54 protein-coding genes (2 of these 54 cut by a window edge) are annotated in these 57671 nt (G+C 61.5%); 17 read left to right on the forward strand and 37 right to left on the reverse strand.

Translation table 11 applies throughout. The annotated features are described in order from the left end of the window. Window positions 1-332: the 3' end of an enoyl-CoA hydratase-related protein gene (locus FGL95_RS21140; RefSeq protein WP_169590435.1), read on the forward strand. 445 nt of this gene lie to the left of the window's left edge; the window shows 332 of its 777 coding nt (coding positions 446-777); the start codon falls outside the window, past its left edge; its stop codon occupies window positions 330-332. Here the strand turns inward: FGL95_RS21140 and FGL95_RS21145 are convergent. The 7 genes from FGL95_RS21145 to FGL95_RS21175 all read right to left on the reverse strand — a co-directional run bounded on the left by FGL95_RS21145 (window position 329) and on the right by FGL95_RS21175 (window position 7160). Continuing rightward, window positions 329-1003 carry a TetR/AcrR family transcriptional regulator gene (locus tag FGL95_RS21145; protein WP_338079951.1) on the reverse strand — a complete coding sequence of 225 codons (675 nt, stop codon included), beginning with the start codon at window positions 1001-1003 and terminating at the stop codon, window positions 329-331. The genes FGL95_RS21140 and FGL95_RS21145 overlap by 4 nt on opposite strands. A 58-nt stretch (window positions 1004-1061) precedes the next feature. After that, complete coding sequence (locus FGL95_RS21150; protein ID WP_169590437.1) at window positions 1062-1715, reverse strand: carboxymuconolactone decarboxylase family protein; 654 nt, start codon at window positions 1713-1715, stop codon at window positions 1062-1064. Beyond that, entirely contained in the window at window positions 1712-3373 is a 1662-nt protein-coding gene (locus FGL95_RS21155; protein WP_169590439.1) for a class I adenylate-forming enzyme family protein, read from the reverse strand. The genes FGL95_RS21150 and FGL95_RS21155 overlap by 4 nt, the downstream gene beginning before the upstream one ends. Next, the gene (locus FGL95_RS21160) at window positions 3373-4776 is read right to left on the reverse strand and encodes a 3,4-dihydroxy-2-butanone-4-phosphate synthase (RefSeq protein WP_169590440.1); all 1404 of its coding nucleotides are present in this window, start codon (window positions 4774-4776) and stop codon (window positions 3373-3375) included. Before FGL95_RS21160 ends, FGL95_RS21155 begins: the two co-directional genes overlap by 1 nt. Window positions 4777-4860: 84 nt before the next feature. Continuing rightward, window positions 4861-5610 carry a glucose 1-dehydrogenase gene (locus FGL95_RS21165; protein ID WP_169590442.1) on the reverse strand — a complete coding sequence of 250 codons (750 nt, stop codon included), beginning with the start codon at window positions 5608-5610 and terminating at the stop codon, window positions 4861-4863. Between the two features lie 6 nt (window positions 5611-5616). Continuing rightward, a complete protein-coding gene (locus FGL95_RS21170) occupies window positions 5617-6732 on the reverse strand; it encodes an LLM class flavin-dependent oxidoreductase (protein WP_169590444.1) in 1116 nt (371 codons plus the stop codon). 26 nt (window positions 6733-6758) lie between these two features. Then, window positions 6759-7160 carry a nuclear transport factor 2 family protein gene (locus FGL95_RS21175; protein WP_169590445.1) on the reverse strand — a complete coding sequence of 134 codons (402 nt, stop codon included), beginning with the start codon at window positions 7158-7160 and terminating at the stop codon, window positions 6759-6761. Between the two features lie 273 nt (window positions 7161-7433). Between FGL95_RS21175 and FGL95_RS21180 the strand changes: the two genes are divergently transcribed. Both FGL95_RS21180 and FGL95_RS21185 read left to right on the forward strand, forming a co-directional pair. Continuing rightward, entirely contained in the window at window positions 7434-10040 is a 2607-nt protein-coding gene (locus tag FGL95_RS21180; RefSeq protein ID WP_338079952.1) for an ATP-binding protein, read from the forward strand. Between the two features lies 1 nt (window position 10041). After that, a complete protein-coding gene (locus tag FGL95_RS21185; protein WP_169590447.1) occupies window positions 10042-10497 on the forward strand; it encodes a MaoC/PaaZ C-terminal domain-containing protein in 456 nt (151 codons plus the stop codon). A 99-nt stretch (window positions 10498-10596) separates the two neighbouring features. On the opposite strand, the gene FGL95_RS21190 is transcribed toward FGL95_RS21185, so the two are convergent. Continuing rightward, window positions 10597-10761: a hypothetical protein gene (locus tag FGL95_RS21190; protein WP_169590449.1), complete on the reverse strand. Its 165-nt coding sequence runs from the start codon at window positions 10759-10761 to the stop codon at window positions 10597-10599. Window positions 10762-10962: 201 nt separating this feature from the next. Between FGL95_RS21190 and FGL95_RS21195 the strand changes: the two genes are divergently transcribed. From FGL95_RS21195 to FGL95_RS21205, 3 genes are all read left to right on the forward strand, one after another. Then, window positions 10963-11382: an Hsp20/alpha crystallin family protein gene (locus tag FGL95_RS21195; RefSeq protein WP_169590451.1), complete on the forward strand. Its 420-nt coding sequence runs from the start codon at window positions 10963-10965 to the stop codon at window positions 11380-11382. A 44-nt stretch (window positions 11383-11426) separates the two neighbouring features. Continuing rightward, a complete protein-coding gene (locus FGL95_RS21200; RefSeq protein ID WP_169590453.1) occupies window positions 11427-11813 on the forward strand; it encodes a hypothetical protein in 387 nt (128 codons plus the stop codon). A gap of 216 nt (window positions 11814-12029) precedes the next feature. Beyond that, window positions 12030-12293, forward strand: a complete 264-nt coding sequence (locus FGL95_RS21205; RefSeq protein WP_169590454.1) for a hypothetical protein — start codon at window positions 12030-12032, stop codon at window positions 12291-12293. Between the two features lie 27 nt (window positions 12294-12320). Here the strand turns inward: FGL95_RS21205 and FGL95_RS21210 are convergent, their stop codons facing one another. The 10 genes from FGL95_RS21210 to FGL95_RS21255 form a co-directional block, all read right to left on the reverse strand. Then, complete coding sequence (locus FGL95_RS21210; RefSeq protein WP_169590456.1) at window positions 12321-14849, reverse strand: bifunctional FO biosynthesis protein CofGH; 2529 nt, start codon at window positions 14847-14849, stop codon at window positions 12321-12323. Continuing rightward, window positions 14843-15481, reverse strand: a complete 639-nt coding sequence (gene cofC / locus FGL95_RS21215; RefSeq protein WP_169590458.1) for a 2-phospho-L-lactate guanylyltransferase — start codon at window positions 15479-15481, stop codon at window positions 14843-14845. Before cofC ends, FGL95_RS21210 begins: the two co-directional genes overlap by 7 nt. Before the next feature lie 29 nt (window positions 15482-15510). Continuing rightward, a complete protein-coding gene (gene fgd / locus FGL95_RS21220) occupies window positions 15511-16566 on the reverse strand; it encodes a glucose-6-phosphate dehydrogenase (coenzyme-F420) (RefSeq protein WP_169590583.1) in 1056 nt (351 codons plus the stop codon). Window positions 16567-16770: 204 nt separating this feature from the next. Next, window positions 16771-17967 (reverse strand): TetR/AcrR family transcriptional regulator, encoded by a 1197-nt coding sequence (locus FGL95_RS21225; protein ID WP_169590459.1) that lies wholly within the window; start codon window positions 17965-17967, stop codon window positions 16771-16773. A gap of 100 nt (window positions 17968-18067) precedes the next feature. Continuing rightward, window positions 18068-18940 (reverse strand): SMP-30/gluconolactonase/LRE family protein, encoded by an 873-nt coding sequence (locus tag FGL95_RS21230; RefSeq protein WP_169590461.1) that lies wholly within the window; start codon window positions 18938-18940, stop codon window positions 18068-18070. Then, window positions 18937-20559: an AMP-binding protein gene (locus tag FGL95_RS21235; RefSeq protein ID WP_338079953.1), complete on the reverse strand. Its 1623-nt coding sequence runs from the start codon at window positions 20557-20559 to the stop codon at window positions 18937-18939. Before FGL95_RS21235 ends, FGL95_RS21230 begins: the two co-directional genes overlap by 4 nt. Then, the gene (locus tag FGL95_RS32995) at window positions 20556-21716 is read right to left on the reverse strand and encodes an acyl-CoA dehydrogenase family protein (RefSeq protein WP_169590462.1); all 1161 of its coding nucleotides are present in this window, start codon (window positions 21714-21716) and stop codon (window positions 20556-20558) included. Before FGL95_RS32995 ends, FGL95_RS21235 begins: the two co-directional genes overlap by 4 nt. Then, window positions 21709-22878, reverse strand: coding sequence for an acyl-CoA dehydrogenase family protein (locus FGL95_RS21245; RefSeq protein WP_169590464.1), 1170 nt, complete (start codon window positions 22876-22878; stop codon window positions 21709-21711). Before FGL95_RS21245 ends, FGL95_RS32995 begins: the two co-directional genes overlap by 8 nt. A gap of 8 nt (window positions 22879-22886) precedes the next feature. Then, window positions 22887-23660 carry an enoyl-CoA hydratase-related protein gene (locus FGL95_RS21250; protein ID WP_169590465.1) on the reverse strand — a complete coding sequence of 258 codons (774 nt, stop codon included), beginning with the start codon at window positions 23658-23660 and terminating at the stop codon, window positions 22887-22889. Between the two features lie 25 nt (window positions 23661-23685). Continuing rightward, entirely contained in the window at window positions 23686-24660 is a 975-nt protein-coding gene (locus FGL95_RS21255) for an LLM class flavin-dependent oxidoreductase (protein WP_169590467.1), read from the reverse strand. A 663-nt stretch (window positions 24661-25323) separates the two neighbouring features. Between FGL95_RS21255 and FGL95_RS21260 the strand changes: the two genes are divergently transcribed. The 3 genes from FGL95_RS21260 (at window position 25324) to FGL95_RS21270 (ending at window position 27393) form a co-directional block, all read left to right on the forward strand. Beyond that, window positions 25324-25611: a Dabb family protein gene (locus FGL95_RS21260; RefSeq protein ID WP_169590468.1), complete on the forward strand. Its 288-nt coding sequence runs from the start codon at window positions 25324-25326 to the stop codon at window positions 25609-25611. Window positions 25612-26200: 589 nt separating this feature from the next. Next, window positions 26201-26545: a sporulation protein gene (locus tag FGL95_RS21265; RefSeq protein ID WP_169590470.1), complete on the forward strand. Its 345-nt coding sequence runs from the start codon at window positions 26201-26203 to the stop codon at window positions 26543-26545. Between the two features lie 134 nt (window positions 26546-26679). Beyond that, a complete protein-coding gene (locus FGL95_RS21270; RefSeq protein WP_206072137.1) occupies window positions 26680-27393 on the forward strand; it encodes a VIT1/CCC1 transporter family protein in 714 nt (237 codons plus the stop codon). A 50-nt stretch (window positions 27394-27443) separates the two neighbouring features. Here the strand turns inward: FGL95_RS21270 and FGL95_RS21275 are convergent, their stop codons facing one another. From FGL95_RS21275 to FGL95_RS21285, 3 genes are all read right to left on the reverse strand, one after another. Next, the gene (locus tag FGL95_RS21275; protein WP_338079954.1) at window positions 27444-28469 is read right to left on the reverse strand and encodes a YncE family protein; all 1026 of its coding nucleotides are present in this window, start codon (window positions 28467-28469) and stop codon (window positions 27444-27446) included. An 81-nt stretch (window positions 28470-28550) separates the two neighbouring features. Next, window positions 28551-29024, reverse strand: coding sequence for a nitroreductase family deazaflavin-dependent oxidoreductase (locus tag FGL95_RS21280; RefSeq protein WP_169590471.1), 474 nt, complete (start codon window positions 29022-29024; stop codon window positions 28551-28553). Window positions 29025-29506: 482 nt separating this feature from the next. Continuing rightward, window positions 29507-30052 carry a TetR/AcrR family transcriptional regulator gene (locus FGL95_RS21285; RefSeq protein ID WP_169590473.1) on the reverse strand — a complete coding sequence of 182 codons (546 nt, stop codon included), beginning with the start codon at window positions 30050-30052 and terminating at the stop codon, window positions 29507-29509. Between the two features lie 104 nt (window positions 30053-30156). Here FGL95_RS21285 and FGL95_RS21290 point away from each other — a divergent pair, with 104 nt between their 5' ends. Then, window positions 30157-31068 carry an alpha/beta hydrolase gene (locus FGL95_RS21290; RefSeq protein ID WP_169590475.1) on the forward strand — a complete coding sequence of 304 codons (912 nt, stop codon included), beginning with the start codon at window positions 30157-30159 and terminating at the stop codon, window positions 31066-31068. A gap of 694 nt (window positions 31069-31762) precedes the next feature. Here the strand turns inward: FGL95_RS21290 and FGL95_RS21295 are convergent. Further along, window positions 31763-32386, reverse strand: a complete 624-nt coding sequence (locus FGL95_RS21295) for a TetR/AcrR family transcriptional regulator (RefSeq protein ID WP_169590476.1) — start codon at window positions 32384-32386, stop codon at window positions 31763-31765. Between the two features lie 127 nt (window positions 32387-32513). Between FGL95_RS21295 and FGL95_RS21300 the strand changes: the two genes are divergently transcribed. Beyond that, complete coding sequence (locus tag FGL95_RS21300) at window positions 32514-33521, forward strand: aromatic ring-hydroxylating dioxygenase subunit alpha (protein ID WP_169590478.1); 1008 nt, start codon at window positions 32514-32516, stop codon at window positions 33519-33521. Beyond that, a complete protein-coding gene (locus tag FGL95_RS21305; RefSeq protein ID WP_169590480.1) occupies window positions 33518-34609 on the forward strand; it encodes an NAD(P)H-dependent amine dehydrogenase family protein in 1092 nt (363 codons plus the stop codon). Before FGL95_RS21300 ends, FGL95_RS21305 begins: the two co-directional genes overlap by 4 nt. 123 nt (window positions 34610-34732) lie before the next feature. On the opposite strand, the gene FGL95_RS21310 is transcribed toward FGL95_RS21305, so the two are convergent. After that, a complete protein-coding gene (locus FGL95_RS21310; protein ID WP_169590481.1) occupies window positions 34733-35101 on the reverse strand; it encodes a hypothetical protein in 369 nt (122 codons plus the stop codon). 250 nt (window positions 35102-35351) lie between these two features. Between FGL95_RS21310 and FGL95_RS21315 the strand changes: the two genes are divergently transcribed. Then, window positions 35352-36473 (forward strand): site-specific integrase, encoded by a 1122-nt coding sequence (locus FGL95_RS21315; protein WP_169590483.1) that lies wholly within the window; start codon window positions 35352-35354, stop codon window positions 36471-36473. A gap of 967 nt (window positions 36474-37440) precedes the next feature. Here the strand turns inward: FGL95_RS21315 and FGL95_RS21320 are convergent. From FGL95_RS21320 to FGL95_RS33175, 3 genes are all read right to left on the reverse strand, one after another. Next, window positions 37441-37731 carry a hypothetical protein gene (locus FGL95_RS21320; protein ID WP_169590484.1) on the reverse strand — a complete coding sequence of 97 codons (291 nt, stop codon included), beginning with the start codon at window positions 37729-37731 and terminating at the stop codon, window positions 37441-37443. Window positions 37732-37894: 163 nt separating this feature from the next. Beyond that, window positions 37895-38521 (reverse strand): TetR/AcrR family transcriptional regulator, encoded by a 627-nt coding sequence (locus FGL95_RS21325; RefSeq protein ID WP_338079955.1) that lies wholly within the window; start codon window positions 38519-38521, stop codon window positions 37895-37897. 300 nt (window positions 38522-38821) lie between these two features. Next, window positions 38822-39004: a hypothetical protein gene (locus tag FGL95_RS33175; RefSeq protein WP_420838067.1), complete on the reverse strand. Its 183-nt coding sequence runs from the start codon at window positions 39002-39004 to the stop codon at window positions 38822-38824. A gap of 9 nt (window positions 39005-39013) precedes the next feature. Between FGL95_RS33175 and FGL95_RS33180 the strand changes: the two genes are divergently transcribed. From FGL95_RS33180 to FGL95_RS21345, 4 genes are all read left to right on the forward strand, one after another. Then, window positions 39014-39295 (forward strand): PaaI family thioesterase, encoded by a 282-nt coding sequence (locus FGL95_RS33180; RefSeq protein ID WP_420838068.1) that lies wholly within the window; start codon window positions 39014-39016, stop codon window positions 39293-39295. Beyond that, window positions 39292-40503 carry a cytochrome P450 gene (locus FGL95_RS21335; RefSeq protein ID WP_338079956.1) on the forward strand — a complete coding sequence of 404 codons (1212 nt, stop codon included), beginning with the start codon at window positions 39292-39294 and terminating at the stop codon, window positions 40501-40503. The genes FGL95_RS33180 and FGL95_RS21335 overlap by 4 nt, the downstream gene beginning before the upstream one ends. Continuing rightward, a complete protein-coding gene (locus FGL95_RS21340; RefSeq protein WP_169590488.1) occupies window positions 40500-41564 on the forward strand; it encodes a BtrH N-terminal domain-containing protein in 1065 nt (354 codons plus the stop codon). The genes FGL95_RS21335 and FGL95_RS21340 overlap by 4 nt, the downstream gene beginning before the upstream one ends. Window positions 41565-42286: 722 nt before the next feature. Next, window positions 42287-43153: a metal-dependent hydrolase gene (locus FGL95_RS21345; protein WP_169590490.1), complete on the forward strand. Its 867-nt coding sequence runs from the start codon at window positions 42287-42289 to the stop codon at window positions 43151-43153. Between the two features lie 583 nt (window positions 43154-43736). Here the strand turns inward: FGL95_RS21345 and FGL95_RS21350 are convergent. The 11 genes from FGL95_RS21350 to FGL95_RS21400 form a co-directional block, all read right to left on the reverse strand. Then, window positions 43737-46709 carry an MMPL/RND family transporter gene (locus FGL95_RS21350; RefSeq protein ID WP_169590492.1) on the reverse strand — a complete coding sequence of 991 codons (2973 nt, stop codon included), beginning with the start codon at window positions 46707-46709 and terminating at the stop codon, window positions 43737-43739. Between the two features lie 604 nt (window positions 46710-47313). Then, window positions 47314-49524, reverse strand: a complete 2211-nt coding sequence (locus FGL95_RS21355) for an acyl-CoA dehydrogenase family protein (protein WP_169590493.1) — start codon at window positions 49522-49524, stop codon at window positions 47314-47316. Window positions 49525-49631: 107 nt separating this feature from the next. Continuing rightward, a complete protein-coding gene (locus FGL95_RS21360) occupies window positions 49632-50261 on the reverse strand; it encodes a hypothetical protein (protein WP_240963179.1) in 630 nt (209 codons plus the stop codon). Between the two features lie 28 nt (window positions 50262-50289). Next, a complete protein-coding gene (locus tag FGL95_RS21365; RefSeq protein ID WP_338079957.1) occupies window positions 50290-51231 on the reverse strand; it encodes an MlaD family protein in 942 nt (313 codons plus the stop codon). Between the two features lie 14 nt (window positions 51232-51245). Then, a complete protein-coding gene (locus tag FGL95_RS21370; protein WP_338079958.1) occupies window positions 51246-52286 on the reverse strand; it encodes an MlaD family protein in 1041 nt (346 codons plus the stop codon). A gap of 41 nt (window positions 52287-52327) precedes the next feature. Beyond that, a complete protein-coding gene (locus FGL95_RS21375; RefSeq protein WP_240963180.1) occupies window positions 52328-53401 on the reverse strand; it encodes an MlaD family protein in 1074 nt (357 codons plus the stop codon). A gap of 34 nt (window positions 53402-53435) precedes the next feature. Beyond that, window positions 53436-54479 carry an MlaD family protein gene (locus FGL95_RS21380; RefSeq protein ID WP_169590500.1) on the reverse strand — a complete coding sequence of 348 codons (1044 nt, stop codon included), beginning with the start codon at window positions 54477-54479 and terminating at the stop codon, window positions 53436-53438. Further along, window positions 54467-55474, reverse strand: coding sequence for an MlaD family protein (locus FGL95_RS21385; protein WP_169590501.1), 1008 nt, complete (start codon window positions 55472-55474; stop codon window positions 54467-54469). Before FGL95_RS21385 ends, FGL95_RS21380 begins: the two co-directional genes overlap by 13 nt. Further along, window positions 55471-56463 (reverse strand): MlaD family protein, encoded by a 993-nt coding sequence (locus FGL95_RS21390; RefSeq protein WP_169590503.1) that lies wholly within the window; start codon window positions 56461-56463, stop codon window positions 55471-55473. Before FGL95_RS21390 ends, FGL95_RS21385 begins: the two co-directional genes overlap by 4 nt. Window positions 56464-56527: 64 nt before the next feature. After that, window positions 56528-57394, reverse strand: coding sequence for an ABC transporter permease (locus FGL95_RS21395; protein ID WP_169590504.1), 867 nt, complete (start codon window positions 57392-57394; stop codon window positions 56528-56530). Continuing rightward, a protein-coding gene (locus tag FGL95_RS21400; protein WP_420838069.1) for an ABC transporter permease crosses the window boundary here: on the reverse strand, window positions 57394-57671 show its 3' end. The gene runs 463 nt beyond the window's last position; 278 of the gene's 741 nt are visible here — the last part of the coding sequence; its start codon lies beyond the right edge, outside the window — the gene reads right to left on this strand; the stop codon is at window positions 57394-57396. The genes FGL95_RS21395 and FGL95_RS21400 overlap by 1 nt, the downstream gene beginning before the upstream one ends.

A 57671-nucleotide genomic window follows, 5' to 3' on the forward strand; every position in this document is an offset into this window, starting at 1 on the left:
GTCAACTCCCCCACCACATCGCGTTGGCCATGATCCTGACCGGCGATCGCATCGACGTGCATCAAGCGGAGCGCTACGGACTGGTGAACGAGGTCGTTCCATACGAAAAGCTCGATGAGACTGCGACCCTGTGGGCCGAGCGAATTGCGTCCGCATCACCGCTGGCAGTACAGGCAGCAAAGGACGCCGTGCTCTCCCGTGCGGGCTGGCCGCTCGAGACTGCTCTGGCGACGCGGTACGAGCCAATCGAGGCGTACGAGTACAGCGCTGACCGACTCGAAGGGCGTAAAGCATTCGCGGAGAAGCGAAATGCTGTGTGGACCGGCCGCTAGCGCTTGACCGCTCCGTCGAAGAAGATCGCGCAGAACGCGTCGATGGTTTGGCGAGCGTCGGTCTTGCGCATACCTGGCTTGAGCCACCGGTGCGTCCAGTTGATCATCCCGAACAGCGCTTTCGCCATCAACGTCACCGACACGTCGGCGCGAAGCACACCGTCGTCCACGCCTTGCTGTAGGACGTCGGTGACAATGGTTTCGAAGCGCTTCGTCTTGCGCGCCATGTCTCTGGCCCACGCCGTGTTCTCCAAGCTCAGCTTCGCCATGTCTTCCTGGATGTAGAGAAAGACATAGGGATAGTGCTTCTCGTACGACATCAACTGTTGCTCGACCAGGGCACGCAGCTTGTCCGGTGCCGATCTGTCCGACGCAGCGATCTCGGACGCCACCGCGACGTTCTCGTTCAGCACTCCGATGAGGATGTCGTGGAAAAGCGCTTGAAAAAGTTCCTTCTTGCTGGCGAAGTAGTAGTAGATCGACGCGCGATCGGTCCCGAAACGCTCGGCGATGTCGTTGAGGGTCGCCGCCTCGAATCCCTTCTCCTTGAACACTTCTGCGGCAAGCCCCATGAGTTCTGCCCGCTTCGCCTGGTAGCCGGGACTGTTCTCGGTTTGAGCGCTGCTTCTGCGCTTGCTCATGCCACTGGAGGTCGTCGAGGAGGTAGCCACGACACAGGATTCTACAGGCCGACTACATCAACGTTGACGTAATCCACCTGCGCGTTGATCAGCGAACGCCCTGGGACGATGGCGCCTTCTCGGCGATGGCCAAGGCCTCACGCACGGCAAGGGCGCCGGCGCCGAGGCGCAACGCATTCGCTAAGTGAAACCGGAACGCGGGCAGGTAACGGTGGCCGGGCGTTGCGTCGCACGCCATCGACACAAGCTCCTTTGTCAGCGCCGGGACAGTCTTGCTCTGCCACGGGACCGAACAGAACTCGAAAAATGCCGCGAAGGCTTCGGGCGACATCCGCAGTAACGCGTCGAGAAAGCCCGGGACTGCCACTTCGGCTCTGGCCCAATACGAATCGTCTCCGACGTAGTGTGCCCACAGCTCGCGATCTGCCGCCACCGGAGCGGCAGGGTCCTGCTCTGCGGCAATACGCGCCAGCTGCCTCGACGACTCGAAGAACGTGTGCATCCCGATTGCGGCCACCACGGTGAGCACCTCGTGGACCTGCGCCGGCGTGGCGCCCGCGGCCAGTGCCAATCTGATGTACCGCTCACTGCCTTCGGTATCCATCGTGGTGACCACAGCCCTGACGGAAAGCCCGATCAGCGCGGCGGTGAGGTCGTCCAGTCCGTCACCGTCGGCCACTTCTCGCAGCACGTCCTCCGCGACCCCGCGGATCTCGGCCGACGTGACGACGGCCTCGGTCATGAAGCGGGACTCATACTTTCGCTTCTGTCGCGAAGGATCGCGCGCAACCCTCGCTTGTTGATCTTGGTTGCAGATATCGGCCACTCCCCTGCCGCGACGAAGTAGACATCACGCGGGATCTTGTAGCGACCGATCTTTCCCTGGCAGAACGACATCAACTCGTCTGCGGTGAGGTCGTGCCCCTCGCGGATCTCGACGAACGCGATCGGCACTTCGTCGAGACGTTCGTCGGGACGACCGATGACTGCGGAGTTGAGCACAGCAGGATGTTCGCACAGGAAGGACTCGATTTCGATGGCGGCGACGTTTTCGCCACCGACCTTCAGCATGTCCTTGAGTCGGCCGTGGAATACCAGGCATCCCGATTCGGTCCGGCTGTATAGATCGCCGGTGTGCAGCCACCCTTCGCTGTCGAGCGCTTCCGCCGTCTTCGCTGGATCCTTGTAATAGCCGTCTGTGACGCAGAACCCACGCACGAGAATCTCACCGGGGACGTCGATCGGTTGTTCCCGACGAGTGACGGGGTCGACGATGCGCACCTCGATCCCCGGTGCGGGCTTGCCCTGAGCGTTGGACCGGTCCTCGAACGTCTCGGTCTCATCGCTGAGAGCGTAGATTCCGCCGGTCTCGGTCATGCCGCACGCAGCGACGAGTTCGGCTCGCGGAAAAAGCGTCTGGGTCTCGGCGATCAACACACGCGGACCGATCAGAAAGACATAGCGCACCGAATCCAGCACTGCTGCATCGAAACTCGGATGACTGGTCAACATCTGCATGGGACCGGGGAACCAGGGCCAGATCGTCGTCGGTCGCTCCCGCACCATGAGTTCGATCGCTCGACCTGGCTCGAAATAGGTGTCGGTGAGGTAGGTACCGCCCGCTCCCATGGCTCCGATGAGCGGCGCGAGGGCTGCGATGTGAAACATCGGTCCGCCACCCCAGCTGACGTGTCGTGTCTCGGTCACCAGTCGGTGTCGTGCACGGAACACCGGTCCACGAGTGATCGCCTCGTGAGTGAGCATGCAGCCCTTGGGATTCGCCGTCGTACCCGACGTGTAGAGGATTGCGGCCACGTCGCGGACACGTACCTGCATGCGCCGACGGTCGACCTCGTCGACGGCGACACGGGCGGCGGCGAGATCGAATGTCGAGCGGGAGACGAACCCTGCGCGTTCGTCCCCCTTCAGCAAGATCGCCGCGCGCAATCGAGGCGCCTCGGGCACAGCCAAGGACCGGCCGTGGTCCGCTGCGCGCAGCGACGGTAGCGCCTCGTGCATCACGTCGACGAAGTCGATGTAGTCGTTGTCTCCCGAAACGGTCAGGAGGGCAGTCAAATCCGCGTTCTCGACGATATAGCCGAGTTCGGCGGACTTGTGCCTCGCGTTGAGAGGGACCACGACGCATCCTGCCAAAGCCGCGCCGAAGAATCCCTCGAGGAACTCGATTCCGTTGTGCGCCAACAGACCGACGTTGTCCCCGGCTTCGACGCCGAGGCCGATGAGACCTCGTGCCACCCGTATCGATCGGTCGTAGACCTGCGCGTAGGTATACCGACTCTCGGGGAAGACGATCAGATCGCGATCAGGATGGTCAGTGGCTCCTCGACCGAGTAGGTCCGCGAGGGGCGAGATCTCGCTCCAGTAAGCGTTGTTCGACATCAGTGCACCAACATCTTCCGGGCCTGCTGCACGTCGTTGTTCAAGGCCGCAATCAGTTCTTCCTTCGATCCGAAAGCTGTCTGCGAGCGGATCCAGCCGACCAATCGAACCGTCAACTCTCTGTCGTACAGGTCGCCCGTGAAGTCGAGCAGGTGCGCCTCGAGAAGCCTGCGACCGGCGTTTCCGTAGAAGGTGGATCGCCGTCCGATCGACACGGCCGCGGAAACGGTCCGGCCATCGTCGAGCTCACAACGCGCTGCCCAGACTCCGTCGGCGAGGAATTTGCTCGACGCCGCCGAACCGTCGTTGTCCAATTCGATATTCGCCGTAGGGAACCCAAGAACCCGACCACGTTGGTCCCCATGTTGGACCAGTCCCGTCACCACTGGCGCGTCGGAAGCGCGTTCGCCCTGCTCGACGAGTTCGACGGTCGTGTAACCGATGGTGCGGACGATTTCGGCCACGTCGGCGTCGACCGCTGCCATGTGGCGAGCGTTGTCAGACAAGGACTGCCGCTCCGAGTACCGCTCGACCACCACCGTTCCGTGGCCGTGCCGCGCGACCGATTTCATCGCCGTTGCCAAGGAGTCGGCCAGGCCCAGCGAACCCACGTCGGCGGCGTCTTCGCGATGGCGAACGACTTGCGGTGCAGTGTCGTGGCCGTTGACGTCGGCGACGGTGTAGGCCACGAAGTCGGTACCGGTGACATCGCTGTGAAAGCCCCTCGCCACATACGGGCCGAAAGTCGTGGCTCCGTTGTGCCGGAACGTTGCTCGCACCGCAGTTTCGGTCGCTCGGCGATAGGCCACGACATCGTCGATGAACAGCCAGGCCAACTTGTGTCGGGCCGCAAAGTCGTTGGCCTCCTGCGGGTTGGCCATTCGAGTCTCATCTGCGACGGACACCAGTGCGGTGTAGGCGCCCGCGCTCATAACCCCAGCCAAGCGCGTCAAATCCGTGGCCGCTTCTGCCGCACCGATCTTGCCGAGCACGCCGCCGGGGTGTGCTCGCGCTGGCATGACATGCCCGGGACGGGTGAAAGTCGCTGGCAGACTGTGCGGATCGGCCAGGAGCCGTAGCGTGCAAGCTCGATCGATTGCCGAGATTCCAGTCCCGGAACCGTCAGCGGTATCGACCGACACCAGGTAGTCGACGGAACTGCTTCCACTGCACAAGGTCGACATCGGTGACAGGCCGAGCCGATCGGCATCGGCTCCGGTCACTGCTGCGCAGATCAATCCCGAACCGTGCCGGACCATGAAGGCAATAGACGCGGTCGAGGACTTCTCGGCTGCGGCAAGCAGATAGCTGTCTTGGTCGGCTGTACCGCCGATGAGCACGATCGAACGACCTGCGGCCACATCGGCCAACGCCTGCTCGACTCGCGCGATGGGTGTTCGCATGTCGCTCAATCCTTTTCGGAGAAGTTCTTGGTGATCCGCTGGGGTGGGCGCTGTGCAACCCACCCCAGCGGAGGTATTTCGTTTCTATTGCGCGAGCATTCCGGCATCGACGAGGTGTTCGGAGCCCGTGATGTAGGACGACTCGTCCGAAGCGAGGAACAACACGAGGTTGGACACTTCCTGCGGATCGGCGATGCGCCCCAGCGGGATCTGAGCCAACGCGTCGCCACCCTCTTCATTGGTGGCTTCCACCATCATCGGAGTCTGGATGAATCCCGGATGGACAGAATTGACCCGAATGTTCTTGCGTCCGTATTCGACTGCCGTCGCCTTCGTCATCCCGCGGACCGCGAACTTGCTGGCAACGTACGCCAGATTGGGAAATCCGTAGTTCGCGGCCATTCCGGCGATCGACGAGATGTTCACTATGGAACCGATACCTGCCCGCTCCATAGACGGCAGGACCGCCTTCATCCCGAAGAACACACCGTCCTGGTTGATTCGGCAGACGTTCCGGTAGTCGTTCTCGGTCAAGTCTGCGGTGGCCGCCAACGGACCGAGTACACCCGCATTGTTCACCAGAACATTGATCTCGCCGAACGCGCTGACACCGCTCTCGACGACCGACTTCCATGAATCCGGTTGCGTCACATCGTGATGCACGAAGATCGCGTTGTCTTCCAACTCTGCCGCCAGCTTCTCACCGGCCTCGTCTGAGACGTCGGCGAGGATGACCTTCGCCCCCTGTGCGACGAAGGTCCGCGCATGGGACGCACCCATTCCGCGAGATGCGCCGGTCACGAGGGCAACTTTGCCTTCCAAACGATTCGACATGACGACCTAGACCGAAACCGGTGTCGGCAGGGAGATTCGGGGTGCGACTTCCTTGGCGATGAGCTCGAGGGAGTTGAACCACGGAGCCGGGTCCTCGGAGTAGTCGTGTGACTCGACCTGGAGGGTGCCCCAGCCGCCGCTGGCCTCGAACAAGGTGCCGATCTTCTCGACGACTGTGTCCGGTGATCCCACACAGAAGACGTTGTCGACGATCCATTCGAGGTTGACGTCGGACTTGTGAGCGCCGGCGTCCTTGATGAATCCGTCCATCATGCCGAAGCGCCACCAGATCGGGATCAGGTATCGCTCGAAGCAATGCCCGATCGGACCCTCCATGACGAGTCGCTTGGCTTCCTTGTCGGTGTCGGCGACGAAGACCGTCTGCGACACGTGGTAACGCGAGCGGTCCGCGACGTGACCGTTGGCTTCGGCTGCAGTGGAATAGGTTTCCCAGTGTGTCTTGAGAGCGTCGAGACCGGAGAAGATCGACATCGGCCGGAATCCTCGTTCGCCTGCGAACTTCATCGACGGCGACTTGGCGCTGAATCCGGTCACTGCGATCTCCGGCGCACCGCCCCATGGGCTGAAGTCGGCGAGCATGTGCTGGTCGTCGCCCTCGTCGCCGTGCAGCTCTTCCGGGTAGCCGGCGTTCCAGAACTGGCCCTCGTAGAAGAAGGGGTCACGCTTCCAGATCTTCTCCATGATCTCGAGGGACTCACGGACCATCTTGTTGGTGAACTCGGTGTCCTCACCGTTCTTGATGCCGTGAATGTAGGTGGACTGCGGGTACGCACCAGCACCCACTCCGAGGAAGTACCGGCCCTCGAGAATCTGCGAGAGCCAGCCGATCATGACGGCGAGCTTCGCCGGATTGTGGTGGGGCAGAATGTGTGCCATCGGAGCAAACTTGATCCGCTCGGTCTGGCGGGCGGCCGCCGCGATCACCAGCTCCGGTGCGGGGATGTTCTCCCAACGCTGGGAGGAGTGCTCGGAGTACATGACGGAGTCGAAGCCGATTTGATCGGCGACTATCGCCTGCTCGACACACCAGTCGAACGTCTGGCGCGAGGTGTGCTCTGGGCGCATGTACGGGTGGACGATGAGTCCGGTTTCCATTGCCATGATTATTTGCCTTTCTGTGGAACTACTCAGACGTAGAAGATGTCGTATGCGTGCTTGGTGTCCATGTACTCCTTGACGGACAGGATTTTCCCGTCGCGGAACTCGAACAAGAAGTGGTAGGCGTTCTGATAGACCTTGCCGTTCTTCAACTTTGCGTACGACGTGGCTTCGACAGCGACCTTGTCGCCTTGCGCGATCGCACCGGTCGGAGTGACCTCCAGTGCGCCGTCCTCGTACACGGTGGTGACCCCGCTCAAGAGCGCACCGAGACCCTCCTTGTCGTAGGTCCCCGACATGCCCTCGATCCCGCCGGAGACCCAGTAGGTCCCCTCGGGGTGGAGGGTGTCGAGGATCTGCGCCACGTCACCCGTGGAGAAGACTTTCGCGAAATTGTTCGCTGCCTCGATGTTCTGTTCCGGCGTGCTCATTGGTTACTCCGTCTGTTCGACAAGTTCGCTCGTCTATGACCTGCATCACTGTCCATCGTTGCGATTCACCGCAAAACCGTAGAAATACTCGGTTCGCGAACTCGGGTAGAACAGCACTGAATCCCCTGCTCACAGGGCTAGCCGGACAACGCGAAGTCAGTTGTTGCGCGTCAATACGAACGATGTCACATGTTGACCAGGCGGCCGATGGCGTGCACTATCGACCAGGTGACGCCGGTCACAAGTAAGAAATCGACAGAGCCGAGACACCGAGTGAACTCCGACGAATGGCGCCAGATCGTCGACCTCAGGAACGAGGGCGAGTCGGTCTCAGCGATCGCCACCACCCTGGGCATATCTCGCAACACGGTGCGTCGAGCACTGACTTTCGAGACACCGCCGCGCGACCACCGACCACGATCCGGATCGTTGGCGGATTCGCTCGCGCCCGCGATAGGCAGGCTTCTCGATGTCAACCCGAATATGACTGTGGCTCAATTGCATCGAGAGTTGCAGTGGAATGGATCGCGCAACACACTTGCCCGCGCCGTCGAGCGGGTCAGGGCCGAACGCGCTGCGCTGACACCGCAGGCTGCGGCTGGGCAGTCCTCGAACATTCCGCACTTCGCAACCAGTTTCGTCGGGAGAAAGGACGATTTACGAAGTCTGCGTGCGATGCTCGGCGAGAGCCGACTCGTCACCATCGCCGGTCCGGGTGGTATCGGTAAGACCCGACTCGCCGCCGAGGCAGCATCGGAGTATCGGCGGGCATTCGCCGATGGCGTTCGATTCATCGAGCTCGCATCGCTACGGAGCAAATCGCTACTGCCGCAAGCGGTTCTGGACGGCCTTGGGTTCGGCGACACCGATCTGCCGGAACACAGCGTGCTCGAATCACTTGTCGGGTCCGTTCGTGACAAGAAGCTGCTGATCGTTCTCGACAACTGCGAGCACGTGATCTCAGCCTGCGTCGAGCTGATATCGCTGATCCTCAGAAGCACCGTCGACGTCAAGATCTTGGTAACCAGTCGCGAGGTACTGACCGTTCCGGACGAGCACGTCTACGTCTTGGAACCGTTGTCCACCGAAAACAACAGCGCGGCAATCGAATTGTTCGAGAATCGAGCATCCGCCGCGATTGCCGGGTTCACACTGAACGACGCGAGTCGAGATGCAGTCCGGCGGGTGTGTATTCAGCTCGACGGAATTCCACTCGCCATCGAACTCGCCTGCGCACGGTTGACCGCGCTGTCGGTCGACGATCTAGCCGCACGGCTCGACGACAGACTCGCACTGCTGACCGTCGGAAATCGTGGCGGCCCGGACCGACACCGCAGCTTGAATGCAACTGTCGAATGGAGTTACGACCTGTGCAACTTGCGCGAACAGGCACTCTGGTCTCGACTGTCGATTTTCGCCGAGGGATTCGATCTCAAAATGGCCGAAACTGTATGCGCGAATGCCACAGTGGAAGCCGGTCAGGTGCTGGACGTTATCGCCGGCTTGGTCAGCAAATCGGTTCTGCTACGAGACGGCAGCAGTGGTACCGTCCGATTTCGCATGCTGGAGACCCTTCGACATTTCGGAGCGAGCAAGCTGACGCCGGATGACGCGGCACAACTCCGTTGCGCCCACCTTCGATGGTGTTCGACTCTGGTCGAGTCCGCACGAAGCAAATGGACTGGCAGCGAACAGGAACGAGTCAGCAACCGGCTCCGCGAAAACCGAGCCAACCTGAGACTCGCACTACAGACTGCGCTGAGTAGTCCGACCGACGAATCGATCGAGTTGGCATCGGATCTAATTGCAACGTGGTTCTTGTGGTCGTCGGCTTTCTCCATCCGCGAGCATCGGATGTGGATCACGCAATTCTTGAAGCTCACGACACTCAGCAACGCCCGCATCGGCCAACTCGAGGCAACAATGGGCGTCCTCCAGACGATGCAGGGTGACCGCGCCCAGGCGGCTCGAACCCTCGAATCTGCCGTCCGGCGTGCAGAATTGGCGAACGACGACGCGACGCTGGCATTTGCGCGCCAGACACAGGGTCTCAACACCTACCTCGGCGGTGATTTCGAAGGCGGCGAACGTCACCTCGACGAGGCGCTCGCGCTCTACGATCGGATCCCCGACGGCACTGCCCTCATGTGGACTGCGCACATCGAGATGGGCATGTTGTGCAGTTCCAACGGCGAGACACTACGCGCTGCAAAGCATTTCGAGCTGGTTCACGAACAAGCCTCGGCCACAGGCGAGAAGTGGATGTTGTCCTACTCGGTCTACGGGCTTGGCCTTGTTGCTCTCGTCAAGGGTGAATTCGAGGAGGCAATCCGGCTCGCGACACTCAGCCTCGGCCTCAAGCGCGCATTCGACGACACCGTGGGAACAACGCTTGTGACAGATCTGCTGTCGTGGGCAGAGGCAGCGGCAGGCTCCAACGAACGTGCAGCCGTACTCCTCGGGGCGGCATCGTCGATGTGGGATTCGTTCGGGATGCAGCTCTACGGTTCACAGCACTGGGTCGAGCGACGCGAAGTGTACGAAGCGCGTGCGCGAAAGTCCCTCGGCAATTCGACCTACACACAATCGCGCCAACAGGGCGCCACGATGTCGCGGGCCCAGGTGATCGCCTTCGCACTCAAAGAAGAGCGGGATCAGCGTGCCGACCCTCGATCGACCGCGACATCGGAACTCTCTCCGCGTGAACGCGACATAGCCTCATACGTTGCACAAGGGCTCTCCAACAAGGAGATTGCCAACCTCATGGTGCTCTCGGTTCGGACCGTCGAAGGCCACGTTGCGCACGTGCTCCGGAAGTTGGGGATTACTCGCCGCCAACAAGTAGTCAACGCGCTCACCGACACCGCCGGAAGGTTCTGAGATGGGCGACGACGGACCAGCCAAGTTTGCCGAGGACCTTGCAGTCGGCACGATCATCGACCTCGGCACCTATTCGGTCACACACGGCGAGATCATTGCATTTGCCACTCAATGGGATCCGTTGCCATTCCACATCGATCAGGCAGCCGCGGAGAGCGGCTACTTCGGTGGTCTAATCGCAAGCGGCATACACTCTCTCGCGATCTTTCAACGGCTCGCTGCGCTCGGTGCATACCGGCACTGGTCGATCATCGCCGGCCGAGCTCTGCGCGATGTCGAACTTCGTCGGCCGGTTCGGCCAGGAATAACGCTTTCCGGCTCGATCAGAATCGATGCGGTGACCCCCACACGGCCCGATCGCTCGGCCGTGACCACAACTGGTTTGCTCACCGCGGCCGGGGAGACCGTGCTGTCATCGGTCACCGATTCGATTGTGCGAAATCGTCCTGAGGTCTAGTTCGGTGGAGTGCCACGGCCTCGCCAACCGAGACCGATCACCTTGCGCCTCGGCCTAGGGAGGTGCCCGCTGCTCGCTCGCCTGGCGGCCAGTCGCCGCTCAGGAGTTCGCGTGGGCGTTTGCGCAGGCCGGGCAGATGGTCACCTCGGTACCGACGACCCAGCCGTTGATCTGGGCGTCGGCGCGCGGGTGGCGATAATCGGTGGCGAAGCGACGTTCGCAGTAGTTGCACTGCAGCGAGCTGGTGTGGTCGGTGTGGTCCATGACGGTCGCGGGCGTTGTTGTCGGGTGGTTGGTCAGCGCCGTGGCCGGTGGCGGCGCTTTCGTTGTCGCGGTACATCATTGGAAAATTTTCGGTTGTCGACTCTTGATTCAGTCTAGATCCAGTGTCACAATAAATCTATGCCGGTTACCACAGATAAGTGGTGACATCGATACTAGATCGAATTATTGGAGGTGGCGACGATGTTGATGCGTACCGACCCGTTCCGAGATCTCGACCGCCTGACCCAGCAGGTGTTCGGCACCTCGGCCCGACCGACGGTCATGCCGATCGACGCCTGGCGCGAGGGCGACGAATTCGTGGTCGAATTCGACCTGCCCGGCATGAAACCGGACTCGCTGGATCTCGACATCGAGCGCAACGTGATCACCGTGCGAGCCGAACGTCCGGACGTGGACACCGACCGGGACATGATCGCCGCCGAGCGACCGCGTGGCGTATTCAGCCGCCAACTGTTCCTCGGCGAGCAACTCGACACCGACCGAATTCAGGCCGACTACACCGACGGCGTTCTGCGCTTACGAATTCCGGTCGCAGAGCAGGCCAAGCCCCGCAAAATCGAGATCGCACACCGCAACGGCCGACGGGCAATCGACGCCTGACCGGCGCCAACTCGACCAGCGTGGGAGTGAGCACGATGACTCGCATGAACTGCCAGTCCGGTATCGGCGCGATCACCGGTGCCGAGCAGTTATGGCGCCTGGATCCCGACGTCGCTGCGTTGTTCGACGACATCGACGAGATCCTGTGCGAGGCGCTCGCCCGGCGACCGTGCCCACCCCCATCGCCGCCGATCACCACCGCTATCGATCCGCTCCCACGCGGCCTCGTCCCGCCGAGCGATGCGTCGCAGCCGTACAGCCGCAGGAGAAGGCACCACACCCGCGCAACCCAGCGCGCACCCCCGGCCGACGACAACCAGATACCGAACCTCGTACCGCGACACACACGAAAGGCAGGCGAGAACAGCACACCGACACCGCACTCATGGAGGCCGTGGCACCACCCCGCATCCCACACATCTCGGCGCTGAACCCTCATGCCGACCATCCCACGGTCCGGCTCCGGTAGCGCACCGCCACACGGCAATACCAACTGGTCGGGGTCGCGCCACGGCCCCATTTCCCTTCACCCCCTCGAGCAGAGCAGTGCATTCAACCAGCGGCGCCAGCGCACCGCTCCCTCGAGCAGGTCCAGCGGTTGCAGATCAGGCACGGCGCCGCGCACGAGCACCTGGGAGGAGCGCGCGATGACCATTCTCGATCCGATTCCCACTGCAGCCGAGGCCGACCTCGCCGAGCAGGCAGCGCAGGTCGTCGATAGCGACGACCCCGACATCGACTACCCCCACCAGACACACCGCACCCGAATCTTCGACATCGACGATCCAGATTGCATCGACGTCACGTCACCGACCGCGACCAACGACGCGCACCAGGTCGCCGCGGTCTGGCCCGATCCAAGCCCCCTCGATGCCTGGTGGCACCACGTCATGACCCACACCGGCAGGTAACACGGCGACGGCCGAAGCCACACCGGCTCACATTGGGAGCTGCCAGTTTTGCTTACAGGTGGCGTAGTCCGTGGTGCGTTGATGTGCGGGCCTTCCGATGCCGTCGGCGATTGCGCGCAGCTCGGCAACGGATCTCGCGCTGCCATGCCGTGAACCAGCCATCCTGGAGATCGTTTCTTCCATCAGAGTCCCGCCGAGGTCGTTGGCGCCGCCCTGCAGCATCATCTGCGTGCCCGTCGTGCCCAATTTCACCCAGCTGGTCTGGATGTTGGAAATGCGGCCGTGCAACATTATGCGGGCCAACGCGTGCACCGCCCGATTGTCGCGGATAGTCGGGCCAGGTCTGGCCGCCCCCGCCAGGTACAGCGGGGAACTCTGATGCACGAACGGCAATGGCACGAACTCGGTGAATCCGCCTGTCTCGTCTTGGATCCCACGCAGCACTCGCAGATGCCCGACCCAATGTTTCGGGTTGTCGACGTGGCCGTACATCATCGTCGAACTCGACCGCAATCCGACCTGGTGAGCCGTCGTGACCACTTCCACCCATGCCGCGGTCGGCAATTTGCCTTTGGTCAAGATCCACCGGACATCGTCGTCGAGAATCTCAGCAGCGGTACCCGGAATGGTATCGAGTCCCGCGGCCCGCAGTTCGAGGAGCCAGTCCCGAATGCTTTGGCCACCACGGGAAGCCCCGTTGACGATCTCCATCGGACTGAACGCATGCACGTGCAGCGACGGCGCACGCGCCTTCACCGCGCGCACCAGGTCCGCGTAGCCGGTGACCGGCAACTCCGGATCGATACCACCTTGCATGCAGATCTCCGTCGCGCCTTCGACGTGCGCCTCCCACGCCCGATCGACGACGTCGTCGATCGACAACGTGAACGCATCGGCGTCGCCCTTGCGCTGCGCGAAGGCGCAGAAGCGGCAACCGGTGTAGCAAATGTTGGTGAAATTGATGTTCCGGTTTACGACGTAGGTGACGGTGTCGCCCACCACATCCCGGCGCAGCTCGTCGGCGAGCGCAACCACCGCTTCCAGCCCCCGTCCGTCGGCGGTGGCGAGCGCAAGGTACTCGTCGTCGGAGCAGCCGCCAGGGTCGCGTTCGGCCGACCGCAGTGCGGCAACCAGGTCCGTATCGAAGCGTTCGGGCGCCTGCAGCGACAAGACCTGCTCCCGTACGGTCTCCCAATCGCCGAACGCATTGGAAATGTCGCTGCGGGTATCGGTATGGCGACCGTCGGTGTCGATAGCCGAATGCAGGTCGGTCCGACCGACCGATTCCCATGCTTCGTCGGGCTCCTGCCAACGCAGGCCGACGGGTTTGGTGTCGAGTTTCGCCAGTCCCGTCGCCGGATCCGCCAACGCCCGGACGTGCGCGATGATCCGGGGATCGATCCACGGCTGCCCGGCGAGCACGTATTTCGGCTGTGCAGCAATGCGTTCGGTCAACACGAAACCCGCAGCGGCAGTGATGTCGGCGAGTGTGTCCAGGTTCGGCCAAGGTCGCTCAGGATTCACATGATCAGGAGTCAATGGTGAGACACCGCCCCAATCGTCGACTCCCGCACCGATCAACGCAATGCACTCCTCGTTCGAGACGAGATTCGGTGGCGCTTGGATGCGCATGCCCGGACCGAGCAGCAGTCGGGCGACCGCGATCGTTGCCAAGAACTCTTCCAGCCCAGCATCCGGCACATCCCGCATTGCGGTGTCGCCCTTGGCCAGAAAGTTCTGGATGATCACTTCCTGCACATGACCGAATGCTTTGTGCGACTTGCGGATAGCCATGATCGATTCGACTCGGTCGGTCAGAGTCTCACCGATGCCGACGAGTATCCCCGTAGTGAACGGCACGCTGAGCCGGCCTGCGTCGGTAATCGTGCGGAGCCGAACCGCGGGATCCTTGTCGGGACTTCCATAGTGGCATTGCCCTTGTTCGGTGTGTAACCGCCTCGACGTCGTCTCTAGCATCAAGCCCATCGACGGCGCGACCGGCTTGAGCCGCGAGATCTCTTGCCAACTCAGCACTCCCGGGTTCAGGTGGGGCAGCAGGCCGGTCTCCTCGAGCACGCGAATAGACATGGCGCGGACGTAATCCAGCGTCGACGCGTAGCCACGCGAATGGAGCCACTTCTCAGCCTCGGGCCACCGGCCTTCCGGCCGGTCACCGAGGGTGAACAGCGCTTCCTTGCACCCGAGTTCCGCACCGCGTCTGGCAATCTGGAGCACTTCGTCTGGATCGAGGTACATTCCTTGGCCGTCGGCGCGCAGCTTGCCGGGCACCGTCACGAAGGTGCAGTAGTGGCATTTGTCGCGGCACAACCTGGTCAATGGGATGAAGACCTTGCGCGAATAGGTGACCTGTTTCGGTCGGCCTTCAGCCTCTAGGCCGGCGTCGCGCACCCTGGCCGCCGACGAACACAGGTCGACAAGATCGGCGGCCCGCGCCTGCAGCAGAACAGCGGCTTCGTCGACGTTGAGAGTCGCTCCGTCCCGCGCACGCCGCAGCGCCCGACGGATTCCGGCAGTCGAGGGCACATCGATCAGCACGCTGTAGCTCCAATTCGCAGGTCTTCGAAGTACCGGGCCAGAACCTCCGCCGTTGCGCGACCGACGCCGAGTTGCGCGACGGCCTCGAGGTGCTCCGTGAGGTCGACATCGCGCACAAGGCCGGGACAGTCGTCGACGTCCAATGCGGCGTGCCCTGCTTGCGTGTGTGCCCGATGGGAATTGGGGCCGAATGCCGGATGCAGCCTGCTACTCGACGCGAATAGCGCCGTGGTGCCGAGTTTGTCGCGGTCTGGAACGTAGCTGGATTCGAACTCCGCGGCGCGCGAGCACGCAGTGGAGAATTCTGCGGGTGTCAGCGCCGGCAAGTCTGCCATCACCACTGCGATATCCGAACGAGGCGCCGCCGCGCGAATAGCCGCGGCGCCGGTATGTAGCGCTTCGTTGAGCCCGCGCGGTGTGTGCGTGACAGACACGTCCGGCAGCACGGAAAGGCTCTGTCGCACAATGTGATCGTCGGTGAGGACCAGGATCATCGCGATGTCCGCGCATTGGCTGACTGCCGCGATCGTGTCCTTGGCAAAGGCTATGGCAAAGGCAGAACGTAGACCGCCGACGTCCAGCCTCGTTTTGGCGTGCGTAAGCCGCTTGACGGGAAGCAGTACGGACCGCATATTCGCTCCTACTCATCTGGCTGTCATCGCTAGATCGTCGTTCGACCTCGACGACGCTGACCGCTCCGCGGGAGCAATTCGAGAGCGCGCAGCCGGGGTGCGAGATCGTTCTCGAACAAGGTGAGGAATCGGCGTTGGTCGCGCCCCGGCGCGTGGAAGACGAGGTGGTCGAAGCCGGCGTCGATGTAGGGCTTGACCGCGGCGACCACCTCGTCGGGATCGGAGCCGACGATCCACCGCTTCGCGACTTGTTCGATCGGCAGCGCGTCCGCGGCCGCTTCCATGGTGATCGGGTCGTCGATGGTGTGCTTTTGTTGTGGCGTCAACGACAACGGCGCCCAGAACCGTGTATTGCTCAGTGCCAGTTCAGGATCCCTCTCGTAGGAAATCTTGATTTCGATCATCCGATCGATGTCACCAGCCGGCTGGCCGGCGGCCTCCGCACCTTCGTCGACTGCAGGTAGCAGCTTGTCTGTGTAGAGGTCCATGCCTTTGCCGGATGTACAGATGAAGCCGTCGCCCGACTCGCCCGCATAGCGTGCGACGACGGGTCCGCCGGCGGCGATGTAGATCGGGATGCCACCCTCGGGGACGTCGTAGATCGACGCACTCTTAGTGCGGTAGTACTCGCCGCGGAAATCCACGCGTTCGCCCTGCCACAATTCGCGCATGAGAGCCACGGCCTCACGCAAGCGTGCGAAACGTTCCTTGAACGCTGGCCATTCACCGACGTACCCGGTCGCGATCTCGTTGAGCGCCTCACCTGTTCCGACACCGAGCATGATCCTGTCGGGGTACAGACACGCCATCGTGGCGAACGCTTGCGCGACGACGGCTGGGTTGTAGCGGAAAGTAGGCGTCAACACCGATGTGCCGAGCTGGATTCGCTCGGTGCGCTCGCCGACCGCAGTCATCCACGAGATCGAGAACGGCGCGTGCCCGCCCTTGTGGCGCCACGGCTGAAAGTGATCGGAGACTGTCGCCGATTCCATACCGTGTACTTCGGCCAACACGCCCAATTCGACCAACTCGCGGGGTCCGAACTGCTCGGCCGAGGCCTTGTAGCCCAGCTTCAGCGCGCGCATAGGCAGAGCGGGGTGCGCCGGCTGCATTCGGTCGTACTTGCAAGAGTCCACGACACAATCCGTTCTGCCGTAATGCTTTTCGTCGTTGATGGTTGGTGTTCGCGCACGACGATGCGGGTCGAACACCCGCCTCATCGAGGCCGGGCGCGACTATTCGCGCGAAAGACGTTTCTAAGCAACAGATTTAGAACAGCCGAGCGACCCTCACAAGCTGTCTAGACCAAGTGTCGCGAGCGCTGCGCACGTGAGTTCCGCCGGGAACTGCTTGTATTGCCGCAGATGTGGAATCCGCACGCAATCGTCGATGATCGTCTTGGCTGCCCGGACCAGCGTCGAGGCACGTGTGTCGGGCAGTTCGGGGCGGGCAACCGACATCCAGCGTTGCCACTCCGAAATGTAGTCGGCTTGAACGCGATCGAAGCGCTCGACGACCGGACCGGGGAGGTAGAGCCGTTCGGTGAGTGAAACAGCCAGCAGATCGGTCGCCTCGAGTGCTATCCGTATGTACCCGTGGACGAGTTGGACGATCACGGCCTCGTCGGGGCACGGAAGGCGCATAGCTCGCGACATTTCCAGCGCCAGCCATTCGTCGAGTCGATTCATGGTGGCGACCAAGATCTCAGCTTTGTTGTCGAAATACCGATAGAGCGCGGGGCCGACGATGCCGAGCTGACCGCCGATATCGTCGATGCTGACCCCGGCGAACCCTTTGTTGCGGAATGCGCTGGCCGCGGCGTAGATCAGTTGTTCACGCCGTGAGCTCGATGTCCTGTCGACTTCAGCGCCGACCGACATCCCTTCAGCGACTGGCGCGTTGATGACCCGCTTGCCCGCTGCGATCAGATCCTGGGCGAGGCGTTGACGTGAGAGTGTGCTCTCGTAGAGTCCGGTACCAGTCATGATGCTGACAACGGCCCAGCTTCTGATGTCGGCGACGGCGTCGTCGAAGTCATCTCGCTCGGAGTTCACGACGAGTGCTTCGACTTGTTTGGCCATCGATCGGGCTTGTCTGCGGACCAATCGATAGTTGTCGGGATCGAGGTGTCGGGCCTCGCGTTGCCAGAGCAGGGACAATCGACGGCTGTCGAGTGCTGCCTCGGTGAAAGCAGTCAGGGATGCGTCGAGACCGCGCGGCTCGGATGACTGCTTCGCCAGGTCGGCGAAGGTCTCCATAAGCCGTTGCTGGTCCTGCAGCACGACATGCGACAGCAGGGCCTGCTTGTTCTGGTAATGGCGGTAGAGGGCCCGGGCCGTGATATTGCTCGCCTCGGCGATGTCCTCCATGCGCACGGCGTGGAAGCCGCGCGCGCTGAATAGCTCGCTGGCGTTCTCGGCGATTTCAGCTCGTCGGTGTCGAGGGCGGGCCTTGGGGGCCCGGGATTCCGCGGCGGCGGCGTCCATTTCAGTAGTCTCCTCTCCGCCTGCCGGTATCTTAGTTGCCAGTTCGGACGTCAAGAACGGGGCTGGACTCGCACCGTTCTCACGCTTGCTGCCAAGTAATTCAGGCGCCGGACGCACCGGGTGCCCCCTCGCGTCCGACCTCTGCGACGGCGATCACAGCTTTCGAGCGTCCTTGGAGGAAGTCTTCAAGCGTGGTGTCGTTGCAACTCATGTAAAGCGTGCCGAGATCCTCGCCGCCGAACGCGCACGCGACCGCCTGGGCGCCCGAAACCGGTACCTTGTCGGTGATCTCGCCGCCCTCCATAACACGGTAGAAGCCACTGTCGTCGCCAGTAGTCAGAGCGTTGCCGAACCACACACCACCGTCACGGTCGAGGGCGATGCCGTCAGGGTTGAACGAATCCTCAAGTTGGGCCCAGGCCCGCTGATTCGACAGCGATCCGTCTGCGGCGATGTCGTAGGCAGTGACCCGGTGCCGGAAGGTCTCGGCGACCAGCAGAACCCCCTCGGGCGTGACAGCCATACCGTTGGGAAAGAGCACATCGCCGACGACGGTATTGACGGTGCCTTGCGGATCGATGTGCGCCAGCGCCGTGGGCTTGGGGTCCTCCGACCCGACGGCGAAACCGAAGTTGCCCGCGTAGATGTGCCCGTCTGCAGTAACGAGCATGTCGTTGCCCGGTCCTCCGGCGATGCTGCTGAAGTCGGCAAACGTGCTCACCGACCCGTCGTCGGCGACGCGTTGGATTGTCGCGTCGGCTTGGGAAACGACGAGTGTCGAACCATCGGGCAAGAACCCCAAACCGGAAGGGGCGCCAGGAATTTCGGTGATAGTGGTGGCCGTTCCATCCGCTGCGAACGTCATGACCTTCTTACTGAAGAAATCACTGGCCCAGAGTGCGCCGTCGTGCCAGCGCAAGCCTTCGAGGAACTGGTGACCCGATGCGAACTCGGTCAGGGTGTGCGTTTTCATTGTTCGCTCCTTGAGGTTGCGGTGAGCTGATAGCCGGACTGTGTGTTCTCACGCGCCAGCGCGCGGAGTGTGAATTTTTGGACTTTGCCGCTTGGGTTGCGTGGAAGGGCGTCGAGCAAGATGAGGCGTTCCGGAAGCTTCTGGCGCGCGATCTGCCGGCCAGTCAGCCACACGACGATCTCGGAGAGCGTGATGCTCTCCCCCGGTTCAGGGACGACGACTGCGCAGACCCGTTCGACAAGCACCGGGTCCGGGGATGAGACGACCGCGATGTCTGAGATCTTCGGGTGCTCGAACAAGTGGTCCTCGATCTCCTTGGCGCTGATGTTCTCACCGCCACGGATGATGATGTCTTTCTTCCGGCCAACGATCTCGACGAAGCCGTCGGCGTCGATGCGCGCTAGGTCGCCGGTCCGAAACCAGCCGTCGGCGCTGAACGCGTCGTCGTTGAGGGCGGCATCGAGATACCCCAGAAACAGCTCCGGCCCACGGACTTGGAGCTCACCATCTGGTCCAAGGCGCAAATCAGCGTTGCCGAGGGCTCTCCCATCGGTGTGTGCTCGTTTGGTCAGCGCATCCGATTCGTTGCTGCCGGTGGCGGTCGGGTATTCGGTGGATCCGTATCCTCGGCTGACCATGCAGTGCAGCGTCGAAGTAGCGGCCTTGATCAGCTCCGGAGGCACGTCGGCGCCACCGCAGGCGAAGACTCGTAGCGAGCTGATGTCGTAATCGGACAGCGTCGGCTCGTGGAGAATTCCGTAAAGGAACGGTGTCGCGGCCACGACGAAGCTGCACGCGTGCTGCTGGATCAGTGCCAGCGCCCGCTCGGGCCTCCAGATGTCGAGAAGCACGACGGTACTGCCCAGCATGAAGGGAAGCTGTATCCCGTAGAGGACTCCGATGATGTGCCCGACTGGAGACGGCATGAATACGACGTCCGACGTGGAGAGTCCGAAGAAGTCGATAACGCTGCGGTTTTCGTAATCGAGCGTGTTATGGCTGTGCAACACACCTTTCGGTACTGATGTGGTGCCCGAGGTATACAGCAACAACGCGATGTCGTTCGCGTCACGAGGACCCCGCGCGATGTCTTGGGCTCGGCCCTCGTTGATCAGGTCGTCGAACCGCACGTGATTGTTGTCGGCCCGGGCGCCGACCACGACGACGATCTCCAGGTCGCGGACATCCGGCCAAATCTCATCAATCATCGCCGGATAGTCGAAGCCCCGAAATTTCTGTGGGACCACAACCACTTTCGACACTGCCTGCCGCAGAATGAACGCGGTCTCCTTGGAGCGGTAGATCGGGATGATCGGGTTGCTGACCGCACCGATCCGTAGCGATGCCAGGTGAACCACGATCGCCTCGACCCAGTTCGGCAGCATCCACGAGACCACATCGCCGTGCCCGACCCCGCGTGCGCTCAGCGCAGAGGCGAGCCGGTTCACGTTCTGATCCAGATTGCGGTAAGTCCAGGATCGTCCTCGGTCGATGACGGCGACGTGCTCGGGCGATGTGGTGGCGTGGGCGGTCAGGTAGTCGTCGACCAGATTTCCTGCCCAAAGCCCTTCATCGATGTGGTGGCGCATTCTCGCGTCGTCGAGCCTCGTTGCCTTCACTTTCGGCCCCCAACTTGCGCCGGTGCGTCGTCGCGTCCGGAGTCGGTGGTTGTGGTTGCCGGGGCGATGTGCAGGAGAGCCGTACCGACCTTCAACTGCAGCTCGGTGTCGTCGCCGTACCAGCTCCGCAGAGCCAGCGCACGCTTGTAGTACCAGCTCACGTCACTTTCGGTGGTGAATCCCATTCCGCCGTGCAGCTGGATGGCGTCCTCGCAGATAAGGATTGCCGTCAGGGCGGCGTGCGCTTTCGCGGTCGCCGCCAAGATGTCCAAGTCGGCTGCGGATGCGTGGTCGGCATTGTCGAGAGATGCCACGCATAGGTTGTGCAAACCAGCCCAGCGTGTGTGCATATCGGCAGCGATGTGTTTGACCGCTTGGAAGCTTCCGATCGGTCGGTCGAACTGCCTGCGTTGGCTCAGGTACTCGATGGTGCGCTCGAGACTGCGGTGTGCGACGCCGCTGAGCTCACAGGCGATGAGGAGCCGGGCCCATGAGCGGATGCGGGTGACGAGTGCCTCGGCCGCGGGCCCGAATGCCGCCGCTTCGGCGTGGACCTCATTGAAAGTGACACGAGCAAACTCGGTCGCGGGGTCGGCGCTGTCTACTTCTTCGATGTGCACTCCGGCCGCTGCCGCGTCGACCAAACACACTGCTAGCCCCGGCGTTGCTTCTGCCACAACGACCAACAGGCTCGCCTGTCCTGCGAAGCGGACAGCGTTAACGGTGCCGGCAAGGGTGTGATCATGCAGCGTCACCGATCCGAGGTCGGCGCTCCAGTCGGCAGTGACGCCGGCGTCGACGAGCGCCAGCGGAATCCCGGTCTCGACAGCTGCGGCAATTGGAGGTGACAACTCCGAGCCGTCGAGTCTCAGCAACAGGGCGGGGAGCAGGACGTTCTCCAGCAGCGGGCCCGTCGCCAGGTGCCGACCGAACTGGGCGAACACTGTGCCGAGTTCGGAAAGGGGTGCCCCGAGCCCCCCATAAATCTCGGGCACTGCAAGCGCGTACCACCCGAGATCGGCCAGTTCAGTTGCAAATCCAGGGTCCCAACCACCGGTCTCGAGGATCTTGCGACGCCGGTCTCCGTCGTAGGAACGAGTGAGGTATTCGTCGACTGCGGTGGCGAACTCCGCGGTGCTCTGGTTGTCGTCAGCCACGGGGAAGTCCTAGGAGTCGTTCGGCGATGATGTTGCGTTGTATTTGTGAGGTGCCGCCGTAGATGGATGCCGCGCGTGAGTAGAGATGCTCATGGGCCCAGCGTTCGCACTGCAGGCCGTGCGGTTGGGAGTTCGACAGCGCGCGCAGCGGTCCAAGAAGGTCGGAGATCTCGGAAAATACAGTCTGCTCAACCTCGTTGAGCAGCAGCTTGTCAACTGAATCCACAGGCGTTGGCCCTGCGGCCGCGACCAGTCTGGCAGTGGTCTGGCGTGTCTGAGCGTTCAGCACTTGCAGTGCGATGTGTGCGCGACCGATGGCGGCGCGGGTACGCCGGTCCAGTTCTGAATTGCCGGTGGTGTTGCCGTTGCGATGTTCTCTGAGTTGGCCGACCGCGTCGTCCAGCGCCACTTCTAGTTCGACTCGGCGCCGCAGCGTAGCTCCCGCGCGTTCGCTACCGAGGGTGTGTGTTGCGATGAGCCATCCTTCGTTCAAGTCGCCGAGCAAGTTTCGGTGCGGTACTCGAACTTCGTCGAAGAAGACTTCGCAAAATTCCTTGTCGCCGGTCATTTGTTCGACCTGATTTGTGGTGATGCCGGGACTTGTCATGTCGACCAGGAGATAGCTGATGCCGGCCTGTTTGCGCACGGACGTGTCCGTGCGGACGAGCAGGGCGCACCATTGCGCCTCGTGCGCCCAGCTGGTCCAGATCTTCTGTCCGGACACGACGAACTCGTCACCTCCGACCACTGCCCGGGTACGCAGTGAGGCCAGGTCTGATCCCGCGTCCGGTTCGGAGAAGCCTTGGCACCAGATGTCGTCGCCAGACAGCAGCCGCGGTAACAGCTCAGTTCGCTGCCAGTCACTTCCGTACCTGTCGATCGAAGGCCCAACGACTTCGAGTCCGATGAGTCCGATCGGAGCGGCCGCTCTGGCTCGGACGAGTTCCTCGATGAACACCAGCTGATGCAGGTGGGTAAGCCCTTGTCCCCCTGCCTCTTTCGACCAGGCGATGCCGACCCAGCCGGCCTCGAAGAGAGTCTTCTGCCACTGTCGTAGGACCGCGAATCGTGCGGTGAGATCGAGTGGCACGTCGGGAAGTTCGGTGTCGGCAAGCCATGCCCTCGCCCGCATCCGGTACGTGTCGAGTGATTCGCTCGTCATTGTCGCGTTCATCGCCCTGTGTAAATCGGTGCGCGCCGTTCGAGAAAAGCGTTGACCGCCTCTTTGGAGTCGTCGTAGGCGGACAATTCACGGGTTAGCGCCTGCTCGAATTCATAACCCGGTTTGAGGTCCATGTACTCGATGCCGTTGAGGCTGCGTTTGGCGAGTTCGAGGGTCACGGGGCTGTGCCGGGCGATCGAGCGAGCCAGCGCCAGAGCGGATTCGAGCAACTTCTCCTCTGGGACGATTTCCACGATCCCGCCGTACGGCAGCAGCTTTTCGGCGGGATATTGGTCACCGGTGTAGTGCATCAAACGCACCACTCCTTGCGGCGCGAGCCGTGAGAGGTGTTTTGCGCCGCCGAGCACCCCGACGTTGACCTCGGGTGTGGCAAACCGTGCCCCCTCGGCCGCGATGACGAGGTCGCACGATGCCGCGATCGCGAGTCCGGACCCCACCGCGGCACCGTGGACCGCTGCGATAACGGGGAACGGTGAGTCGTAAATCGCCCAGAACGCTTCACGAGCCAGCTTCAGCCGTTCTGGCGCATTGTCCGGATTCAAGGTTTGGAAGTCAGCGAGGTCATTGCCCGCGCAGAAGTGCTTGCCCTTCGCGGCGAGCACCACGACCCGGGCTCGTGGGAGGTATTCGACTGCGTGGCTGAAGAATTCGCGGATTTCGCTGTAAAATCTTTGGTCGGTCGCGTTGAGCGGCGGCCGGTTCAGCCACACGGTGGCGACGGGACCTTCCTCGCTCCACTCGATGAACATGAGGTCTTTCATTGTCGTTTGAACCCCTTTTGGTTGGTCAGCCGTGGAACGCTGTGGCGAATGCCTCGAGCTCGCGTGGGATATCCGCGCCGGCGGGTTGGAAGTGCACGAAATCGCACCCGCCCTCTTCGAGCTGGGCGAGCTTGTCCCGCCACTGTTGTGCAGTGAGTGAGAGCCCAGCGCCCACCATCACCGCACCGTTGATGAAGGGTCGGTCGACGTCGTTGACGCCGACTACGTGGCGATCGTGCATCGCAATGTGACGGATGTTCTCAGGAATGTGGTCGTACGCAGCGGCCCAAGCCCTGCCACCTTCACCAAGCAACTCGTCGATCACGTCGTGCTCGACGGCCCAGTGCAGAAACAGACCGGCGCCGTGGCCGGCCGCGTCGATTGCCCTTTCGGACCCGGGGTCCTCGCCGTCATCGAGCACCGTGCCGATAACCATCATCATTTGACGATCGAAACCTGGTTCAGGGGCGGTGATCCGGAGAAGTTCGGCACCAAGCTCCCGGGCGACCTGGGTGCCCTTCGGACCCTCGCCGGCCACACCCCAGGGCACGGTGATCGGAAGAGTTGGGCCGAAGCGCTCGTCGGGGTGTATCAGCTGCATGATTGCCCCCTCCCATTCGACCTGCTCACCACGCAAAAGTGCTTGAACAGTGCGCGCGTAGTGCTTGACCGTCGCCCATCGCACTGGGGGCTGCCCCATGGCTAGGCGCCCGGTGAAACCACTCCCGATTCCTACAAGAACGCGCTCCACGCCCACGGCCTTGACGAGCGTCGTGATCGCCGACGCCGTCACCATCGGATGCCGCAGGCTCGGAATCAAAACCCCCGTCCCGAGCACGATTCGGTCGGTGAGGTCCGCCGCCTGGATCAGTTCCATCCAAACGTCCGGGTAGAGCGCCGGAGAGTCGTAGCAAAGCGCTCGCTCGTAACCGAGTTTCTCAGCGATGCGGATGTGCTCCGGAGTCTCCAGCGACGTTGCGAATGAGCATCCCAGCTTCATGTCGAGTCTCTCTCAGTCGTAGTGGACGCGAGCCCACGAACTCGGTGTCGTACGTCACTCAGTGTGGACAGCGCGTCCAGCACTTGTCAATAGACAATAACTTTCATATGCCCACTCGCCGCGAGTACTGCCCGGCCTGCCTGCCCGAAGATGCACTCCCGTGAAGCGGCCGTAATCCGACTATTTCAGCCAATATGCTTATGCTGTAACACTATTTGAACATCGACGAAGTGTCGAAATCGTGCCGAGTGGGCGCGAACCACGCCGCCAACATTGCAAAATGCACGATAGTGTCCATTGCTGCTAACTCTCGCGCCGAGTGACTTAAGCCGACGCCGCCGTGGCGCGGAGAGGATGCGGGCCGGGATCGCCCTGGGTTCACCACAAGTTGATCCACCTGGCGCCGCGGGCAGCCACCAATGCCGACAAGCGTGATCACTCGTTGACAAAATGGCCCCTGCTATGCACCCTTGGTAGGCAGCAACGATTCAGATTCATCCGTAAATTGCGTTAGCGTTGATGGACTTGCAGCAACGCGGTTGCGGTCATCGCTTCTGCGATTCGGACTGGTGCCTATCCCGGCAGCCACGCATCGAAAGGACTCTCGGTGACCCGTCAGAAGCTCGACACCTATCTCCTCGACGCCACCACACGGGGGCCGCGGTGCTGATCCATTGCCTCACGCTCAAGTTCAAGGAGTCGGCGAGCGACATCGAGATCGAGGAGATGCGCGCTGCACTCGCTGCGCTGCCGAGCCACTTCGATTTCCCCATCCGCACTCGGTACGGTCGCGACCTTGGTGAACGCGCTACGAACGCCGACTACGCGGTCGTCACAGAGTTCGAGAACCCTGACGACTTCGACACCTATCTCAAACACCCGGCACATCTCGCAGTGCCGCGCGACCACGTCGACACAATGCACAGTGTCCAATTTCTATTCGACTCGTAGGCCGGCGGCACGGGCCGAACGAGCAGCAGGCCTCGCCGAGCTCGCGGTGGAATTGGGTTCAAGTCGACGAAGTCGACGAAGTCGACGAAGTCGACGAAGTCGACGAAGACACTGCTTGCATCCCGCACGTTTCACGCGATGGACGACGCGATCGGCTGGCTCGCCGCCGAACGTCCTCGCATCGAACTCGGTACGTGGACGCATCAGCTTCAAACCGAAGCGCCGAGAAAGACATTGACACTGTCGACGTATGCAGACCGCTGGTGGAACCAGACCGAAAGACGCCACAAACCGCGTACGCGAACGTTGAACCGCGGGTATCTCGGCCGCGTCAGCCTGACTGAGCTCGGAACCACTCGCCCTGACGGCGCTGACTGTCCGCTCTGTACACGGTCTCCGGTGTATCGATGCGGTTCGATGCCTCCGTGAGATCGTCTCTCGGAATCGTTCCAGACGAGTCCTTTGTGCTGGCGGGCTTCGAGGCCGAGCAGCCTTCTTGCCATTGCGGCGAGGACCTCTGGCCCTGTGGGTCCGACGCCCGATCACGCGATCATCGACGGGACAGGAACGAGTCGAAGAGGGAGCGCAAATGAAGATCGACGATCTGAAGACCGCCGCCGGAGACATTCTGAAGTCGAGCATCGTCTATGCGGAGCCGATCGAGAAGGATGCAGTCACCGTCATCGCAGCCGCATCGGTGTCGGGTGGCGGTGGGTTCGGGAACGGCCATGACGAGAAGGGTCAAGGCGAGGGTGCTGGCCTTGGGCTGCACGGAAAGCCGGCCGGAGCGTTCATTGTCAAAGGAGACCGAGTGCGGTGGCAACCAGCCGTCGACGTCAACCGTCTGATCGCTGTGGTCGGTGTTGTTGCGGTGGTGGCGCTGATTGTCGGAGGGCGGATCGCCCGAGCTGAATCGACTCGCGCTGCAAACTAAATATTCTGCAGTGCAACAGTTTCCGACAGTCGTCCCAATTCTCGACGTGCCGTCGTCGTCGTGCGTTCGGCGCCATTAGCCCTTCCCGTACTCCCGCTCGGCTCGACCGAACAGCAATCCGAAGGACGTGCGTCATGGCTTTACTGGAGATGGTGAACCCACACGCCGAACGGCACCGCGGTGCGCACGCGGGCTGGCTGCGGGCAGCGATTCTGGGCGCCAACGACGGACTGGTGTCGACTGCGAGCCTCATGGTCGGCGTCGCGGCCAGCGGTGCGGGAGCGGGCGCGGTCCTCACCGCGGGGCTGGCCGGACTCGCGGCCGGATCGATGGCGATGGCCGCGGGCGAATACGTTTCAGTCAGTTCACAAGTCGACGTCGAACGCGGCGACCGTGCCAAGGAAGAACACGAACTGGCCACCGACTCCGACGCCGAACTCGAAGAGCTGGAAGGCATCTACCGCGACCGCGGCCTACCCGCGGAACTGGCCGCGCAGGTTGCCGCCGCGCTGCACGACAACGATCCGCTCGCCGCCCACTTACGAGACGAGCTCGGGCACAACGAAATCACCGCCGCCCGCCCAGCGCAAGCGGCGATGGCCTCGGCCGCAAGCTTTTTCATCGGTGGACTGCTACCGCTGCTGGGTCTGATCGCACCGACCAGTGCCACCCGGCTGGGACTCATCGTGATCGTCACCGTGCTGGGACTTGCCGTCGCCGGCGTTCTCGGAGCGCGGGTCGCCGGAACGAGCACGCTGCGCCCGGCACTGCGAGTCGTCATCGGTGGCAGCCTCGCCATGGCGGTCACAGCGCTGGTAGGTCAACTCGTCCACGTCGCGGGTATCTGACCCGGCCGGTCGGTCTGCACGGCGACGTGTTTCGGGACGCCCTGAGGATTTCAGTCCGACGGCACGTATTCCAGCAGGACCGGCCGATCGCCGGGGCCGTGCGGGAGAGGGAAATAGGTGTGGTGGGTGAGTGGGTCCAGTGCCAGGGTGTGGGCTCCGTCGGCGAGCATCATCGAGCCGAGCACGGTGGTGCGCCCCTCGTGGTGGTCGAAAACGCTCACCCAGCCGCTTTCGGCGGCCAGGTAGATCCGATGCAGTTCCGCGTCGTAGACGAGTACATCGGGCGTTTCGCCGACGGCCTGATGACCGGTGACGGTTCCCGCCTTCAGGTCGACGCTGACCATCGTGGCGTTATGTTCGCAGCCGACGAACATCACCTGCGCCACGTTATCGAGCGCCTGCCCGTGCGGGCCCTCGCACTCCGGAGTGGGGATCCGGCGGGTGACTGTCAGGCTGACCGGGTCGATCACCGCGAGTTCGTCGCGCCCTTGCACGGCCACAATCATCGTCGCGGTCGCCAGATCGTAGACGACGTTGCCGACCTCGCCCCCGAGATCGACGGTGCCCCGAACGGTTCCAGTGTCGGCGTCGACGACTGTTTCGGTTCCCCCTCGTTCGTTGGTGGTCCACACCGTGTCGTGAACAGGGTCGTACGCCAGGCCGTCGGGATAGGTGCCAGTCGACGCGGCGAACAACCGCGCGCCTGTGTCCTCGTCGAAGGCCACGACCTGGTTTTGCCCGGTCGCCGTAGCGTAGACGCGGTGTCGATCGGGCACCACGATCACGCCGTGCACATCCGGCAGATCGCCGATCGTGCGGAGCACCGCACCAGCGTGCAGATCGACCTCCACGAGCTGGCCGGCGCCCATGTGAGCGAGGAACATCAGGCCACGGGATGGATCGATGCTGGCGTAGTCGAACCGAACCGGCCCACCGCTCAACTCGATCTCACCCACTGCACTGATCGGTAGTCCGCCCGCGTCGGGCGTGTGCGTGGTTGGCGAGCATCCCGCGCTCAGCGTGGTCGCGACCACCGCCAGAGCGGAACCCAGCCACCGCATACGCACACTCGTCACTCCAGGAATGTAACGACGGTTTCGTTGGACGATTTGTGGAGGGCGAGGCACTGGCATGTCCGATCAGCGACGTATACGCACTCAGCGCACGGCGGGATCGACCCGATAGATCGGATAGTTCGCGGCGACGCGCTCGTACTCGGCGGGAGAAGCGTCGAGGCTGATCGGAACGTGTGGGCGTGCGCCTGGTGCGCCCCGCAGGAACTGCCGCAAGATGGGACCGCTCAACGCAGGATCGGCATCGACCAGGCGCACGCTTTCTCGCCGTCCGTGTCGCAGGATCGCCTGGCCATCGGCCGCGTTCAAATTGCGAACCCAGTTGGCATCGCGACCCAGCATCGACACGACGTAACTGTGGCCCTCGAACTCGGTCAACGCGACGGGAAACCAGATCAGCCGCCCGCTGCGGCGGCCGTGAATGCCGAGTGCGGCGACACGGTGTGGAAGGATCCCCCTCGCGAACAGCTCCGCGGTCGCGCGATTTTGAACGCGCGCCCACAGATTCGGGCGGCCACCGCGATAGAGCCAACGCAGATACTCGTCGTAGCACTGCATAGTCATTCTCCTGACTCGGACAGTCGCACATATTGTCGGCGGCGCCGCGCCCGCACCCCAAGGGCCCAAAGGCTCCAGACGAAGGGGCCCTCTCGAACTCGAGCGCTGCACGAGACGTATCAGCGCGTCCGAGCGGTAGTACTCGACGGGCGACGATGGCACTAACGTGCCTTCGTCGCCGAAATGTGTTCAGAAACGGTACCGAATGCCGTTCAGTGGCAGCCGTTGTAAGCACTTCCAGCCCATAAGTGGGCCGGCGTTGTGTTCCGGGCAAGGTCGCAGCTGCGAGTTCTGCTTGCAGGTGGCGTAGTCCGTGGTGCGTTGATGTGCGGGTTCTGATGTCGGCGGCGATCGCGTGCAGCATCATCTGCGTGCCCGTCGTGCCCAGTTTCACCCAGCTGGTCTGGATGCTGGAAGTGCGGCCGTCCAACATTATGCGGGTGCATCGCGCTCATCGCGGCATGTACGTGGGTTCGGCGATTTCACGTGGGGGTCCAAAGCTGGGCTAGGCGTTGGCAAATGGCTCGCGTCGAGGCGGCGTCGAGGCCGTGGGCGAGAAGGCCTTCGATGGTGAACACGCCGATCTTGATTTCGGCTTCTATGTCGGTGCCGCTCAGACCGGCCTGCTCGAGTGTGGTGCGGAACAATGTTTCGGTCATCAGGTGAAACCCGTTGTGCCACGCGTCAACGGCTGGTGACCGCGTCGCTCGGGAGTGCACGGTGCTCACGAGCGTTCGCATCTGCTGAAGCGTATCGACGATCCACAACAGCTGCTCGGCTATCGGCGCAGTCGACACCTGCTCGTAGTCGGCGAGCGCGTCGGCGACGACGGCGTTCAGGACGGCAACCAGGACGTCATCCTTGTCGGTGAAATACCAGTAGATCGTGTTCCCCGCCACCCCCGCCGCCTTCGCAAGGGCGGCCATCGACGTCGACTCGTAACCATCCTCGATGAAGAGTCGGCGGGCTTCGCTGAGGAGTTCCGCGCGCTTCTCCGCACGGTCTTGTTGAGGCTTGTTCGCCGGCATGAGTTCACCCTACCCGACCTCTTGATTAATGATCAAGAAGAACGTACGGTAATCCCATCGAGTTCTTGATCGACATTCAAGAACGCAATGAAGGGATCTGGAAGATGAGCGGCTACACCCGCCAAGACGTCACGTTCGACTCGCACGGCACAGCTTGCGCGGCGTGGCTGTACCGCCCGACCGGCGCGCAGAACCCGCCGATCATCGCCATGGCGCACGGTTTCGCGGCGATCCGGGCACTTCGCCTGGACGCGTATGCCGCCCGGTTCGCTGACGCCGGCTACGCCGTGCTCGTATTCGACTATCGAGGATGGGGCGACAGCGCGGGTGAGCCTCGGCGCGTACTCGACATCGGCGCTCAGCATCTCGACTGGCGCGCCGGTGTTGCCTACGCCCGCAGCATCGAGAACGTCGACACGAGCCGGGTAGTGCTGTGGGGTTCGTCGTTCGGCGGCGGTCACGCATTGCACCTGGCCGCAGAGGACCACGACGTCGCCGCCGTCATTGCGCAGGTGCCGCACATCAGCGGCCTGGCGTCGACGTTCACCCAGTCACCGGGTCTGGTCGCGCGGTTGATCGCGGCGGGGGTGCGGGACCAGATCGGTGCGATCGCCGGACTCCAGCCCTATCGGGTCGCCGCGGTCGGCTACCCGGGCGACGTCGCCATGATGACCTCGCCCGACGCGGCGCCGATGGCCGAACGCCTGGCCGGGGACCGTCGCGAGGAACTGCTCGCGGAGAACGACGTGGCTGCCCGGATCGCGCTGCGTGTGCCGTTCTACTCACCCGGCCGCAGCGCCCGCAAGATCACCGCGCCCACGTTGGTCCAGATCGCCATGCGCGACAGCGTCACCCCGTTCGACGTCGCTCTGAAGGCTGCCCGGCAGATCCCCAAGGGCGAGGTCCTCACCTACGACTGCGCGCACTTCGAGCCCTACCTCGAGCCGTACTTCGACAGCGTCGTCGCCGGGCAGCTCGACTTCCTCGCGGTTCACGTTCCGATCACCCAGCCCTGACGCCCAACGCAGACGAGATGGCCAAAGGGATACGACGAGGCTCGGGAGCTGTCGACGAAACCGGGCCCGGCCAGTCTTCACGGGTCCAGCGCGACCTCGCTAACCCTACTACGATGCTGCGGCCGAACGATTGGCCCCCTATCTTGTCAGCGGTCGAACGGAAGTTCTTGCGCGTAGCCATAATTGCCGTGAAGCAGGATGCAGTCCTTTACGGCCGCGCTGGCCATCATCGCGGCAGAAGGCCGAGGCGCTGACGATCGGCGTGCCCTGGTCCGACGACCGATTCGTTGCCGTGCGCGAGGACGACACTCCGATTCGTCCCAAATGGTGGTTCGACGAATTCCATCGGCTGTGCAGGCGGGCCGGGCTACGTCGAATTCAGCTGAAGGGTCTGCGCAAAACCTCGGTTACAGCGAGGCTCAGCCCGACGATCTACGCGCGGCGGGTGCGACGCTGTTCGAGTGACTCGTCAGGCAGCAAAGTGCGCCTTCGGACCCGATGCGTTCCCACTACGAAGCCCAACAAGCACCTCGAACCGATCCACCGAGCCACTAGGACCAGCGGCCCCTGCATCGAGGACAAGCACGTCGCCGTCATCAGCGAAAACGACCGCCATCCTGTGAATCGAGTTCAACGGCGCGAGAACCTGTGGATCGCACGCTGCCAACCTCGTTGCAAGGAAGGGCTGACAATTTCACGACATGCCGAGGAGCGCAACTATTGCATTGGTGATTCCTCGTCGAGCTAGGTCGAGATCGGTGTAGGTGCCGAGTTGCTTCTCCGACGCAATTCCTCGCATCGCACCCGGGATGAATGCGGCGACCTCCGCGAGGCGTTCGGGATCCACGTCCAGCCCTGCGAACGCGCGGCGACAGGTGTCGAGCCACGCATCTCGCCACGACGCGAATTCCGCTGCAGTGAGCGGATACAGCCGCTCGAACTCGTCCCGATCGCGTGGCATTGCGGCTCGTAGCGTTTCGATGGCACGCGAATCGGTTCCGGCGAGTCCGTCGTACATATTGTCGATGATCGCTGTCACCCGCTCACGCAACGAGGCGGTGCTGGGCACATTCGCGGGAAGGTCTCCGCGACGCTCGGCGGTGTGGCGTAGCACTGCGGCCCACAATCCGTCGATGTCGCCGAACTGGTATTTGACTGTCCCCCACGTGGCGCCAATCTCCTTGGCTATGCGATTTCCCGAGACCGCACCCGGGTCCCCGGACGCGAGCGATCGAATGGCGGCGTCGAGCATGCTCTCGCGAGTGGCCAAGCCACGCTTGTTGGCGCGTCTGCCTACCACCATCTCCACGTCGGTCATTTCGCCAATGTTAGTGGCACCCGTGACGTGCACCGATACTTGCTCCACCCGTTTCATAGAACCCTCTTTCCTTTAATCATAGAACCCACTACGATTCGGAAGCAGGCGAATGGCAGCGGGAGGCGCGATGGCGAAGACACCGTTACCGATGAAGCCGACTGGATGGTTTCAGGTGGCATGGTCTGCCGAGATCCTCGTGGGCGATGTCCGGCGCATGAAGTATTTCGACACGGAGATGATCGCCTGGCGATCGGCGTCGGGGCAGGTCACCGTTATGGACGCCTACTGCGAGCACCTGGGTGCACATCTGGGCTACGGCGGCACCGTTAATGGCGAGACCCTGCAATGCCCGTTTCACGGTTGGCAATGGAATACCGAGGGACGCAACGTGTGCATTCCCTACGAGAAGCACCCGAACAAGGCCCGCCGGATTCGAACCTACCCGGTAGCCGAGCACAGCGAATCGGTCTTCATCTGGTACGACGCCGACCGGCGTGAGCCATATTTCGACGTGACCAACGTCCTGACCGGGTTCGACGACGGCCGCAGCGCAGCGGACTACTACCCCGCCTATGGTCACAGCACCCTGTTCGAGACAGCCCTCGAGATTCATCCGCAATACGTGATGGAAAACGGTGTGGACTTCGCGCACTTCAAATACGTGCACAAAACGCCGTTGGTCCCCGAGTTCACCCGTCACGACTTCGAAGCGCCAGTGTCCTACGTCGACTTCACGATTGCGTTCGAAGACGTTCCGGCCGGCGAGGTCAACAGCGGAGTGCAAGCGATCAACAGCGGAATCGGTGTGGCTGCCACCAAGAGTTGGGGAATGATCGACAACCGGACGCTGACCGCGGTCACCCCGATCGATGACTCGACCTCTGATATTCGATTCACGGTCTGGATCGGACGCAAGCCCCATGACGACAGCGATCAACCGACCAGACGGGCACTCGAATACGCCGAGGCCGTCATCGAGCAGTTTCAGAACGACATCCACATCTGGAAGCACCAGAGGTACTCCGATCCGCCGGCGCTATCGCCCTCGGAGTTCAAGGGCTTCACTGCCATTCGGGAATGGGCCACCCAGTTCTATCCCGCCGACTTCGATTGCAGAAAGGCCACCACCCGATGAAAACGATTGAGCACCCACCGATCCGCGTTTTTCAGGTCGCCACCGGCAATGTCGGATCAGAGATGATCAAGCGGATCAGTACCCATCGCGACCTCGAACTCATCGGATTGCATTGCTACACAGCGGAAAAGATCGGCAAGGACGCTGGCGAGATCGCGGGCCTCGCGCCTAACGGCGTCATCGCGACCGGGTCTGTCGAGGAGATCATCGCCGCCAAGCCCGACGTGCTGACCTTCCACGGCGTGTTCCCCGACGAGGACCTTTACGTGAAGGTCCTCGAGGCCGGGATCGATGTCGTCACGACGGCAGACTGGATCACCGGTTGGCATCGCGACACCAACCACCCGCACAGCTCGGGCAAGCCGGTGACGCAGCTCCTGCGGGAAGCGTGCGAGAAGGGCGGCTCGACCTTCTACGGCACCGGCATGAATCCAGGCGTGAATCAGATCCTCGGGGTGGTGTGCTCCGCCGACGTCGCCGAGATCGAAAACATCGTCACCCTCGAGTCCGTCGACGTGTCGTGTCATCACTCGAGGGACACCTGGATCGAAGTCGGCTATGGATCGCCGGTCGACGATCCAACCATCCCAGGCAAGTTGGAGAAGTACAACCGCGTTTTTGCCGACAGCGTGCTGATGATGGCGGACTGCTTCGGCCTGGAACTCGACTCGGTCGAGTTCTGTTACGAACTCGGCGCCTGCACCAAAGATGTCGACCTGGGCTGGTACCAGTTGCCGAAGGGGTCCCTTGGCAGCAACTATCTCAAGTACCAGGGCATGGTCGACGGCGTCGCGAAGGTCGAAACTCATCTGGAATGGCAGATGACCCCACACACTGAACCAAACTGGAACATCAAAGGCTGCTACATCACTCAGATCAAGGGCGACCCGTGCATTTACAACAAGCACATGATCTTGCCAAAGCCCGGAGTCGACCTGTCCAATCCGGACAACTTCGCCTCGATAGGCATGACCGTCACCGGGCTGCCAGCGCTCAACGCTATCGCCTCGGTGGTCGCGGCCCCACCGGGACTACTCACTAGTGCCGACCTCCCGCTGCGCGGATTCGCCGGCCGATTCAAGAAATAGACCGTCTCAACGGTTCCCGAGGTACTCGATACAACGAACGCTCGGATCAGAACCTGTCACTCACGAAGGGACCGAACGAGGTTGCTGTGGTGCGGCGACCTAACTCGCGTTTTGCCGATTCGATCAGGCGCGACTGCGCGACGCTGAGATTGATCTCACGTCTTCTGCGACACCAGCCAACTCAGTCGTCGCAAGAATGTGCAATTGCGTTGCAACCATGTCGATTTCGCGAATAAGGTCGTCGACCTCGGTCCGGAGCATATAGAACGTCCGCAGGTCTTCGTCGTCGAGCTCTTCGGTGTCTCGAATACGCGGCGACAAAACTGTATTTAGATAGCCCTCTTCGCGGAGAAACAGCGAAATCCGTTCATACAGACGAGCGACGAGATCCAATCCCGTATCGCGGAACCCATTCTCATGATCACGCACTTGCGTCGTGAGGTGGGTGAGGTTGAGGTTCCACACACTCACGAACAGCGCGATCGCAGCCACGACCGCGGTCCACGAGTTCCGGGTCGTCTGTACTTGACATCTCTGAACTGCACAAACTTTGTCGGGCTGACAGGATTTGAACCTGCCTGGTAGCACTCTCCTTCAACTGCTCTGACCTGGGAAATTATCCTCTGTACCAGGGAATATGGGGCGAGCTGAAGTGGTCAGAAAGTAGCGCGAGCGGGCGTTGAATGACTCTCATTCTGCACGTATTCTGCACGTATCCTGGAACGTGGAGGAGGGAACATCGTTGGCAGGAAAAGCTCGGGCATCGGGGTCCAAACGATCATTCGGCGGTCTACGACAGCTGCCGTCAGGTCGGTGGCAGGCGCAGTACACGGCGCCCGACGGGCTGCCGTTCAAAGCACCTCGCACGTTCCAAGCGAAGGACGACGCGGTCGCCTGGCTCGCGGCCGAACGTCGCCGTATCGAGCTCGGAACGTGGACGCGCCAGCTCCAAACCGATGTGCCAAGAAGGACATTGACTTTGGCTACGTACGCAGACCGCTGGTGGAGCCAGACCGAGAGCCGCCACAAACCGCGTACCCGAACGTTGAACCGCGGGTATCTCGACCGCGTCATTCTGCCCGAGTTAGGAACCACTCCCCTGACGGCGCTCACCGTCAGCTGTATTCGCGAATGGTTCGCCGGCCTGGACGCCTTCCCAACCCGAAATGCCAATGCCTACTCGCTGTTACGAACAATCCTCAATCAAGCAGTGGACGACGAACTGATCGCGGCAAACCCGTGTCGGATCCGCGGCGGCTCGGTCAAACATCGCAAGGTCGAGCCCGTGGTGCTGTCGCCTGCCGAAATGCGCGAACTCATGTCGCGACTCCCCGATCAATGGCGCGCACTGATTCTGCTCGCTGCGATGTCGGGCCTTCGATGGGGCGAGGTCGCTGCGTTGCGCCGCTCGGACCTAGATCTGTCCCCAAACGGAATGTTGGTCACCGTCGCCCGAGGGCTGACGAAGGATCGCGGAACATGGGTGGTCGGCCGCCCGAAGTCACGGACCGCGCTGCGGACAGTCCCTTTGCCCGAAGCGCTACGGCCGTTGCTCGTCGAACAGATCGAGCGCTGGGCCGAGCCAGGCCGCGCGGGCCTGTTGTTCCCCTCGAAGCACGGCGGCTTCCTCGATGCGACTGCCCCACGACGAGCCTTGACTCGCGCACTTGCCGCGATGCAGTACCCGCATATGCGACTTCACGACCTAAGACACTCGGCAGCAACGATTTTCGCCCAAGCTGGCTCGACATTGAGTGATCACATGGCGCTGATGGGGCACTCGTCATCGGCGATGTCCGCGAGGTACGTCGGCACATCCGCAGCTCGGAATCGTGTTCTGATCGAAGGTATTTGGACGGATTGACCGCGTTCGCACCTGACGACGGAGGTGTGGCAGGGTGGGACCGCTTTGACGGAACCTGGTCCAATCCCAGTATCGCGTACCACAGTTAGACCAGGTCAGGCCCCCTTTCGAGGGGGCCTTTCTTGTCGCCGTCGTCTTATCGTGGTCTTAGCAAAGTTAGAAACAACGATCAACCTGTTGTTACGCGCGCGGATCGACGGCACCATCGCAGCAGCTGAGGTGTCACAAGCCATTGGACCCTATTCTGCGGGAAGTGCGGACTAGCCCTTGGCAGATCGCGGTTAGCCGACTGCGCACAGACGTCTGGCGATCTGATCAGTTTCTCGCTAGCGCGGGACGCAAGTGGTCACTGTCCCCAATTGCACCTTGCGGTGACGCGATCCCGGCTGGCTTCGATGCAGCTGGTCACCCGTCTGCGATTGTTCCAAATTCGGTCCGCTGCAAATTTCATCGAGTCGTAGGCCACTGCCCCGGGGTCGAACGTCAGAACATGGTGGTGCTTCGCCAAGTCAGGAGGCTGTCGGACGCTTCCTTGCCGGTACATCCGAGATATGGTCGGGACAATAATCACCGTCGGGTCGGATCGCCCAGCCACGACCCGACGCCATCGCCCGGGCATCGGCAACATCACCCTTGGCCACTTTCACCGAGACGTCACTGGAGCAACCCGCGTGATTGCACTTCACCCGTACTTCGCTGGCTCCGATCACAATCGTCATCGCCGTCACGCCCCCCACCCTTTGCTGATCCCCGTCCGACACCAACGCTAGACGCAGATCGGCTGAACACGCGACTCGAGCGTGCTGTCCTCAAGGGTGTTCGGTAGGGCGCGAATGTGTTGATCCCACCAACTTTAACTGGACGACGCCGCGCAACGATCTCACATGGAGCGCCCCGCAGCCCTCCGCAACGATTGCGCAGATTACGCGACAGATCGGGGCGGCCGCCGCAGCAGGCGGCGTTGTTTTCACAGGGTAAGAGCGTCGTCGTGATCGTGTCGCGTGTGATCCCTCAGTTCCGGGAATCGGCGATACCTCGGGGCTGGGCGGGCCAATTCTTCGCTCTCTGCACGTATGTCGTCGTTGAGGATGCGGGCGCGACGTTCTGCCGCCTCTTTCTTCAATCGACGCACATTCGATGCGGCATGTTCGGCCTTCTCGATCCCGATGGTGATGTCGGAAATGCGCTCTGAGATCAACGCAATGAAGACGATCGCCAGGAAGGCGTCCGATTCACTCGGTGTCGCATTTGCAACCACGGTTGACAACCGACCTAGTACCAGACCTGCAGCGACATCGGATCGAACCCAAACCATGATCCGTGAACGCGAGGTACACACTCGAATGCCGAACGAGGGCAGGCAGGTCCGCCCAATGCTTTGACGAGACCATAGTGGTCGAAAATCGATGCCGCTCCGGCGGTCACGACCGCGAGAGGGACATCTGACTCGCTAGACCGAGGTAGCGAAGGGCGACCTCGGATATCCGCCTCCCAGTTTCGGCGCTATCCGACGTGGGCAGCACAACATGGCTGATCGTCAGCCGGATCAAGGCGTCGACACCATCGATGACGTCATCGCTGTCGAGCTGAGGGAAATGTTTTCCGATCCAACCCACTAGCCGTGCGGACGCGAGCTCGAGCATCGACGCCGACGTGGTCAGCAGCGGCAGCACGCCAGTCTCTTCGGGGCGGCTGTCGGCACCAGGAGACGTAAGCACCGACTTCAACAGCGGACTGGACGAGGCCTCGTTGAGCGTGTAGCGGACGGCAGCCGGGATCGCTTCTTCGAGAGCGTCGCGGTGGTCATCGAGCGTCGCTCCAATCCCCACCAAGAATCTCTCGGCCTCCTCCAACACGAGCGCGTCTCCGAGTCCTTGTTTGTCACCGAACTCCTTGTACAAGGTCGGACGCGACACTCCGATAAGTGCGGCGACCTCGCTGACTCGGACCCGATCCCAACCCTTTTCCAGGGTCAGCGCGTGCGCGGCACGGATTGCCTCCTTGCGCAAATGACGCCGAAACGACAACCGAACAGATTCATCGACCACGCACCAAACTGTATCAGTTGGCACTTTTGTTCATAAATTTACAGTAACCGACCCTTGGTCCAACCGTAAACGCAGGCGGGCCGACCTCGACACGCGGGTCGCGTTCGCGCTTTTTTCGTCGAAATCGCAGTTTTTGAACTTTTGTTGACACCGCAAGGGTTTTTGTATCCAATAGTCAGCGTGACTAACGAAATCGGGAGTTGCGCAGTCAACGGAGCCGTTGGCACAGAAGTGAGGTACGTAATGCACGACGCCCAGGACACCAGACCAACGTCATCTAATCCATACATGTCGGATTGGCTAAGTTCGATGCAGACCACTGCACATGATTCGGCTCTGCTTCCGCCCCATCACGGGGATTGCCTCGGGTGCGGTCCCGCGAATCAACATGGGCACCACCTGCGCGCACGTCGACATGGGGACGGTGTAGTCGCAGCTCATGTCTTCGACGGACGCCATGTCGGCGCGCCGGGAATCGCTCACGGCGGCGCAGTGGCGACAGTCTTAGACGACTTGTTCGGCTTCGCGCTGTATGTGGTCGGTGAACTGGCAGTCACACGCAAACTGGAAGTCGAGTACCTCGCCCCGGTATTACTCCAGACCGAGTACACCTTGCACGCCGAGATGCTGTCGCGAAACGGGCGCAAGCTACGACTCCGGGCGAGAGTGGAGGACCAAAACGGGCAAGTTGTTGCCACCGCCGACGCGCTTTTCATTGTGGTCGGTCCCGCGCACTTCACCAGTCGGGCCCCAGTCATTCAGGCCCGACGGTGACCGCACCCCCACGCGAGTTGCTGCTCGCTGCCCTGCTCACCGCTCATGGCCAGGCTGGCCCCTACGACGCCTTCCGCCGGCTCCGCGAAGCGCATCCGGCGATGTTGACCCAGTCCGGCGTATTGGTATTGAGCCGTTACGACGACTGCGCCGCCGCACTGCGGGACCGCAGGCTCGGGAAGGTCGACGAGTCTCTCGGGTTCGGGCTGACCGACATCCCAGAAGAATTACAACGCCAAGCCATGCACCGCTTCCGGCGCACGATGCTGTTTCGCAATCCACCCGACCATCAGCGCCTACGACGACTCGTTGCCGACGTATTCACTCCCCACCACGTCGAGGACCTCCGAGCCCGAATAGTCCTGCAAATCGATCGCCTACTCGACGGCATCGCCGATCAGCCGGTCGCAGATATCATCACCGAATTGGCATTGCCGTTGCCCGTCAACGTAATCGGCGACCTCCTCGGAGTCCCTGCCGAGGCTCGCTCCGCCGCCGCTCCTTTAGTACGCGCACTGATCGCCTCGCTCGAACCCAGCGCAAACACTGCTGACCTCACCCGAGCGTGCGAGGCCGAAGACCAACTCGCCCACTACTTCTCCGAACTTATGGCAGAAAAACGGGCTGATCCGTCTGACGACCTGCTCAGCCGGCTCGCCGCAGCCCGCGGCGACGACACTCTCGACGACGATGAATGCGTGGGCACCGCCATCTTGTTGTTCGCGGCAGGATTCGAAACCACGACAAACCTGATCGGCAACGGCGTCGCCGCGCTGCTTTCTCACCCCGATCAGATGGCGCTTCTACGCGAACGTCCGGATTTGGCCGCAACCGCAGTCGATGAACTGCTGCGCTACGACGCGCCTGTGCAAACCAATGGGCGGACCGTTCTCGAAGCAACTCGACTTGCCGGTATAGACCTGCGACCGGGCCAGGTCGTGCTCACCCTTCTCGGCGCCGCCAATCGAGACCCCGACCGGTTCCCCAATCCAGACGTGCTCGACATCACTCGAACCGGAACCGTCCCACTGTCCTTCGGCGCTGGCATCCACTTCTGCCTCGGTGCACCGCTGGCTCGACTTGAAGGAACCGAATTGTTCCCACGCCTCGTCTCACGCTTTCCGCGGCTCACGCTGGCGAGTGAACCAATTTGGCGAACCGGAATGTCGTTTCGCGGATTGTCGAGCCTGAAAGTAGTCACCCGATGACCCGAGTCCTGATCGACTACCCACATAAGAAAGCCGGCCATTGCGGTTCGGGCGCGCTGCGCGACCTAATGGAATGGGCCAAGCTCGGTTGGGGCGCACCACCCAGCGAGGGCCTTGTGTTCACTCTCGGCGGGGCACTCGATTTCGCCTATATCCGGGACGTCACCTTGCAACCCCCGATCTACCTCGTCGGACGCGGAGCCGATATGGAACTTGACCTGCTGCACCGACTTGGCGCCCATACGGATTTACGCCAGACTGACGACGCCGACCTCGGATGGAAATGGGTCACCACCGAAATCGACTCCGGACGGCCAGTCATGGTTTGGGCCGATATCGCCGAACTTCCCTACCTGCGCGTACGGCTCACGATGAGCCGCCACGACATCGTAGTCATCGGCTACGACGCCTCTGCGCGAATCGCCTACGTCATCGACAACGACCGCGACGCCGTCCAAACGGTTCCTTACGACGCGTTGGCACGAGCCCGCTCCTCTACCGGCTTCCCTATACCCACGCGCCACACCACCTACGTCGTCGACTGGCCAACATTCCCACCCGACCTCCTCACTACCGCGGCCGACGCCCTGCAGCGATCCGCCTACACGCTCCGCAACGGCGGACCCGGCATATTCGCCGCCGCATCACCGCACGTGGTTGCCGGAACAGGACTCGCCGGTGTCCGCGCCTTTTCCAACGATCTGCGCCACTGGTCTGACAGCTTCGACACACCGACACTTCATGGCGCACTCGGCGCACTCGCTGCCTTCATTGAAAAAGCAGGCACCGGCGGCGGACTCTTCCGCTACCTCCTCTGCCAGGGATGCACTGACCTCAAGAACCACTCCCCCGACCCGGCCCTCCAGGCCGCCGCCGTCGCGGCGGGCCGAGCCGCACAAGCCTGGACGGCCGTCGCAGTAGCCGCTACTACCAGTGACCGCACCGCACAACAACGCGCCACTCATGCGGCCCAACTCGCCGCACTTCTGCCAGACCTCGAGGAGACCCTCGCCAACGCCCTCGCCGACGCCGCGCAGTCACTGGATGCCCGGGCGGATTGACAGCGCACCGAGTTTGAACTGGGGAATTCGATGATCGCAATCGAGACCCTCGCTCGCCCGCTCGCTCTGAGCCCTTCCGGTCAATGGCAAGCGATTCGACCTGACGGGCTGTTCGATTGCCCCCTTGAACGCCGCCACGAAGGCACGAGGCCGTATCGAGGCGCGCGCCCGCGATCATCCAAGCCGAATTTCGGTTCGCGCGGGATCTGCAGTCCATCTGGGACCAGTGCTGGGCAACAGCGTATTTCTGGCGGCCCCATCCGTGGCCCCCAACGGCCAGGCTCGGCCATATCGGGTAGTTCGGTCCACCAGTTATAGCCCTGCCGGTACTGTTACTTCGGCTGGCCTGGATCTCAGTCGTGTCGTGCAAACACGGGAACCACGAGCACCGAATGTTGTTTATAAAGCGCCTATTTCAGATCCATTTGGGCCTCAGACCGGGGTTGGAGTAATGCCGTTACGGACTGTCCAGCCTGCTGCGAAACGCCTTGAACCTTGAAACTATGCATGACACAGAGTATCGTCCACTTGTCGCCTGAAAGTACTTGATCGTTTGCGGGCGAGAAGGCGCTGCGATGCAGCAAACAGTACGGACCGTGATGCCCCGAAGGAGGGTGGGAACCCCAGCGATCGCGCAACACCCGCCCTTCACGCGGATGTCAGGGATCCGCGGGGCCGCACTCAGCGGGGTCTGGTGAAGGTACCCCTCACAGGAGGACAGCATGACCGCAAATCACGCACCCGCACGGACGGCTCCGATCGACCGCGTCAAGACGCGGCGGATCAAGTTCGACTTCGGTGAGCCCACGCCGATGGTGCGCCACTTCGCGAACAACGACCTGGTGTTCAGCCATCTCATCGCCACGCTGTCGATGTCGTTCCCCGTTGGTGAAGAGTTGTTCATCCGGTCAGTGCGCCGGTACAGCGACCAGATCACCGATCCCGTTCTGCGGCAGCAGATCCGTGGCTTCATCGGTCAAGAAATGTCGCACGGGCAAGAACACCGCCGGCTGAACGACAAGCTAGTGGAAATCGGTTACAGCACCAGAATGGTGGACACCATCCTCAAAGGGGTACAGCGATTGGAAGAATGGTTGCCCCAACGTGCGCCCCTGGCGATGACCGCTGCAGCAGAGCACTTCACGGCAGTCCTCGCGGAGCGCATCCTGTCGGAGCAAGAGGTGCAGGACATGGCACACGACCGGGAGGTCAAGAACCTGCTCATGTGGCATGCGCTCGAGGAAGTCGAACATAAGGCCGTTGCTTTCGACGTTTACAAAGCCGTCGGCGGCCCCGAATGGTCGCGGATCGTGACGATGTTGGTGATGTTCGGCGCTGCGTTCCCGCTCATTGCTGCGGCAACCTTGGTTTCGGTGGTCCAGGATCCGGAGGGGCGCAACCCGATCCGGGTGGCCCGCGGAGTGGTGGCGACGCTACGGGGACCGCTCTTCAAGGGGATGACGCCCGTTCTCTTGCGATATGTGAGACCGGGATTCCATCCGAGCGACATCGATACCGAGCCGCTCCTCGAGCGTTGGCGTGCCGAATTATTTGGCACCGATGGCGTTCTCGTGGACCATCTCAAATAGTTTCAATATGTCTCGTCACGTGTGATTCGACCGGCGCGCGCCCTCGTCGGCAATTGCCAGCGCCGCAAACAAACACAGCGCCTCGTTCACGTCGCGCAACGCAGAAGCGTGCGACGAGATCGAGGCGGATCGTGGTGGTCCGGTCGGCAAAAATGCCGACTACGTCACTACGGCGGCAACTTTTGTTGTTTGCTGTTGTCGAACCAAGATCTTCTTGGGGACTGCGGTGAACGCGAGCAGGTCCGCGCGCGTCGGCCAGGTGGGCGGCGACTCCTCAGCAGTTTGTCGGCGTGGGCGTCGATCATCCGATCACATTGCGCATCAACCTATTCCGGTCGTGCCGCACTGGGTTATCAGCTCGTGCTGGGCGCACCGGCCGCGGCGCAACCTAACCGGGTTGACCGTCGATGAGACCATGCGACGCCTGGCGAACCATGGGCGATCAGGTCGCCGAACGTAGCCAGCCGGCGCCGTCCTCGCTGCTCTAGCCAGGGAGAAACGACCCGGCGCGCAGCTTCTCCGACCGCGACCTCGAGTGACCCTCAATTCGTTTGGGGACCAATTCGACTGCGTCCCGAGATCCCTAGACTTTCGACGGCCACCAGTTACCACGGCCAATCAGCGAGGCGAGGGCTGGAACGGTAACTGTTCGCACGATGAATGTATCCAGCAGGAGCCCGGTTCCTATCACGAAGCCGATTTGAATCATGCCCTGAAACTGGCCTGCCATGAGTCCGAACATGCTCGCCGCGAAAATGATTCCGGCAGAGGTGATGACGCTGCCAGTGGACGCGACGGTTCTAATGACGCCGACGCGAATACCTCGGGACGACTCGTCCCGCAGCCGGGAAATGAGCAGCATGTTGTAGTCCGCCCCGACCGCTACCAACACGATGAAGGCCATCGGTGCCAACATCCAAGACAGCTCCTGGCCCAACAAGAGCTGAAAGACGATGACACCCAGACCCAGTGCCGAAACATAGGACAACACAACCGAAATCAGCAGATACAGCGGTGCGAGGACCGCCCGCAGAAGCAGAATCAGAACCAACGCGACGATGATCAACGTGGTGATCATGATATGTAAGAAGTCGTCGTTCAGGTATTTCTTGACGTCCTCGGTCAGCGAGGTGGCACCTGCAACCTCGACGGTACTGTTCTCCAAACTGGTATTGGGCACCGCAGCTTGTGCCGTCTGCCGAATCTTTCCGGTCAGCTCGATTGCCTCGTCGCCGAATGCCCCGAACTCCGTCGAAATCAGATACCGAGCCACGTGCCCGTCCGCACCGACGAACACAGATGCCGCGGTTTGAAAGTCGATACTGTTGACGACGATCGCTGGAATGTAGAACCCCGCCATGTTTTGCGAGGATGCATTATTTTTCAGCTCCAGCAGATAGTCGGCCGCCTGCTGGAGACCAGACTGCAGCTGATCCTTGGCTGGGCCAAGCTCTGCGAACCGGCCACCGAAGGCCTGCGCATCGACTGCCATTGTGCCGATGGTTCCCTGTGCCGTACTCACCAGTCCCCCAGGATCGTTGGGGTCTCCACCGAGGGCAACGATCGCAGACTTAACCGAGGCGAGGGCGTCTCGAGCCTCTCCTAGGGTTTCGGAAATCGACGACCCGCCAGTCAGCGTTGTCACCGCGTCGCGCAGTCGCGTAACGCGGGCACCGAGCGAATCGTTGCCGACACCCACGAACAGTTGCAGCTGAGAGCGCAGTTGTACACAGCGAGGATCGACGTCGCAGAACGAGCTGGTGTTCAGCACATTTATCAACGGCTCGGCAGACTGTGCAAGATCGGCAAGTTGCATTGCGGCATTAGCGAATTCATCGATCGCACCATTCATTGCCTCAAGCTGACCAGACGCGCCCTGCACCTCGGCCAACCTGGCGTCCAGCCCGTCGAAACCCCCTGCTCGGTCGAGTAAGTCGCTCGCGTCTACCGCTGCGGCGAACATGGGCTCCGACATTTCGCGCAAATCCGTGATGGCTGCAACCATCTGGTCGACTTTGTCCAGCATTGGGGTAAATTCTGCTGCGCGCGAATCGATCTCGCTGGCGGCATCGGCCAGGCCGGACCCGACGCGACCGGCCTGATATGAGACCGAGCTTTCCGTCAGCGGCTTGCCGTCGGGCCTCGTGATTCCGCGAACAGCTGTGACTCCCTGCAGTTGCGCCACTCGCGCAGCCATTTGTTCGAGATCCGCGAGGCCTTCGGGCGTCCGCATATTGGACTCGCTGGCGATCACCAGATACTGCGGTAGTACAAAGTCTTTGGGAAAGTGCGCATCGAGCATCGCGTAACCCTCGTTGCTCTGCAGATCGTCAGGTAGACCACTGCGGTCGTCGTAACTAACGTCTATGAAGGTTGCACACACAGCCAGCCCCAGCAGAAGCACCAGACTCATCGCAAGGACACGCACCGGCCGTCGAACCACGGTAACGCCGACCTTCTTCCAGGCGCGAGCCGTGCGGTCGCGCTTAGGCAGGGCTTTTCCTTTACCCGCCGCTACCGATAGCACCGCCGGCAGCAGCGTGACTGACGCCAGAAACGCAAGGGTGATACCTATTGCGCACGCGGGACCGGCGGTAGCGAAGAACCCCATCTGTGTGAAAGCCAACGACGCGCACGCGAGTGCCACGGTGGCCGCTGATGCCGCAATGACCTTTCCGATTACGCCCGCAGCTTCGCCTATCGCGCGATCGTATGCGAGCCCACCGCGGACGAACTCGTGGTATCGGCTGATGAGGAAAACGGCGTAATCGGTACCTGCGCCGGCCAGAACTGCCGTCATGAACGCGACCGTAAAAGCCGACACGCCGAACCCTGCCAGGCCCAACGCGGCCGCGACTCCCCTCGCTGCCACGAGCGTTATTCCGATCATCATCAGCGGAAGCAGGGCGGTCACGAGCGACTGATAGATCAGCAGCAGAATCAGCGTGATAAGGACTCCGGTCACCACCGTGATCAACGCCATGCTGGATTCACCGATGACTACCATGTCGGTACCTGTCGAGGGCGGCCCCGTCACCCGGGTCTCTAGGTTCGAGTCTTGGGTTGTCTCCGCGACTATATCGCGGACCCTAAGGTCTGAAGCGTTGCCGTCAGGCGTACCGATGTCGCCCTGAATGCCGACCGGCAGATACCACAATTGGTTGTCGTGGCTGGTGAAGAGCGCTTTCCCCTGCGGCTCGTCAAGGAAATCCTGCACTCTGAGGACGTGTTCGGTGTCCGCCTTCAGCGCTGCAATCAGATTTCTCAGGACGTGCTCGTCGCCTTGATCCAGGCCGGACTTGTCTTCCAAAACCACGATTACCGTCGTGCGGGAACCCTCTTCGTCGAATGCCTTCGCCATCTTGTCCAGAACGGCGAATGTGGGCGAGTCAGGAGGGAAAGCAGGAGCCGACTGTTCGCGCACGACACTCTCCACCTGGGGAAAAGCGATGTTCAACGCCGCCGCCAAGACGATCCAGAAGCCGATCACCCACCACCGCGCGCGCACAACGAAGTGCCCCAGCCGATCGAAACTCATGCCTCTGTTGGCCTTCATTGACCCCTACCTGACTACTCAAATTGTCGGCCCCACGCACAAGCGCGGAACGCGCCCAGTTCACCTCGGATTTCCTTCCCGTAGGGAAAGGACCGATCATCGATTCCAGATTCGATACTGAAAGTATCGTATCCTAAAGTTGTCGTTGTCGGGAATAAGGTGGCGTCGCCGCCAAGCTCGCTACCGGCATCGAACTTCGTTTTCATTCATCGTGCCGGCCGGGCGCCTTCAATAGCCCGTGCGCCGTCTCCCGACTCTGGCGATGCGAGACTTCCTCGACCTCACCCGTCCAATGATTGCGACTGGGTTTCTCGCATCGAGCCGATCGGCCCGAAATGGGTCGTATGGGGCTAAATCACAACGTAGGCAGCAATATTCGAAAGAATGAGTCCGGTCCCCGTACGGCGGTGCTGGTTGCGAGCGATCTTGCGATGCCTCCTGTGGTGAGGGCTCCTGTTACCTACCCAAGATCACACTTCCCGCGTCGTCGCTACCGGGTGTTCTCGCCAATTCTTCGTGTCGCGACTGCGGGTCGTGGATCGAAACCTGTCTGTGCAGCCATGGAGCGGTCCTTGAGTGCAGCCGCAGGACTCAAAGTAACGAGTCACTTTTCGATCGGTGCTGGATCTCGGGGTAGGTGTAGCTGACGCTCGGCGATGATGTTCAGTTGTATCTCAGTCGTGCCGCCGTAGATTGTGGTTGCCCGACTCGCGAGAAGGTAGCTCGCCCACTTCCCGGCGGCCTGCGATTCGTTCGCGGATGCGCCCTCGTACCCGAATTCGGCGTGCACTACCTCGGCGGCGTGCTGGCCGAAGCGCATGTTCAGCAGCTTCGCCACACTCGACGATGCGCCGGGATCGGTACCGTCGAGTTGCAGCATCGTGGACCGCAAGTTGAGTAGACGAACTGTATAGCCCTCGGCAACGAGGCGTCCGATGCGATCTTGAGCAATGGCGTCGAGTTCGGTCTGCTGCGCGTAGCGGACAACGTCGCTGCAACTCGCGTAGAGCGGAAGATCTTTGTTAGACAGTGACACTCGCTCGTTCGAAAGCGTATTGCGGGTCACCTCCCACCCCTTGTTCACCTCGCCGACAACATCTTCGTCGGAGACAAAAACGTCCTCGAGGAACACTTCGTTGAACAACGCAGAGCCCGTCAGCTCGCGCAGCGGTTTCACCGTGACGCCAGCCGCTTTCATATCGATCAGAAAATAGGTGATCCCTTCGTGCTTGGGAGCCGCGGGATCGGTTCGCGCCAGACAGAAGCCCCGATCAGCGAACTGGGCCAACGAATTCCACACCTTGGTACCGGTGAGCCGCCAGCCGCCGACCACCTTGGTGGCTCTGGTCGTCAACGACGCAAGATCCGATCCCGCGCCCGGCTCACTGAACAACTGACACCAGAACACCTCACCGCGCAGGGTCTGCGGCAGGTAGCGCTGCTGCTGTTCCGATGTGCCGTACGCGATCAGTGAGGGCACCATCCAGTTCGCCAACGCAATCTCGGGCCGCACAATCCCGGCTGTCGTGAGCTCCTGCTGAATGATCACCTGGTCGACGGCGTCGGCATTACGACCCCACGGGATGGGCAGGTGCGGCAGAACCCAACCGCCGTTGACGATCCGGTCGATCCGCTCGTCCGCCGGCGCAGCGGCCAGTTCTGCTACAGCGGAGCGGATCTCGCCTCGACGGCGCTCGGCATCGTCCGACAGCGTCACCTCGATCAGTGGCAAACCTGACTCGATCACGCGCTCTGTGACTGTGCGAGTCCAGACAGTGCTCCGCCCGATAGCGGCGGAGATTCCAATAGCACGCCGGTAATAGATATGGGCGTCGTGCTCCCAAGTAAACCCGATACCGCCGAGCACCTGGATCGTGTCCTGGGCCGCCGTGAGGGCGGCAGGTGGTGCGAGCACAGCTGCGATTGCGGCGGAAAGGTCAACGTGGCTCGATGTCGCATCGTCGAGCGCGCGGGCGGCGTCCCAGACGGCCGCCGCCGCTCGCTCCGCGCCGACCAGCATGGCTGCGCACTTGTGCTTCACAGCTTGGAACTGGCCAATGGGCCGTCCGAACTGGTGGCGCACCCTCGCATACTCCGACGCGATGTGTGTGCACGCGGATGCGACCCCGACCGCCTCTGCCGAATAGAGAACGGCAGCGATACTACCTACCCTGGCGCCGTCGAGGACACCGAGCACCCTGTCTGCCGGAACAACCTGCGCGGCTATTTCTATGTCTGCGATGGGACGCAACAGATCAACGCTCGCCGAGTCACGAATCGTCAGATCGGCGGCATCCAGTGCAATCCACGTCGGTCGCGTTTCGCCTGCCCAGACCGAAACCGGCAGCACCACAACGTCTGCGGCCGAAGCGCCGACCACCGAACTGGCGGTGCCTTCGACGTGTAGCAAGCCGTTTTCGATCCGCCCGACCACGTTGGAACGCACCGACGCCGCGCCGCGTCGTGACCAATCCGAGAGGGACGGCAACAGCGCGTTCTTCGCGTCCGTGTTGCTGCTCAGCTCGACGATGGCGGCGGCCAGCACCGTCGGTATGAACGGACCAGGTGCGGCGGATCGCCCCAATTCTTCGATGACCACCACCAATTCGGAGTATCCGAATCCCTGACCACCGAACTGTTCGGGAAGGTGAAGCCCGAATAGCCCGATGTCGGCAGCCGCACGCCAGTAGGCGGGTTCAACCTCCACCTTCGCATCGAGGACTTCGTGTAGGTCCGCGGACGTAACGGTCCGCTTCGTTAGCGATCGCACCGACTCGGCGAGTGCGACGTGATCCGAACTGATGGCTATCGACACCGTACTGATCCTTGCCTGTGAGCTACCGGCAGAAGTCTGTCTGCGCCTGACGAAATCATCTGAAGTGAGGTCATTGATTCAGCGTGTGGACCTCGCCCATTTCGAGGTCATTTCCCGGGCAGGGCACCGTCCATGCCGCCAACGTCGGTGATCAGCCAATCTGAGTTCGTGTCGATCGTGATGTTGTAGGTGACAGTGGTCTGTGCACCCGCGGGAGTCTGCGCGCTCGTGGACGTTACATTGAGGAAGACGTTCACCTTGTAGACTCCGTCGGCCTCCGACTCGACCACGGCGTCGATGGGGGCCGCGGTCGAAGTCCACTTGAGCGGAACAAGGATTTCCTGCAGCTGCGGTGCCGTCGCGTCGAACTTGTTGCCCAGCTGTGGGGACGTGTTGGCCTTCAGTTTCCCAAGCCACGCATCGACGTCCTGGAAATTGATGTTCGATGCTCCGACCGCGTAGTCCGTGGCCACCTGTTCCGCCCGCTGATCGGCGACTGCCTTCGTGTTTATATCGCTCAGATCCCTTTGGGCCGAGAGCCATAGCCAGTCGAGTATCGACACGGCGGCAACCAACACGATGATGACCGCACCATAGACCATGGTTGACGTTCGGATCGAGATGGTTGCCCGCTCTCGGTCGTCGATAGTCGTCGCTACTTTTCGAGCCGAATCGTCGGGTTTCGCGTCGTCGTCGTCGATCGGCTTCTCTGGCCTTTTTGCTAATAGGGGTATCATCGGCGTTCCGTTCTTGTTGCGGTGGAGATCATTTGATATTGATTTGCAGATGAAGCGCGCCGTCGTCACCGGTAGCGTTCAGTGCTTGTGAAATTAGTGCGCTGATATCGATCTGCGGGATCGACGCTTCTGATGCGGCGGCAAGCGGTTGAATTATTGGCACGAGTTTCTGCAATTCCGGACCGACCTCGGTCAGGTAGGCGGACACATTGTTCAAGAACGGCACCAGCCCATTGCCTTGCACATAGTCGTCGGGAATTTTTCCGATCCTCGCTAGTTTCCCGATCGCCTCAGCGATGAGGTCTGCCTGGGTTCCGGAATTGCCCCATTCTGGGCCGGCCGCGGCCATCGAGGGTCCGGCCCATTCCATGTCCGCACCGATCGCCTGTAGATCGGTCATCGTGCTGCGAATTTGTGGGCTTCTGCTCAGGATTGTGGCGGCCAACAGCTGGGTCGACTCGGCAAGCTGCGGGATTACCGATTCGGTTCCGGCCAAACCTTGATCGAGTGTGTTCACGATGTTGCTGAGCGCCTGAGGATCAAGTTGGTTCAGCAGATTCGTCACTGTTCGGGCGACCTCAGGGATCGATAGCGGCATCTGAATTGTTTTGGTGTCGATTCGTTGGCCGCTTTCAAGATACGGTCCGCTGTTCCGCGTGGGGGTGAATTGGACATATGGTTCGCCAAGCGCGGAAAGGTTCTCTATTATCACCGTGCTCGCCGTGGGAATTCGAAATTTGTCATCGACCCGGAACTTCACTTCGACTCCCTCTGCGACGTTGTCGACAGAGGTAATTTCGCCTACTTTGACACCTCTGAGTAGTACTGGCGACCGCGCTGCGAGGCTTCCTGAGTTCGTGAGCAGCATCGTCGCGCTCGTGTACTCCTTGAACCAATCCACACGCACGACACCGAATGTCAAGTAACCGACCCCGAACACCAACACACCCGCGATCGCGGTGAGTGACACCAGTGAGCTCAACTTCATCGGACCGCCCCGATCATCCTGAGAGTGTCGATTATTCGATCGACCTGGCCGTCTTTGGACAGTCCGGCACCGGCAGGTGAGCCCTCGATGTCAGCGCCGACGATATTCACCTTCGGCCCGTGATCGGCAAAGGGAATGACCTTTTCGCGAATCAACTCAACCAACTTGTTCAGGTTCGACGGCGCCTTCAGATCCAAGGGTCGAGCAGTGAATGCAAGGGGCATAAATGCCCTGGCTGCGGCATTGCCCGCCGCGGCTAGTGGTGAAACCCACGCCAGAGAACGTGTGATTGCGGCGAATCCGTCGTAGAGACCGAGTAGCCCGATGAGCGACGTCATCGCGTTTGTCGCCTGCGTGACGCCCGCTTCAGTAAGCAGTTCAGCTAGTATGTCCGAATCTTCCATAACGACGCCGGTGGTGGCCTGCATTCCGTCAAGGAACGCGTCTGCTTGGTCAAGATGCGCTGATACGTCTTCAACGTTTGCGCCGACAACTTGGAATATCCTGGCCGTTTCCTTCGGATCCGCAGGCAGGACAGAGTTCATCCGGTTGATAATGTCCTGCATCTCGTGGATTGCGCCGCCTTGTACGAAGGTTGCAATGCCGGCCATCGTGTCTTCAACCTGCAATGCGGGTTTCGTTTGCTGCCGAGTGATCGTTCCGCCATTGGGAATTGGGTTGTCGTAGCCGTTCGACGGCGTAATCAGCGCGATATAGATATCGCCGAGGACTGTAGCCTGGCGGAGCTCGGCGGTGGTTGTGCGCGGGAGCTTGACCGATTTCGCGATGTCGACATCAGCAACGACATACCCTTCGTGCGCTTCGGTCGGGTTCACGAGCGTCACAGCGCGTAAAGTGCCGACCTGGATACCGTTGGACGCCACTTTGGCGCGCGCCGGCAGATTCAGCGCATTTTCGAACTCGATTCGGACGCGGTACGTCTCGCCGGAAACCGTAGTTCCGGGCAAAGGCACCGAGGATGGGTCGAACGCGCAACTGTTCAATGCCAAGGCTGCTGCGACCAGTGGAACGACCACTCTCACAAGTCTCCGCGCAAAGCGAACTCGTGACGCCGCGGTCATCGTGCACCGGCTATTGCGAGTACCAACGGGACCAGCTGTACGTCCGCGAGCCCGTTCGCCGCTGACGCGCACCGACCGGGAGCGACCATGTTCACCGCTGCGCATACCTGGTCCGCGTTCGTCTGTGCAATCGCGACGATCGGTGACGCATATGTCAAGGCGGGCTTGCCGCTTCGAGGGTCGGTCGAACGCTGGAAGGCCCCCGCTACCGGCGGAATCATCCGGATGATTTCCTGGATCGTGCCGACGTTGGCGCCGATGAAATGAAGCAGTGGGACTGACGCGTCGAGGACCTGCAGGATCGGGCCACCGAACTTGGTTGTGATGTCGTTGAGCCACGGGATGATGGCGCGAAGGTCATCGACGACGGGCCCCACCGGCGCCAGTATCTCGGAGTTCACCTGCTGGAGGACTACGGCAAATCGAGTAAGCATGCCCCTGATGTCGTCCCAGCCGGTGGAAACGCTGGCCGACAGAGAACTGAGCGCGTCGACCAGCGCCCCGATGTGCCCGATCGCGGCATTGGGTGAGTCCAGTGCACCACCAAGCTTCTGAATCAGCTCGTTGATCCGCGGACCCGTGCCAGCGGTTGCTTTGTCGAATGCGTTGATCCCATCGACGATCCGAGCCTTTTCTGCGGGATCATCGGACCCGTTGAGCTCATCGGCAAGTTCGCCGAGCGCGTTCAAAGTTCGGGTCATGCTTTTCGGCGTCAGTGTATGTGTGATGCACATGTTCGGGTCCCAGTCCGCACTCGCGTGGCCATCACCGAGGACAGCCAGGTTGCGGTTGGCCACAATTGTGTCCGACACCGTCGTCGCTGACAATTTGCCGCGCAACGGATGGTCTGCATCGACCTCGAAGTCGACGCGCACTGCCTCGCCTTGAGGTTCGATATCGGTCACGGTGCCGACGGCCACGCCGAGCATAGTGACCTGGTTGCCGGTATAGAGACCGACGGCGTCGGGCATGAGGGCGCAGTAACTCTGCGTTTTTTTGGCAGGTTCGAACACGATGAAGTAGGCGATGACCACCATTGCGCCGGTCACGATCACTCCTAGGATCGACATGAACCCACGAGAAGCAAGCAGGCGCTCCACTGTCTCAGCACACCTTTCCGGGAACGGGTATGCAGAGGGCGGGGGCCGACATCGTGGTCGACGATTGGTCGACGAGAACATCACCCTGCGGTGAGACTATGGTCTGTAGGCGCGACAGTAAGTCCCGCACACTCACGACGATCCCCCCGAGTTTCTCACTCAGCCGCTCCAGGTCAGGAATCGCTTCAGCAAGCTTGTCGGCCATCGGCTTCAATGTGGACTGCCACGTCGGCTCAATGGCCGCGATGCGCGACAACACCTCGGCGATCGTCGTGATCGATTCGTCGATCTCGGCTCGCTTGTCGATCGCGATCGTCTCCATCAAATTGATTCTCGTGATCATGTCTCCGAGTACCGATTTCGATGCGTTGACCGCGGTTAAATATTCGTCGACGAACGCCAACATTCGGGAGACGTCGTCGTTTTGCTTATCGAGGACATCGACAAGCGATTCGATCGCGTTCCCTGTTCGCCGAATCCCCTCGGGGCTCGACGCGATCGCGGTCTGCGCGGCCGCGAAATTTTTCCGTAAGGTCTCGCCGTCTACATCGGCGATCGGTGTGGCGGCGTCTTGAAATACGCGCGACAGACTGTACGGCAGCCGGACGTGGTCGGCTGGAATCGATCTCTTCCCCAACGCGGATGTGCCGGCCGGAGTGACGGCAACATAGTGACCACCGACGATGGTGAGCATTCGGATGTCGAGCGTTGTCTGATCTCCGAGGAAGACGTCACTATCGACGGTGAACGTCATCTGGACGGTGTCAGCTTGCAGCTCGAGCGATGTCACCTTCCCCACCGGCACTCCGGCGACTCGAACGCCATCCCCCTCTTTGATCGATCCGGCTTCGGACAGATCGGCGGTGTAGGTCGACTTACCCAGCGGCACAACAAAGACGACAGCACTGACTACGAGGGCGAGCACAACGACAACGGCGCCTGCTACGCCCCACCACAACTCGTGTCGTTCCAGTGCAGCACCGTGAAGAATCGGCTTGCTGCTCCCAAAGCGAATCCTCTTGGGCGACTTTTGATTCAGCGTTTGCATATCGATATCCTTTGCCCGCCGATGAGCATTTGTAAGGGGCCCGGCGCAGACACGTTTCCGTTCGTGCAGGCGAGGTTCACACCTGGCCCGGTGTCAGGGATGAGGGCGTTGAGCGTTTGGAGCAGCGCGGGTAGCCGACCGAGAACCTCGACTGCGTGCTGCGGATCGGGGAACAATAATTTGATATCGGTGTCGAAATCGGGATTGGTCTCGGTTGTAAGCCCCAGAGTGGCGAGCAGATTGTTGATCGGCCCCAGGATGGGTGGAGCGATGAGCGCGAATTCGATAATGCTGCCGATCTTATCGTGCAATGTGGCGATCAATGTCGAAAGTTTCGTGATCAGCGAGACCAGTTGCGCCGACTTCCCGCCGATCTTGTCGGAGATCGCCCTCAGGTTCGAGACGAGGACGGAAATGACGGCTTGACGGTCGGTGACATAGTTGCTCAACTTCTCGATCGACTCGAGTGCCGGTCCGATTCCGGCACCGTTTCCTTCGATCACAGCGAGCATAGTCTCAGCGAATTGATTCAGAGCGCCCGGTGAGAATTCGGCAAGAACGGGTTCCAGCCCATTGAACAATGCTGTGATATCGAAAGACGCAATAGTTTGCGACGTACCGATCGTCGTTCCTGCCGAGATCTCAGTTGACAACACCGCCGGTTGCTGGATGTCCACGTACCGTTGGCCAGTGAGATTCTGATAGCGGATCGCGAGTTTGCTCGAGTCGTAGATCGCTCGCCCGCGTTGCAGGGTGAATCTCACAACCGCCTGGTTTGCGTCAAGCGCGATCGACTGCACCTTGCCGACCTGCACGCCGTACATGCGCACGTCGTCACCGGACTTGAGGCCGTTGGCGTCGGTGAAGACAGCAGAATAGTCATGAGTGTCTCCCGACACTGGTCGTTTGACCGCTTGCACTACGAACACCAGCAGTACCGCGATGACGACCGTGAACAACATCAACTTCCACGCAACTTGGACGACCGATTTCATCGCGGGCCTCCTGCTATCGGGGCAGATGAGGTCCCTAGCAGCGGTACCGACAATGCTGGAACTCCACGCAGCGTCAGCGCCAGGTTGAGTATCGGCCCGTCCGGTGTGTCGGTGAACGACTTGTCCAAGCGGGCCAATATTTCGCGGAGTTGGGATCCGGACAGTTGCGGCGACGGCACCATCTGACTCGTGATGTTCAGAATCGGCGTCAGCATGTCGGCATAGCCGCTGAAGTAACGCTGCGCAGTGAACAGGGTGTTGGCGACCGCCGGAAAGAAATCCTTTGCGATCGTGTTGACACCGGTGTCGAAAAGATCGCGCTGGGTCCGCAATACTTCGATGTTCTTGAAGCGGTCCAACAGCTTGACAGTGCCGTCAATCAGCGCAGCGGCGCCTGTCAGCGTGGATCCATACTGACCGAGCAGGAACGAGACGGGATATATCTGTGTGTCTGCGAGGTTCTGACCGGTAGCAATCATTGCTTCGATCAGCGGTGTGAACCAACTGAGGTTGGCGGCAACCCTCGTCAAGTTTTCGGCGAGCCGCGGTGTGAGTACGTCGCCGCTCGTCTGAGAGAGGGACCGGATAAGCGCACCCATCGTGGCGTCTTGCGCCCTTGCCGAATGATCACCGCTAAGGTCTATTATCGCGTTTTCTTGCAACGGAGATCCGCCGTCCCTGCGTTTCAGCTCGACCTCGCTGATGCCGAAGAGGTTTGCCGGTGCATAGTCGATGGCAAGGCTATCGGTGACACCGAAAAGCCGTGACTGGTTCAGCCTCAAGGTAATCAGCTGTCGCCCGGACTCCCCGCTGTCGATGGCGGCAATCGAGCCAACGTTCACTCCGTCGAGACGGACCTGGGTTCCTGGCGCGATACCGTCCCCGATCGAATCCGTCTGTAGGACGATCTGCATCCGGTCGTCCCCGCGGGCCTTGTCGACCGCGATCCACGAGATCGCCACCACCGTGACCAACGCTAGTGCGAGCACACCAGCTACTTTTGAGCGCCGCTTGTTGGTCGATACTCCTGGAATCCCGTATATCGGCATAGCCCTATCCCGTGAAGTCGATCGATGAATTAAAGCCCCACAGCGCGAGGGTCAGCAGCATATCCAGGGCGATGATCGCCACAAAGCTCGCGCGAACCGCCCGACCAGATGCAATACCCACCCCTTCCGGACCGCCGGTTGCGAAAAAGCCTTGGTAGCAATGAATCAGGATGACGGCGATGCAGAAAACTAGGACTTTGATAACCGCTGCGATCACATCCCAGCCGCTGATGAACTGGAAAAAGTAGTGGTCGTAAACACCGGATGCTTGCCCGTGCAGCAAAACGATGACCAAGCTGCATGAGAAGTAGCTCAGGATCAATGCGATCAGAAACGTCGGCACGATCGCGATTGCCCCAGCGATCACCCTGGTCGTAACGACGAACGGTATCGACCGCAGGCCCATTGCCTCCAGCGCGTCGATTTCCTCCGAGATTCGCATCGACCCGATCTGAGCGGTCATCCGACATCCGGCCTGGGCCGCGAATCCGATGCCGGCAGCGATCGGAGCCAACTCGCGAGTGTTGGCGAAGGCCGAGACGAGGCCAGTGACGGGGCCCATTCCGATGATGTCGAGGGTCGCAAACGATTCGATCCCGACCGAACCGCCCATCACCAGGCCGAGCACGATCAGCATCGGAACCGTGCCACCGCCCACAATGATCGACCCTCGCCCCCACGTCATATCCGTGATCGTGCGCATAGTCTCGGCGCGATACCGCTTGAGCGTCAACGGGATCGACGACAAAGCTAGCCAAATGAAAGTCAGGACGAAGCCGAATGTTTCCACCGGTGCCGCTGCACTGCCGCGTTTGTCGAGGATCCGTCTCACCCAGCCGAAGTGTTTGGGTGCATAACCCGACGCGGGCATCAGGCCAGCCTCACGGGGATGAACATCGTGACCAATTGAGTGATCAAAAGGTTCACGATGGTGATCGAGACAACCGAAAGCACCACAGCCGCATTCACACCGTCGGCAACACCACGTGGACCCCCCTTGGCTTCGAGCCCCCGCTGGCAGGCGATCACCACCACCAGGAACCCGAAAATCATTGATTTGAGGAGCGAGACCCAAACGTCGGCGAGAGTCACAAACGAGCCGAACGTTCCCCAATAACTACCCGGTGTCACGTCCTGAGCACCGACCG

Source organism: Antrihabitans stalactiti, assembly GCF_012932915.1.
GTDB lineage: Bacteria > Actinomycetota > Actinomycetes > Mycobacteriales > Mycobacteriaceae > Antrihabitans > Antrihabitans stalactiti.

Coding starts and splice junctions, on each gene's coding strand:
- FGL95_RS21150 (WP_169590437.1), bottom strand. CDS start 1,715: ATGACCGAGGCCGTCGTCACGTCGGCCGAGATCCGCGGGGTCGCGGAG.
- FGL95_RS21155 (WP_169590439.1), bottom strand. CDS start 3,373: ATGTCGAACAACGCTTACTGGAGCGAGATCTCGCCCCTCGCGGACCTA.
- FGL95_RS21160 (WP_169590440.1), bottom strand. CDS start 4,776: ATGCGAACACCCATCGCGCGAGTCGAGCAGGCGTTGGCCGATGTGGCC.
- FGL95_RS21165 (WP_169590442.1), bottom strand. CDS start 5,610: ATGTCGAATCGTTTGGAAGGCAAAGTTGCCCTCGTGACCGGCGCATCT.
- FGL95_RS21170 (WP_169590444.1), bottom strand. CDS start 6,732: ATGGCAATGGAAACCGGACTCATCGTCCACCCGTACATGCGCCCAGAG.
- FGL95_RS21175 (WP_169590445.1), bottom strand. CDS start 7,160: ATGAGCACGCCGGAACAGAACATCGAGGCAGCGAACAATTTCGCGAAA.
- FGL95_RS21185 (WP_169590447.1), top strand. CDS start 10,042: ATGGGCGACGACGGACCAGCCAAGTTTGCCGAGGACCTTGCAGTCGGC.
- FGL95_RS21190 (WP_169590449.1), bottom strand. CDS start 10,761: ATGGACCACACCGACCACACCAGCTCGCTGCAGTGCAACTACTGCGAA.
- FGL95_RS21195 (WP_169590451.1), top strand. CDS start 10,963: ATGTTGATGCGTACCGACCCGTTCCGAGATCTCGACCGCCTGACCCAG.
- FGL95_RS21200 (WP_169590453.1), top strand. CDS start 11,427: ATGAACTGCCAGTCCGGTATCGGCGCGATCACCGGTGCCGAGCAGTTA.
- FGL95_RS21205 (WP_169590454.1), top strand. CDS start 12,030: ATGACCATTCTCGATCCGATTCCCACTGCAGCCGAGGCCGACCTCGCC.
- cofC (WP_169590458.1), bottom strand. CDS start 15,481: ATGCGGTCCGTACTGCTTCCCGTCAAGCGGCTTACGCACGCCAAAACG.
- fgd (WP_169590583.1), bottom strand. CDS start 16,566: ATGCGCGCGCTGAAGCTGGGCTACAAGGCCTCGGCCGAGCAGTTCGGA.
- FGL95_RS21225 (WP_169590459.1), bottom strand. CDS start 17,967: ATGGACGCCGCCGCCGCGGAATCCCGGGCCCCCAAGGCCCGCCCTCGA.
- FGL95_RS21230 (WP_169590461.1), bottom strand. CDS start 18,940: ATGAAAACGCACACCCTGACCGAGTTCGCATCGGGTCACCAGTTCCTC.
- FGL95_RS21245 (WP_169590464.1), bottom strand. CDS start 22,878: ATGACGAGCGAATCACTCGACACGTACCGGATGCGGGCGAGGGCATGG.
- FGL95_RS21250 (WP_169590465.1), bottom strand. CDS start 23,660: ATGAAAGACCTCATGTTCATCGAGTGGAGCGAGGAAGGTCCCGTCGCC.
- FGL95_RS21255 (WP_169590467.1), bottom strand. CDS start 24,660: ATGAAGCTGGGATGCTCATTCGCAACGTCGCTGGAGACTCCGGAGCAC.
- FGL95_RS21265 (WP_169590470.1), top strand. CDS start 26,201: ATGAAGATCGACGATCTGAAGACCGCCGCCGGAGACATTCTGAAGTCG.
- FGL95_RS21270 (WP_206072137.1), top strand. CDS start 26,680: ATGGCTTTACTGGAGATGGTGAACCCACACGCCGAACGGCACCGCGGT.
- FGL95_RS21280 (WP_169590471.1), bottom strand. CDS start 29,024: ATGCAGTGCTACGACGAGTATCTGCGTTGGCTCTATCGCGGTGGCCGC.
- FGL95_RS21285 (WP_169590473.1), bottom strand. CDS start 30,052: ATGCCGGCGAACAAGCCTCAACAAGACCGTGCGGAGAAGCGCGCGGAA.
- FGL95_RS21290 (WP_169590475.1), top strand. CDS start 30,157: ATGAGCGGCTACACCCGCCAAGACGTCACGTTCGACTCGCACGGCACA.
- FGL95_RS21295 (WP_169590476.1), bottom strand. CDS start 32,386: ATGACCGACGTGGAGATGGTGGTAGGCAGACGCGCCAACAAGCGTGGC.
- FGL95_RS21300 (WP_169590478.1), top strand. CDS start 32,514: ATGGCGAAGACACCGTTACCGATGAAGCCGACTGGATGGTTTCAGGTG.
- FGL95_RS21305 (WP_169590480.1), top strand. CDS start 33,518: ATGAAAACGATTGAGCACCCACCGATCCGCGTTTTTCAGGTCGCCACC.
- FGL95_RS21340 (WP_169590488.1), top strand. CDS start 40,500: ATGACCCGAGTCCTGATCGACTACCCACATAAGAAAGCCGGCCATTGC.
- FGL95_RS21345 (WP_169590490.1), top strand. CDS start 42,287: ATGACCGCAAATCACGCACCCGCACGGACGGCTCCGATCGACCGCGTC.
- FGL95_RS21350 (WP_169590492.1), bottom strand. CDS start 46,709: ATGAAGGCCAACAGAGGCATGAGTTTCGATCGGCTGGGGCACTTCGTT.
- FGL95_RS21360 (WP_240963179.1), bottom strand. CDS start 50,261: ATGATACCCCTATTAGCAAAAAGGCCAGAGAAGCCGATCGACGACGAC.
- FGL95_RS21375 (WP_240963180.1), bottom strand. CDS start 53,401: ATGTCGATCCTAGGAGTGATCGTGACCGGCGCAATGGTGGTCATCGCC.
- FGL95_RS21380 (WP_169590500.1), bottom strand. CDS start 54,479: ATGCAAACGCTGAATCAAAAGTCGCCCAAGAGGATTCGCTTTGGGAGC.
- FGL95_RS21385 (WP_169590501.1), bottom strand. CDS start 55,474: ATGAAATCGGTCGTCCAAGTTGCGTGGAAGTTGATGTTGTTCACGGTC.
- FGL95_RS21395 (WP_169590504.1), bottom strand. CDS start 57,394: ATGCCCGCGTCGGGTTATGCACCCAAACACTTCGGCTGGGTGAGACGG.